At 66.5% G+C, this 57,671-nt stretch carries 48 protein-coding genes, 1 tRNA gene and 1 pseudogene (2 of these 50 only partly in view); 19 read left to right on the top strand and 31 right to left on the bottom strand.

What is annotated here, in order from left to right; genetic code table 11:
* The 3 genes in view from ACNQS7_RS30650 to ACNQS7_RS30640 are tightly spaced (at most 45 nt apart) and all read right to left on the bottom strand, a layout consistent with a single transcriptional unit that may run on beyond the window.
* Window positions 1–32 carry the 5' portion of a phosphotransferase gene (locus tag ACNQS7_RS30650; RefSeq protein WP_418015506.1) on the bottom strand. 1,150 nt of this gene lie to the left of the window's left edge, so 32 of the gene's 1,182 nt are visible here — the first part of the coding sequence; it begins with the start codon at window positions 30–32; its stop codon lies beyond the left edge, outside the window.
* Between the two features lie 9 nt (window positions 33–41).
* Window positions 42–1,046, bottom strand: a complete 1,005-nt coding sequence (locus ACNQS7_RS30645; RefSeq protein WP_418015505.1) for an LLM class flavin-dependent oxidoreductase — start codon at window positions 1,044–1,046, stop codon at window positions 42–44.
* Window positions 1,047–1,091: 45 nt separating this feature from the next.
* Window positions 1,092–2,387 (bottom strand): cytochrome P450, encoded by a 1,296-nt coding sequence (locus tag ACNQS7_RS30640; RefSeq protein ID WP_418015504.1) that lies wholly within the window; start codon window positions 2,385–2,387, stop codon window positions 1,092–1,094.
* A 174-nt stretch (window positions 2,388–2,561) separates the two neighbouring features.
* Here ACNQS7_RS30640 and ACNQS7_RS30635 point away from each other — a divergent pair, with 174 nt between their 5' ends.
* Window positions 2,562–3,809, top strand: coding sequence for an ABC1 kinase family protein (locus ACNQS7_RS30635; protein WP_418015503.1), 1,248 nt, complete (start codon window positions 2,562–2,564; stop codon window positions 3,807–3,809).
* Window positions 3,810–3,896: 87 nt separating this feature from the next.
* Here ACNQS7_RS30635 and ACNQS7_RS30630 read toward each other — a convergent pair whose 3' ends face one another.
* Entirely contained in the window at window positions 3,897–5,327 is a 1,431-nt protein-coding gene (locus ACNQS7_RS30630; RefSeq protein WP_418015502.1) for a DUF5939 domain-containing protein, read from the bottom strand.
* 412 nt (window positions 5,328–5,739) lie between these two features.
* Here ACNQS7_RS30630 and ACNQS7_RS30625 point away from each other — a divergent pair, with 412 nt between their 5' ends.
* The 5 genes and pseudogenes from ACNQS7_RS30625 (at window position 5,740) to ACNQS7_RS30605 (ending at window position 10,954) form a co-directional block, all read left to right on the top strand.
* Window positions 5,740–6,003, top strand: coding sequence for a limonene-1,2-epoxide hydrolase family protein (locus ACNQS7_RS30625; RefSeq protein ID WP_418015501.1), 264 nt, complete (start codon window positions 5,740–5,742; stop codon window positions 6,001–6,003).
* A 9-nt stretch (window positions 6,004–6,012) separates the two neighbouring features.
* Window positions 6,013–6,408, top strand: a complete 396-nt coding sequence (locus tag ACNQS7_RS30620) for a nitroreductase family deazaflavin-dependent oxidoreductase (protein WP_418015500.1) — start codon at window positions 6,013–6,015, stop codon at window positions 6,406–6,408.
* Window positions 6,409–7,028: 620 nt separating this feature from the next.
* Window positions 7,029–8,994, top strand: a pseudogene (locus ACNQS7_RS30615) (PE family protein).
* Between the two features lie 534 nt (window positions 8,995–9,528).
* On the top strand, window positions 9,529–10,182 hold the full coding sequence (locus ACNQS7_RS30610) for a type IV toxin-antitoxin system AbiEi family antitoxin domain-containing protein (RefSeq protein ID WP_418015499.1): 654 nt from the start codon (window positions 9,529–9,531) through the stop codon (window positions 10,180–10,182).
* Window positions 10,172–10,954 carry a nucleotidyl transferase AbiEii/AbiGii toxin family protein gene (locus tag ACNQS7_RS30605; RefSeq protein WP_418015498.1) on the top strand — a complete coding sequence of 261 codons (783 nt, stop codon included), beginning with the start codon at window positions 10,172–10,174 and terminating at the stop codon, window positions 10,952–10,954. The genes ACNQS7_RS30610 and ACNQS7_RS30605 overlap by 11 nt, the downstream gene beginning before the upstream one ends.
* A gap of 30 nt (window positions 10,955–10,984) precedes the next feature.
* On the opposite strand, the gene ACNQS7_RS30600 is transcribed toward ACNQS7_RS30605, so the two are convergent.
* Window positions 10,985–11,061 (bottom strand) — tRNA-Ile (locus ACNQS7_RS30600).
* Window positions 11,062–11,438: 377 nt separating this feature from the next.
* Here ACNQS7_RS30600 and ACNQS7_RS30595 point away from each other — a divergent pair.
* Window positions 11,439–12,680, top strand: coding sequence for a fatty acid desaturase family protein (locus ACNQS7_RS30595; RefSeq protein WP_418015497.1), 1,242 nt, complete (start codon window positions 11,439–11,441; stop codon window positions 12,678–12,680).
* On the opposite strand, the gene ACNQS7_RS30590 is transcribed toward ACNQS7_RS30595, so the two are convergent.
* A complete protein-coding gene (locus tag ACNQS7_RS30590; protein WP_418015496.1) occupies window positions 12,640–13,158 on the bottom strand; it encodes a nitroreductase family deazaflavin-dependent oxidoreductase in 519 nt (172 codons plus the stop codon). The genes ACNQS7_RS30595 and ACNQS7_RS30590 overlap by 41 nt on opposite strands.
* Before the next feature lie 28 nt (window positions 13,159–13,186).
* On the bottom strand, window positions 13,187–13,951 hold the full coding sequence (locus ACNQS7_RS30585; RefSeq protein ID WP_418015495.1) for a hypothetical protein: 765 nt from the start codon (window positions 13,949–13,951) through the stop codon (window positions 13,187–13,189).
* A 90-nt stretch (window positions 13,952–14,041) separates the two neighbouring features.
* Between ACNQS7_RS30585 and ACNQS7_RS30580 the strand changes: the two genes are divergently transcribed.
* Window positions 14,042–16,609: a cation-translocating P-type ATPase gene (locus ACNQS7_RS30580; protein ID WP_418015494.1), complete on the top strand. Its 2,568-nt coding sequence runs from the start codon at window positions 14,042–14,044 to the stop codon at window positions 16,607–16,609.
* Here ACNQS7_RS30580 and ACNQS7_RS30575 read toward each other — a convergent pair.
* From ACNQS7_RS30575 to ACNQS7_RS30565, 3 genes are read right to left on the bottom strand one after another with little or no spacing between them, the layout of a single operon-like run.
* On the bottom strand, window positions 16,591–17,430 hold the full coding sequence (locus tag ACNQS7_RS30575; protein ID WP_418015493.1) for a carboxymuconolactone decarboxylase family protein: 840 nt from the start codon (window positions 17,428–17,430) through the stop codon (window positions 16,591–16,593). The two genes, ACNQS7_RS30580 and ACNQS7_RS30575, sit on opposite strands and share 19 nt — an antisense overlap.
* 10 nt (window positions 17,431–17,440) lie before the next feature.
* Complete coding sequence (locus ACNQS7_RS30570) at window positions 17,441–18,814, bottom strand: metallopeptidase TldD-related protein (RefSeq protein WP_418015492.1); 1,374 nt, start codon at window positions 18,812–18,814, stop codon at window positions 17,441–17,443.
* Entirely contained in the window at window positions 18,811–20,328 is a 1,518-nt protein-coding gene (locus ACNQS7_RS30565) for a TldD/PmbA family protein (protein ID WP_418015491.1), read from the bottom strand. The genes ACNQS7_RS30570 and ACNQS7_RS30565 overlap by 4 nt, the downstream gene beginning before the upstream one ends.
* A 33-nt stretch (window positions 20,329–20,361) precedes the next feature.
* On the opposite strand from ACNQS7_RS30565, the gene ACNQS7_RS30560 reads away from it, so the two are divergent.
* From ACNQS7_RS30560 to ACNQS7_RS30550, 3 genes are all read left to right on the top strand, one after another.
* A complete protein-coding gene (locus ACNQS7_RS30560) occupies window positions 20,362–21,234 on the top strand; it encodes a carbohydrate ABC transporter permease (protein ID WP_418015490.1) in 873 nt (290 codons plus the stop codon).
* Window positions 21,221–22,042, top strand: a complete 822-nt coding sequence (locus tag ACNQS7_RS30555) for a carbohydrate ABC transporter permease (protein ID WP_418015489.1) — start codon at window positions 21,221–21,223, stop codon at window positions 22,040–22,042. The genes ACNQS7_RS30560 and ACNQS7_RS30555 overlap by 14 nt, the downstream gene beginning before the upstream one ends.
* Before the next feature lie 82 nt (window positions 22,043–22,124).
* Window positions 22,125–23,441, top strand: a complete 1,317-nt coding sequence (locus tag ACNQS7_RS30550; RefSeq protein WP_418015488.1) for an ABC transporter substrate-binding protein — start codon at window positions 22,125–22,127, stop codon at window positions 23,439–23,441.
* A gap of 298 nt (window positions 23,442–23,739) precedes the next feature.
* Here the strand turns inward: ACNQS7_RS30550 and ACNQS7_RS30545 are convergent, their stop codons facing one another.
* From ACNQS7_RS30545 to ddaH, 8 genes are all read right to left on the bottom strand, one after another.
* The gene (locus tag ACNQS7_RS30545) at window positions 23,740–24,105 is read right to left on the bottom strand and encodes a DUF732 domain-containing protein (RefSeq protein ID WP_418015487.1); all 366 of its coding nucleotides are present in this window, start codon (window positions 24,103–24,105) and stop codon (window positions 23,740–23,742) included.
* A gap of 177 nt (window positions 24,106–24,282) precedes the next feature.
* Complete coding sequence (locus tag ACNQS7_RS30540) at window positions 24,283–24,921, bottom strand: TetR/AcrR family transcriptional regulator (RefSeq protein ID WP_418015486.1); 639 nt, start codon at window positions 24,919–24,921, stop codon at window positions 24,283–24,285.
* The gene (locus ACNQS7_RS30535; protein ID WP_418015485.1) at window positions 24,911–25,111 is read right to left on the bottom strand and encodes a rubredoxin; all 201 of its coding nucleotides are present in this window, start codon (window positions 25,109–25,111) and stop codon (window positions 24,911–24,913) included. The genes ACNQS7_RS30540 and ACNQS7_RS30535 overlap by 11 nt, the downstream gene beginning before the upstream one ends.
* A complete protein-coding gene (locus ACNQS7_RS30530; RefSeq protein WP_418015484.1) occupies window positions 25,111–26,331 on the bottom strand; it encodes an alkane 1-monooxygenase in 1,221 nt (406 codons plus the stop codon). The genes ACNQS7_RS30535 and ACNQS7_RS30530 overlap by 1 nt, the downstream gene beginning before the upstream one ends.
* A gap of 303 nt (window positions 26,332–26,634) precedes the next feature.
* Window positions 26,635–27,513, bottom strand: a complete 879-nt coding sequence (locus ACNQS7_RS30525) for a universal stress protein (RefSeq protein ID WP_418015483.1) — start codon at window positions 27,511–27,513, stop codon at window positions 26,635–26,637.
* Window positions 27,510–28,955 carry an amino acid permease gene (locus tag ACNQS7_RS30520; RefSeq protein WP_418015482.1) on the bottom strand — a complete coding sequence of 482 codons (1,446 nt, stop codon included), beginning with the start codon at window positions 28,953–28,955 and terminating at the stop codon, window positions 27,510–27,512. Before ACNQS7_RS30520 ends, ACNQS7_RS30525 begins: the two co-directional genes overlap by 4 nt.
* Window positions 28,956–28,974: 19 nt before the next feature.
* Window positions 28,975–30,201 (bottom strand): ornithine--oxo-acid transaminase, encoded by a 1,227-nt coding sequence (gene rocD / locus ACNQS7_RS30515; RefSeq protein WP_418015481.1) that lies wholly within the window; start codon window positions 30,199–30,201, stop codon window positions 28,975–28,977.
* Window positions 30,198–31,061: a dimethylargininase gene (gene ddaH, locus ACNQS7_RS30510; protein WP_418015480.1), complete on the bottom strand. Its 864-nt coding sequence runs from the start codon at window positions 31,059–31,061 to the stop codon at window positions 30,198–30,200. The genes rocD and ddaH overlap by 4 nt, the downstream gene beginning before the upstream one ends.
* A 125-nt stretch (window positions 31,062–31,186) precedes the next feature.
* Here ddaH and ACNQS7_RS30505 point away from each other — a divergent pair, with 125 nt between their 5' ends.
* A complete protein-coding gene (locus ACNQS7_RS30505) occupies window positions 31,187–31,633 on the top strand; it encodes an Lrp/AsnC family transcriptional regulator (RefSeq protein ID WP_418015479.1) in 447 nt (148 codons plus the stop codon).
* 16 nt (window positions 31,634–31,649) lie between these two features.
* Here ACNQS7_RS30505 and ACNQS7_RS30500 read toward each other — a convergent pair whose 3' ends face one another.
* Window positions 31,650–32,498, bottom strand: coding sequence for a CbiQ family ECF transporter T component (locus tag ACNQS7_RS30500; RefSeq protein ID WP_418015478.1), 849 nt, complete (start codon window positions 32,496–32,498; stop codon window positions 31,650–31,652).
* Window positions 32,495–34,474 carry an ATP-binding cassette domain-containing protein gene (locus ACNQS7_RS30495; protein ID WP_418016213.1) on the bottom strand — a complete coding sequence of 660 codons (1,980 nt, stop codon included), beginning with the start codon at window positions 34,472–34,474 and terminating at the stop codon, window positions 32,495–32,497. Before ACNQS7_RS30495 ends, ACNQS7_RS30500 begins: the two co-directional genes overlap by 4 nt.
* Window positions 34,475–34,670: 196 nt before the next feature.
* On the opposite strand from ACNQS7_RS30495, the gene ACNQS7_RS30490 reads away from it, so the two are divergent.
* The 4 genes from ACNQS7_RS30490 to ACNQS7_RS30475 all read left to right on the top strand — a co-directional run bounded on the left by ACNQS7_RS30490 (window position 34,671) and on the right by ACNQS7_RS30475 (window position 40,598).
* Window positions 34,671–35,147 (top strand): MarR family winged helix-turn-helix transcriptional regulator, encoded by a 477-nt coding sequence (locus tag ACNQS7_RS30490; protein ID WP_055581605.1) that lies wholly within the window; start codon window positions 34,671–34,673, stop codon window positions 35,145–35,147.
* A 68-nt stretch (window positions 35,148–35,215) separates the two neighbouring features.
* Window positions 35,216–37,693 carry an ABC transporter permease gene (locus ACNQS7_RS30485; protein ID WP_418015477.1) on the top strand — a complete coding sequence of 826 codons (2,478 nt, stop codon included), beginning with the start codon at window positions 35,216–35,218 and terminating at the stop codon, window positions 37,691–37,693.
* Between the two features lie 172 nt (window positions 37,694–37,865).
* Window positions 37,866–38,195 (top strand): hypothetical protein, encoded by a 330-nt coding sequence (locus ACNQS7_RS30480; protein WP_418015476.1) that lies wholly within the window; start codon window positions 37,866–37,868, stop codon window positions 38,193–38,195.
* Between the two features lie 462 nt (window positions 38,196–38,657).
* Entirely contained in the window at window positions 38,658–40,598 is a 1,941-nt protein-coding gene (locus tag ACNQS7_RS30475) for an acyl-CoA dehydrogenase (RefSeq protein ID WP_310768205.1), read from the top strand.
* Here the strand turns inward: ACNQS7_RS30475 and ACNQS7_RS30470 are convergent.
* Both ACNQS7_RS30470 and ACNQS7_RS30465 read right to left on the bottom strand, forming a co-directional pair.
* On the bottom strand, window positions 40,595–42,049 hold the full coding sequence (locus ACNQS7_RS30470) for a nitrate/nitrite transporter (protein ID WP_418015475.1): 1,455 nt from the start codon (window positions 42,047–42,049) through the stop codon (window positions 40,595–40,597). The two genes, ACNQS7_RS30475 and ACNQS7_RS30470, sit on opposite strands and share 4 nt — an antisense overlap.
* Before the next feature lie 142 nt (window positions 42,050–42,191).
* On the bottom strand, window positions 42,192–42,662 hold the full coding sequence (locus tag ACNQS7_RS30465) for an LppP/LprE family lipoprotein (RefSeq protein WP_418016212.1): 471 nt from the start codon (window positions 42,660–42,662) through the stop codon (window positions 42,192–42,194).
* 361 nt (window positions 42,663–43,023) lie between these two features.
* Between ACNQS7_RS30465 and ACNQS7_RS30460 the strand changes: the two genes are divergently transcribed.
* From ACNQS7_RS30460 to ACNQS7_RS30450, 3 genes are all read left to right on the top strand, one after another.
* Window positions 43,024–47,163 carry a molybdopterin-dependent oxidoreductase gene (locus ACNQS7_RS30460; protein WP_418015474.1) on the top strand — a complete coding sequence of 1,380 codons (4,140 nt, stop codon included), beginning with the start codon at window positions 43,024–43,026 and terminating at the stop codon, window positions 47,161–47,163.
* Between the two features lie 159 nt (window positions 47,164–47,322).
* Window positions 47,323–47,580 (top strand): hypothetical protein, encoded by a 258-nt coding sequence (locus ACNQS7_RS30455; RefSeq protein WP_418016211.1) that lies wholly within the window; start codon window positions 47,323–47,325, stop codon window positions 47,578–47,580.
* Between the two features lie 64 nt (window positions 47,581–47,644).
* A complete protein-coding gene (locus ACNQS7_RS30450) occupies window positions 47,645–49,291 on the top strand; it encodes an NAD-dependent malic enzyme (RefSeq protein WP_418015473.1) in 1,647 nt (548 codons plus the stop codon).
* A gap of 3 nt (window positions 49,292–49,294) precedes the next feature.
* Here the strand turns inward: ACNQS7_RS30450 and ACNQS7_RS30445 are convergent, their stop codons facing one another.
* The 9 genes in view from ACNQS7_RS30445 to ACNQS7_RS30405 are tightly spaced (at most 27 nt apart) and all read right to left on the bottom strand, a layout consistent with a single transcriptional unit that may run on beyond the window.
* Complete coding sequence (locus ACNQS7_RS30445) at window positions 49,295–49,783, bottom strand: CAP domain-containing protein (protein WP_418015472.1); 489 nt, start codon at window positions 49,781–49,783, stop codon at window positions 49,295–49,297.
* Window positions 49,780–50,454: a hypothetical protein gene (locus ACNQS7_RS30440; RefSeq protein ID WP_418015471.1), complete on the bottom strand. Its 675-nt coding sequence runs from the start codon at window positions 50,452–50,454 to the stop codon at window positions 49,780–49,782. Before ACNQS7_RS30440 ends, ACNQS7_RS30445 begins: the two co-directional genes overlap by 4 nt.
* Window positions 50,451–51,092, bottom strand: coding sequence for an Mce protein (locus ACNQS7_RS30435; protein ID WP_418015470.1), 642 nt, complete (start codon window positions 51,090–51,092; stop codon window positions 50,451–50,453). The genes ACNQS7_RS30440 and ACNQS7_RS30435 overlap by 4 nt, the downstream gene beginning before the upstream one ends.
* A 27-nt stretch (window positions 51,093–51,119) precedes the next feature.
* Window positions 51,120–52,610: an MCE family protein gene (locus tag ACNQS7_RS30430; RefSeq protein WP_418015469.1), complete on the bottom strand. Its 1,491-nt coding sequence runs from the start codon at window positions 52,608–52,610 to the stop codon at window positions 51,120–51,122.
* On the bottom strand, window positions 52,610–53,737 hold the full coding sequence (locus ACNQS7_RS30425; protein ID WP_418015468.1) for an MCE family protein: 1,128 nt from the start codon (window positions 53,735–53,737) through the stop codon (window positions 52,610–52,612). Before ACNQS7_RS30425 ends, ACNQS7_RS30430 begins: the two co-directional genes overlap by 1 nt.
* Window positions 53,734–55,032 carry an MCE family protein gene (locus tag ACNQS7_RS30420; protein WP_310768221.1) on the bottom strand — a complete coding sequence of 433 codons (1,299 nt, stop codon included), beginning with the start codon at window positions 55,030–55,032 and terminating at the stop codon, window positions 53,734–53,736. Before ACNQS7_RS30420 ends, ACNQS7_RS30425 begins: the two co-directional genes overlap by 4 nt.
* Window positions 55,029–56,192, bottom strand: coding sequence for an MCE family protein (locus ACNQS7_RS30415; protein ID WP_418015467.1), 1,164 nt, complete (start codon window positions 56,190–56,192; stop codon window positions 55,029–55,031). Before ACNQS7_RS30415 ends, ACNQS7_RS30420 begins: the two co-directional genes overlap by 4 nt.
* Window positions 56,189–57,229: an MCE family protein gene (locus ACNQS7_RS30410; RefSeq protein WP_418015466.1), complete on the bottom strand. Its 1,041-nt coding sequence runs from the start codon at window positions 57,227–57,229 to the stop codon at window positions 56,189–56,191. The genes ACNQS7_RS30415 and ACNQS7_RS30410 overlap by 4 nt, the downstream gene beginning before the upstream one ends.
* Window positions 57,226–57,671 carry the end of an MCE family protein gene (locus ACNQS7_RS30405; RefSeq protein ID WP_418015465.1) on the bottom strand. The gene runs 823 nt beyond the window's last position, so the window shows 446 of its 1,269 coding nt (coding positions 824–1,269); its start codon lies beyond the right edge, outside the window; its stop codon occupies window positions 57,226–57,228. The genes ACNQS7_RS30410 and ACNQS7_RS30405 overlap by 4 nt, the downstream gene beginning before the upstream one ends.

Here is a 57,671-nt window from a genome sequence, read left to right as displayed (position 1 = left end):
TGCGGCAGTGCGTGACTGGCGTCGGCCCACACAGACTGCCGCTAGGTGCCGACGCCGGTCAGGCCGGCGGCGGATGCAAACGCACGTAGTTCGCGCTCGATATCCGGACCCGCCGGCTGATACGCCACTTCGGTGACGCCCGATGCGCCTAAAGCGGCGATCTTGCCCGGCAGCTCGTCACGGGTCGCCGTCAACGCCATCGAGCTGGCCATCGGAATCAGGCCCGCGACGTGAGGTGCGTCCCGCGGGTTCGCCTCGACGAGATGGCCGGCGTGGATCGCAAGATGCCGTTCGTGTTGTGGCACAGCCTCAATCGCTTCGCGCCAGTCACTTCCACCCGGCAACGCGTCGACCGCCGCCGCGCCGCCCCGTTCGTACATCGCGTGATAGAGCACCACAGCGGCCGGCCCGGCGGCCGCGACCACCCGCGGCGACGTCAACTCCTCACCGTCGTCCAGTACCGTGCCGAACGCCAGCAACGCGCGCCAGTCCGCCGCCCGCACGGCGTCCGGCTGAGGGACGGCGGCGGAGAAGACGCCGTCGCCCAGCTCGGCGGCGACCGCCAACCCTCTGGGGCCGTCCGCGCCGATCAGAATGGGCACCTCGAGCGGCCGCCGCGCGCCGAAGCCAGGAAGCTGCAGCATCCGGATCGTGGCGCCGTCCCACTCGGCCGGCTCGCCCGCCAGTAGCGCCTTGAGACAGCGGACGTACTCGGCGACCCGCCGCCACGGCATCGGTCGCTGCCCCAGCGTGAAGCGCCCCGTGAACCCCGAGCCGATCGCGACGGCCACACGGTTGGGTGCCTGATCCGCGAGCTCGGCGATCGCGGCGGCGTTGACCATCGGATGTCGCAGGCTGGGGACAAGCACCCCAGGACCGAGGCCGATGCGAGTTGTGCGCTCGGCGCACCGGCCCAGCACCATCCACACGTCGGGGTACAGTGCCGGCGAGTCGTAGAGCCACGCACGTTTGTAGCCCAGCTCTTCAGCCAGCTCGACGTGGTTGGGAGTGGTCGACGACGTCGCGAACGCGCAGGAGATCTCCACGTGAGCTGACGCTACTCGCCACCCCGCTTGCGGATCCCGATGCGGCTACACCGCCACGTCCAGGCTGGTGAGCCCGCGTAGCACCGGATTCGTCCTATACACCGGCCGGTCATCCACGAGCGAGAGCCCTGGGAACCGCTTCGTCAGCGCGTCGAATGCGAGCCGCGCCTCGAGCCGCGCGAGCGGCGCCCCGAGGCAGAAGTGCGTGCCGAACCCGAAGGCCAGGTGCGGGTTTGGGACGCGGGCGAGGTCGAGCTGGTCTGGGTCCTCGAACGTGTCGGGGTCGTGGTTCGCCGAGCCGATGCTCACCAGCACGAGCGAGCCCTCCGGGATGACCTGGTCGTCGATCGCGACGTCTTCAAGCGCGACGCGCACCGTCGCCTGCACGGGCCCGTCGTAGCGGAGCAGCTCTTCGATCGCGGTCGGGAGCAGAGCGGGCTCCTGGCACAGCCGCTTCCATTGATCGGGCTCGCGCAACAGGGCGAGCGTGCCGTTGCCGATCAAGTTCGTCGTCGTCTCGTGGCCGGCGAGCAGCAGTAGGTTGCCGGTAGCGAGCAGCTCGGCATCGGTAAGCGCGTCGCGCTCCTCCTGGGCCGCGATCATCGCGCTGATCAGGTCCTCGCGCGGGGCGCGGCGGCGGGCGGCGATGATATCGGCGAGGTAGTCGAAGACCTGGCGCGCCGCCGCCGCGCCGGTTGCGCGTGCCTCGGCGCTCGGCGACCCGAAGCCGTTGATCATCGTGCTCGACCACTGACGGAACTGACGGTGGTCCTCCGCCGGGACGCCGAGCAGCTCAGCGATCACGATCGCCGGGAGCGGCTCGGCGACGTCGTGGATCAGGTCGAAGGTGCCCTTGGCCTGCGCCTCGTCGGCAAGCTCGCGGACGATCGCCTCGATGTGGCCGCGCAGTGCGGCGACGCGCTTGGGCGTGAAGGCCTGGTGGACGAGCTTGCGGACGCGCGTGTGGTCAGGCGGGTCCATGACCAGCATCGAGCGCATGCCAGTTGCGCTCTGGCGCAGAAACTCCGGCATGCGGTCGAGGTTGTCGCGCATGAGTGGCGCCCGCAGCCTCTCGACCGAGAAACGCGGGTCGCGCAACACCGAGTGGACGTCGTGGTAGCGCGTGAGCATCCACACGCCGGGGCCCGAGTAGTTCGGGACCGGCACCTCGAGCACCGGCCGCACGGTGCGGATCACGGAGTACATCGGGTAGGGGTTCTCGAGCGAGCCGGCGCTGCGCAGCGGCAGGAACAGGTCGAAATCAGCGGAGGCGTCCGCAGAAGGAAGGGGTGCCGACCGGTGGCGGGAAGGCGCCGAGCGTTGCCAGACACGAGACGTCATGGCGGGTCCTCTGGGCGAGCGCAGTGTTGAGAATGACCGATTGACCAGCCACAATAACACCGTGCCGACGATCGCCTCAAGCGCGCGCGACGCGCCTCCCCTCTCTCTACTTCGACAGCAAAGGCGCGCTGCGGCTTCGTGATCCGGCACTTCCGAATCGTCCGAGTACTGCGCGTGGCGCTTGCGGTCGTGCGCGTCCTGCCCCGCTACCTACTGCTCCTGGCACGCGATCGCACCGGGCTGTGGCCTACGAACGACGCAGACTGGCAGCGCGCCCACAGCGCAGCGGCCCGCGAGATCAAGCGCGTCGCGCTTTCGCTGGCCGGCGCGTTCACCAAGGCCGCCCAGATCCAGGGCGCACGGGCCGATTTCTTCCCGGCACCCTTCATCGAGGAACTGAGCCAGTTCCACGACGCAGTACCGCCGCGCCCCTTCGAGACGCTGCGGCCGCTCGTCGAGCGGGACCTCGGCCGGCCCCTCGACGAGGTCTTCGCGACGATTGATCGCCGGGCCCTCGCCGCCGCATCGTTGGCGCAGGTGCACCGCGCGACGCTGCGCGACGGCAGCCAGGTCGTCCTGAAGATCCGCTATCCCGAGATCCCGAAGATCATTCCGCTCGACCTCCGCATGCTGCGCCGCGTCGTCAACATCGTCATGCTCGTGCAGCGGCGCATCGACCTGCGAGCGCTCGCCACCGAGACGACGCGCTTCATCGAGTTTGAGCTCGACTTCCGGCGCGAGGTGCGCTCGACCGAGCGGCTCGCGAAGAATCTCACTGCCATCCCCTTCGTGGCCGTCCCCCGCGTCCATCCGGAGCTGTGCGGCGACAACGTGATCGTGCTCGAGTACCTGCAGGGCATTCAGGTCGCGCGCACGAAAGAGCTTGTCGCGGCGGGCCACAAGCTCGCGGAGATCGCGCGCAGAATCGGCGCGCTCTACGGCACCATGATCTTCGAACAGGGCTTCTTCCACGGCGATCCGCATCCCGGGAATCTGCTGATCCTGCCCGACGGCCGCATCGGCCTCCTCGATTTCGGCTTGGCCAAGGAGCTGCCACCAGGATTCGCGCGGCTCGTCGCGACGATGATGGTGTCTGCGATGATCGGGGACTCGCGATCCGCGTTCGCCGCGGCCGAGCAGCTCGGCTTCGACGTCGACTCGATGAAACCCGACAACCTGCGCACGCTGATGCTGATGACGATCGGCGACAGCGACACCGAGGCCGGCTTCTTCGAGATCCTGGGCGAGACGAGCCTGCGCCAGATACCGGAGGACTTCGCACTCGTCGGGCGCACGCTGATCCTGCTGAACGGGCTCTCGCACCGGCTCGCACCCGGGCGCCGGCTGATCCAGGCCGAGCTGCTGAAGCACCTCGCCGCGGGGGCGGCCAGCGCGGACGATTCGGCGCGCAAGCCCGCCTAGTCCTGAGGTTTGGCGGGGCCAATCGGGTGATGAAATACCTAGTGGGCTTTACAATTCGAGACATGCGGCGCGCTGGGCGGTGCCGGCCTACCGATAACGCCAGACGCCAACGTGGCCGTCGACCCCTTTGAGAGCCGCCATCTCGCGTGCGCCTACGGGGCTCAGTGCGGTTATCACCTCGGCCGCACCCGGCGCGTCGCGCACCTGGTCCGTGCAGACGATCTGGCGCGAGTCCGCGATCGCCTGGACCCGCGCCGCGATGTTCACTGTCTGGCCGAAATAGTCGAGGCGCTCGTTCAGGTCCACCGCGATGCAGGAACCAGCGTGGAGGCCGATCTTGAGCTCGAGATCGCCAACCCTGCCAACTTCACGGTTCATCGCCATGGCGGCTTCCAGCGCCGGCGCCGGCGTCGGAAAACTCGCCATCACCGCGTCGCCGATGGTCTTCACGACCGCGCCGCCGCGTGCGGCGACTACCTCGCGCAAAATGCCGAAGTGTTCGCCGACGAGGGCGTACGCACGCATGTCGCCCATGCGCGAGTACAACTCAGTCGAACCCTTGAGATCAGTGAAGAGCACGGTCAGGTTCTTCAGCGCCAGGCCACCCTGCGCCGGAATGCTCTCGGCGCGAAAAAGATCCCGGAACGCTTGAGTAGTTACCAGCTCCTTGACCGAAAAGAACCGGTGGAACTTCTCGCCGGATTGCCCAGCCAACAAATCGAGTTTCGCGGCGAGCGCCTCCGGCGAGGACGGGCGCGGGTCGGTGAAGGCTCCGAATACCACTGGCCGGCTGAGCCGGTTGTGCAGTGTCATGTGCACCTGGCCGGCCGCAAGCTGGTCACCATCCTGGACGAGCTCGCCCCCGGCGAGGACCTCGTAGTCCAACGTCGAGCCGCCCGCTTTTTCTTCGACCGTGAAGCGTCGTAACGAGTGGTACTGCGGCAGCGCCAGCACGTAATGCCCTGGCGCGAGCGACGTCTCGGTCTCCAGCTTCGCGCCCGCCGGAGCGGTACCGAACCAGACGGGCTTTTCCACAGCGCGGTCGATGTGCGTTCTGTCAGCGACGCTGGGCGAGAAGAACAGTGTGAGGCTGTCGCGTAAGAAGTCGAGCTTCTCCGCCTCGTGGAAGCGGATCGCGCGCGCCGATGGCGCGACATTGAAGGTGACCTCCACGTTGTCGTCGATCACCGGCGGCACGGCGATCTCGCAGATCGTGCAGAAGCGGTCCTCGTTGAGCGCGCGCAGCGCATGGTCGGTGGTGATGAATGACCCACAGGCCGGGCAGAGTACCCCCCAACTGAACTCGACCACCCCCGCATGCGCCGCATGAAGAAACAGGTCTACCGCCAAGCGCTCAGGCGTGCCCGTCTCGCTCGCGTAGCGATAGGGGTTCATGCGGAAGAGCTTCTCGTCGGGCGCCTCGGCGAGGTAGCGGGCAAAGCTGTCTACGGCTGTTGCATCGAAGTGGCCAACGTTCTTGACGGCCGCAAGGCGGCTCTGGAGGATAGCGGTGGTCATGGCACCTCCGGGACTGGCGCTGGCTGGGACGACCGGATTCGCGCGCTAGGTCACCAAGAACGACTGACCGCACGTTCTTATTCCGTGGTCGTCCCGACGAAGTCGTCAGTGCCCCGAACCCCCGCCACTGACGTTTCTGTCTCGGTTGATCCTTCACACTGTGGGTTATGGGTTAGGCCTGTTCGCGAGCGCTAACACCCGTCACCGGCGGCTTGTTATAGCGCCGGTGAGCAACTCTCATTCGGGGAGTGTCAAGGATCAGCCGAAGTAGTTGTCCAGCATCGGCCGACACCTGTCAGGCAGCACCCGAAACCGACGTGTCATCCAAAGCATCCCCTCCTCGCCAACCTGGCCGTCTATCAGAACGTGGGAATGCCCCGCCTTCACCGGACCGGATGGCATCGTGGAGAACATGGCCGGCCAGTTCTCGATCCTCCCGGACGCCTACGCTTTCGAAATCGTCAACCTCGCCAGCGACGGACCGGTGGTACTCACCGAACGCTTGGACTACATGCAGGCTCCTGACGGAAGCAAGCCGGCCATTCCAGTGATGGGGACCTTCGTCGTCGATGACGACGGGAGAATCACTCGCTGGACCGACCATTTCGATCTGAATCTGACGATCAAGCTCCTACAAGGCGAGGACATCAGCGCCCTGGTGCCCGCGACGGCATGAGGTGGCTTCATGCAGATGCCAAGGGCTGTAGCGAACTTCAATAGTCGAGTCACCAATCCGGTGGCTCGGTCGATCACGCCGTGGCTTCCGGGCCTCGGGACACTCGAACATGTCGGACGCACATCAGGCAGGCATTACCGAACGCCGCTGCTGGTATTTCCCATCCGCAACGGTTTCGTGTTTCTGATCGGGTACGGGCCGGAATCGGACTGGTTGAAGAATGTCTTCGCCGGTGGACAGACGGTGCTGCACAAGCGCGGCAAGAGTATCGCGCTGGCCGATCCACGTCTGCTGAGTAAGGCCGAAGCCGCAACGCGCGTGACAGGGCCATCTCGCGTGTTCTACCGCCTGTTTCCGTACGACGAAGCGGCGTTGGTGTTGACCAAAGTCGATGCCATGCAGTGACTTTGGAGAGTAGAAGTTCCACGGCGCCGGAGCGGTGCGAGGCACATTCGCTGTCGCGGCGATGATCACGCGCAGCGCTGCTGCCAACTCGACGCCGGCCAGGTGTGCACCAAGGTAAAAATGCGCACCGCCGCCGGAAGCCAGCATCTGCGGTGCGCCCCGCCGGGTGATATCAAGCCGTTCCCGCTCGCCATAGACGGCCGGACCGCGGTGGTTCGCAATCGCAATGACATGGCTTTCCACCGAGATATCCACGACCACACCCTCAACGGCACATGACTGTCCGCGACCCAGCCAACCCGGTCGCCGCAACCGACTAGGAACTGGACCGCGGAATTCCACCTTCAAACGCGTCCGCTCGTGGGGTCTTTAACTCGGTCACGCTCAGACGCCGCGCGCGACTGCGAATGGGTCTGCGGCGATTGAAGTAGTGGACTACCTAAGTCACCTCTGTCGTTTAGGGCAACGCTTGGGTCGTGCGGGTAACCGCCCAGCCACACGGAGGAAGACGCCATGACCGCGAAGCGTCAACAACCTCGAATGCAAGCGCATGACTGGCGACGTTCGCGCGCAGACCAAACATTGGAACGGGACTGGGCCGACGAGCCGAAGGAGTCGTTATGTCGTTCGTGATCGTAACGCCGGATTTTATGACCACGGCCGCAGCGGATTTGGCCCGTATCGAGTCGGTGCTTCGGGTCGCACATACGGCCGCAGCAACGTCGACGACGCAGGTGCTGGCGGCTGCCGGGGACGAGGTGTCAGCGGCGGTCGCGGCGCTGTTCTCCGCTCACGGCCGGGAGTACCAGGCGCTCAACGCCCAGGCGACCGCGTTCCATGACGGATTCGCCCGGGCGTTGGCCGCAAGCGCCGGTTCGTATGCCAGCGCGGAGGCCGCCGCCGCCTCGCCGCTACAGGCTGCGCAGGACGCGGTGCTGGGCGCGATCAATGCACCCTTCCTGACGCTGACCGGGCGCCCGCTGATCGGTGACGGCGCCAACGGACTGCCAGGTACCGGACAAGCCGGCGGGGCCGGCGGGTGGCTGATCGGCAACGGCGGCAATGGTGGCTCGGGCAAGCCAGGCACGGGCAACGGGGCCGGCGGTAGTGGCGGGGCCGGCGGCGCGGCCGGCCTCTGGGGCCACGGCGGCAATGGTGGCGCCGGGGGAATCGGCGGCTCGTCGGGAGGGATAGGTGGTAACGGGCGGGGCCGGTGGCGCCAATGGGTGGATCGGAGGCGGTAACGGTGGGGCCGGCGGGCCCGGCGGCACCGGCGGGACTGGCGCACCCGGCGGCAACGGTGGAGTCGGCGGGCCCAACATTCAGCTGTTGTCGTTGAACGGCACTGGTGGTACCGGCGGGGCCGGTGGTAACGGCGGGGCCGGCCATGCCGGCGTCGACAGCACCGTGGCACAAGGGAACGGCGGTACCGGTTTCGTAGGCGGTGCCGGCGGTCAAGGCGGCGCCGGAGGCGCCAACCAGGCGCTGCTGGGCGGATCCGGCGGAGCCGGCGGCACAGGCGGCACAGGCGGACTCGGCGGGACGGGTGGTGCGGGCTCGACGCCAGACGCAGCCCACCTCGTGGCTGGTAATGGTGGCACCGGCGGGGCTGGCGGTGCTGCCGGAGCGGGAGGTGCAGGTGGCGCCGGCGGAATGCTGTTGGGGCACCCCGGCAGCGGCGGCCTGGGCGGTACCGGCGGTGCGGGCGGCGCCGGCGGCACCGGCGGTGCGGGCAACGCCCACACCGGGTTCAGCTTCGGCGGCGCCGGCGGCAACGGTGGCATCGGCGGCGCCGGCGGCTTCGGTGGCAACTCCAGCGGCACGGGTATCAACGGCACCGGTGGCGGGGGCGGTGCCGGCGGCGCGGGCGGCACCGGCGGCTACAACATCGGTGTCTCGGGCACCGGCGACGTGCTCATCGGCGGTGGTGGTGGCGGAGGCGGGGTCGGCGGCCGTGCCGGCAGTGGCGGCACTGGCGGCACCGGCGGCGGTGGAGGTGGCGGTACCGGCGGCACCGGCGGGGTCGGCGGCACCGGAGGTGGTGCCTTCGAAGTCGACGGCTTGACCTTCCGACTGGCGGCGGGGGGCGGCCACGGCGGGAGCGGCGGCGCCGGTGCCACCGCTTCCGGGAGCACAGGCGGCTTCGGCGGTGCCGGCGGTGGCGGTGGTGGCGGTGGTGTCACGGATAACGGCATCGCTACCGGCGGCGGCGGTGGTGGTGGCGGCGGGGCCGCCACGGCCGGAGGTGTCGGCGGCACCGGCGGTCTGGGCGGTTGGGCCACCTGTGTCGCGCCCGGAACCGGCCAGGGCGGCAACCCCGGAATTGGCGGAGCCGGCACCGGCGGCGGCGGCGGTGGCGGCGCCTTCGCAATAAACGCGTTCCTTGGCGCCGGGGTTGCCAACGGCGGAGCCGGCACCGACGGCGCCGCCGGCGGGGCGGGCGGGGCCACCGGCAACAGCGTCGATATCAACATGGGAGGCCGCGGCGGCAAAGGCGCCATCGTCGGTGTCGGCGGCACCGGAGGCGAAGGCGGTGCCGGCGCCAAATGGTTCGGTGGGGGCGGCGGCCTGAACGGTCAGTTCTGAGAGCGGGTGACCCGGCGGCGACCGAAGAATCGACACCCCATCGGCGTTCACAGCCATCGCGGCCTGATACCTCTGCGCAGCCACGCTCAACCGACTAGGAGTCAAATGGTCGCGGTCGAACGAGTGCGGCCACGATGAGCCAAGTACCCCGTGGTATCCGGGCGCATTTCGGTCATCGGATATTCAGAGATAACGGGGGCATCGGACGAGTTCGCCTGTCGCACAATGTAGTTCGATCATCACTGACCGGGAGCAACCATCTCGGGCGTGTCTCCTCTCCGCCCGCAGGTGGTGCGCCGAACAGACTTCTCATCGGACCGTTCTGCCCGCATCGGCGCCGAACATCTCGGGCACAGCTATGTGAGTATGAACCGGACCGCTACATGAGCCGTGGCCGCATCCATACCCAAGTGGCCGATCTGCTCGATCGCACCGTGCGCGAAGGCGATGACGAAGAGAGCCCGAACGAAGCTTGCGCAGTGAGTACGCATTTCGTACTCTGCAAAAGTACGAAATGCGTACTGAGGAGTGAAGGTGACACAGAACCGCAGCACTCCGCTTCCTGCCGCACTGGCACGGGCGCCCCTGCGAACGGTGCGGCCACGCGATGCCGGCGCTGTTTACGCCCACCCCCGGACCCAGCTAATCCGGCTTGCCGATCGCGGTCTCCTGCACCGACTCGCCGACGGCTACTACGTCGTCGTCCCCCAGGACTCGGTGGGGCGCAGGTGGATCCCAGAGCTCGAAGCCGCCGCCGCGGGAATTGCCACCACGATTTACGGGCACCACGACGTAATTGTCATGGGGCCCAGTGCCGCACGCCTGCACGGCGCCCTTCCGCGGGCGATAGCAACCGCAATCGTGGCAGTGCCACGCCGACACCATCGCATTGCACTGACCGATCGGCCCGCCGTGGTGCAGTTCGTCCAGCGCGACACCCGCGGCCTGGACGCGGAACGCATCAGCACCGAACTGGGGCTGGTGTTGGTGACCACTCCCGAACAAACCGTACTCGACCTGGCCCACCGCCCCACCCTCGGTGACAACGAAGCCGACGTACCGACCGCCGTCGCGACCCTCTACGCCCGCAGCGACAGAAAGCGCCTCGAAGAACTCGCCACGGAACAGCGCCGGGTGGCCTCAATGCGCCGCGCCGAGGAGTGGGCCGGGGTCGCCGATGGATCCTGACGAACGCGATTCCGTTGCAACACAGTTCGGCGTCTCTGCCGAACAGGTCGAGCGCGACCACCTGATCTCCCACCTCCTGGGCTTCCTGAGCCGAGACTTCGGTGACCAAATCCACTTCATCGGCGGCACCGCCCTGGCCCGCACCCATCTGCCGGACGGCCGCCTCAGCGAGGACATCGACCTCATCGCCGTCGGCAGCCGCAAGGAGGTCGCGGACGCGCTCGACGCGGCGCTCCCGCGCGCCCTGGCGCGCACCCACGGCCGACTCATTGTGGAACCGGCGCTGGCCTCCACACCGAACGTCACGGCGGCGGTCCTGCGCCCCACGCAAGGGCGACCCGTCCGGCTGCAACTGCTCTCGGCACGCGAGCGCACCGTATGGCCGACCGAACGTCGGCGCTTGGTCCAGCGCTACACCGACGCTCCCGCCGCCGAACTAATCGTGCCCACGCTTACCGCGTTCGCAGCATCGAAGACCGCGACGTGGGCGGACCGTCTCGCGCCGCGTGACCTCTGGGACCTGTGGGCTCTGAGCGGGCTCGGCGCAATCGACGCGCACGCGGCAGCCCTGTTCCGACGATACGGACCCACCAACCAGAACCCGGCGCCGCACATGTTCACCCGTGCGCCGTCCGACGCCCAATGGCAGGCGCAGTTGGCCGGCCAGACCCGCCTAAGCGTCTCGGCGACCGAGGCGCTCACCGTCGTTCGCGGTGCGTGGGTGCGGGCATCACGACCTGCACAAACCTCGCAAACGATGAATGAACGATGATTCTCAAGATCCGATCTTGAAATTGGCCTCTGGTGGGGCGGGCGGGGCTCGAACCCGCGACCAACGGATTATGAGTCCGCGGCTCTAACCAACTGAGCTACCGCCCCGGAACGCCGTAACGTCGCCGAGCACGACCTAGACCTTAGCTTCCCCGCCGACCGCGAGTGACAACACGCCACCCGACGCGACCGGGGCGTCAGCGCACGCGTGTCCCGGCGCGACATCCGCGCCTGCACCGCTTAGCCTGGTCAAACGGGCCTGAGACGGCGGCGCCACTACATACAAAGCCGCAACTTAAGTGTCACCCACGCCCACCTCATCTAGCGGCAGTTAGGCTCGACAGACGAACAAGATTGGCGTGCAGAGACATTGGACGCAGTGCAGCGTCACGTCCTCGACGCGCGATTAGCCCGCAACGATCAGGCCGCGCAGGGCCGATCGTCATGCGCGGCATCAAACGACACCAGACACCCGGGGGAAACACATGGCGATCACGGACGTTGCGGCGTTCGCCCACCTGACCGATGCCGACATCGAGAATCTGGGCACTGAGCTCGACGCCATCCGGCGCGACATCGAGGAGTCCCTGGGCGCGCGAGACGCCCGCTACATCCGCCGCACCATCGCCGCTCAGCGTGCCCTGGAACTCACCGCCCGGGTCATGCTCGCCGGCAGTGCAAAACGCCCGGTCAAATGGGCGGGAACCGCGACGCTCGCCTTGGCCAAGATCATCGAGAACATGGAGATCGGCCACAACGTCATGCACGGCCAGTGGAACTGGATGAACGATCCCGAGATTCACTCCACCACGTGGGAATGGGACATGAACGCCGCGTCCAAGCACTGGCGCAACGCCCACAACTTCCAGCACCACAAGTACACGAACATCCTCGACATGGACGACGACGTCGGCTACTTCATCCTGCGCGTTACCCGTGACCAGCCGTGGCAGCCCTACAACCTCGGAAATCTGCCCTACAACCTCATTCTCGCCCTCGCGTTCGAGTGGGCGATCGGTCTGCAGACTGTCGACCTGGAAAAGTACTTCGAGGATGGTCCCGACGGGGACATCGCCCGCCAGCGGACAAGTGAGTTCATCACGAAGGTCAGCCGGCAGATCGTCAAGGATTACGTCGCGTTTCCCGCCCTCACCGCGCTGTCACCGGCCGCCACCTACACCTCGACCCTGAAAGCCAACGCGGTCGCCAATGTGATCCGCAGCGTCTGGGCACACGCGGTCATCGTGTGCGGCCATTTCCCGGACGGCGCAGAGAAATTCACCACGACCGACATGGCCGGCGAAACCAGGGGCGAGTGGTATCTGCGCCAGATGTTGGGCAGCGCCAACTTCGACGCCGGGCCCATCCTGCGATTCCTGAGTGGCAACCTGTGCCACCAGATCGAGCATCACCTGTTCCCCGATCTGCCGAGCAGCAGACTGCGCGAGGCCTCGGTAAAAGTCCGGGCATTGTGCGAAAAGTACGACTTGCCCTACACCACAGCATCTTTCGCTGCTCAATATGGCAAGACGTGGCGCACGATCGCGAAGTTGTCGCTGCCGAACAAATTCTTGCGGGCCACCGCTGACGACGCACCGGAAACCCGGAGCGAGCGAATGTTCGCCCAGCTCAAGCCCGTTGACGCCAACCTGATTACCGGTCGCCGCCGCGGACTGAAGACCGCGCTCACCCGGGTGCGCCGCAAGGCCGCAGCCGAAACACCCTGATCTCGCGCGGCGCGCACTTGGCGCGATAGTTCTCGTACCCGATGAAGAAGTCGACCGCTTTGGCCCACGCATCAGCGCGGTCCTGCCCGCTCAGCAACTCGGCGCGATACTGCCGCGGCGGCCCCTTGTACTCGACCGTGCATTCGGGATGGGCCAACAGATTCGCACTCCAACCCGGGTGCGAAGGGCGTCCGTAGTTGGAGCCGATCGCCAGTAATCCATCCGAATCTTCAATCAGCGTCAGGGGATTCGTGCGGGGCCTGCCGGATTTGGCGCCGGTCGTCGTCACCAGGCCGGTCCGGTTCGGACCGGCCGTGCTCAGCCGCCCATTCGTCCGGGGAATTAGCACCTTGTCGATCCGGGGCGCCAGGTGCATCCCGAGCTGGGATCCGAGCCGGCTCATGGCGAGCCGCTCCCCCAGGGCTTCATGCAGCCGCAACCGCCGGCCGCGGATCGGACTCTCACGCAGAAAAGGCATGCCCAGACGGTACCCATCGAAAGGCGACTCAATACACGTAGACCACGGCACCGTTGCCGCCGTTGCACACCACCATGGAACCGTTGGCGGCACAGGTCATGGTGTAGTGCTGGCCGGTCACCGGGCTGTCGGCTTCGACCTGGCGCGGCGTCACGCTGGCCGGCCCGCCCGCGCCGTAAGCAACCCGAACCTGCTCGGCGAACGGACACGACGTGTCCGCCGACCCGACCGCGGAATGCGCAAACCCGCCGGCCGGTCCGGACGTCGATGGACACGCCTGCGCACCCGCCGGCAGCGCGACCGAAGTCGTCGTAGTCGTCGTGGTCGTCATGGTCGTCGTCAACCCGTCCGTCACCAAGGTCCACGGAGCGCAGCCCTGCGACCGGAACCCGGCGTCCGTCGGCGCAATCGTGACCGTCTGGGGCAGAATCCCCGCCCCGTTGGCGATGATGTCGGCGGTCTGACCACCGAATCCCCGCAACCGTTCCCAGTAGCAGGAGTCGCCGCCCTGCGACCGATAGGTACCCGGCACCAGGTCCACCCCGGTCCGAAACGTCCCGTCACCCGGGATGGTGCGAGCAACCGGCGCCGAAGACGACGGGGTTGTAGAAGACGACGACACGGAAGTGGAGGGCGGAAACGAGACCGTGGTCCCGGGGTAGATCGGCGGCAGCCGGGACGGATTGTCGTGACCGGTCGGCGTTTGCCGCGCCGGCTTATCGCCGGAGCCAGAACAGCCGGTCATCGCGAACACCGCGGCCACCATGATGGCGAAAAGCGCTCTAACCGCCATGACCCCTCGCTGCTGCTCCTGCTGCAGGATTGTTCAGTGTGCTAACGCTACCGCGAGCAAGGACCACGGTAACCGCCCCAGGGTGAGAACATGGCCGATGTGACGGCAGCAGGCCTGACCACTGTGGAAGCCTCCGCACGGCGTGCGCGGGATGGCGCCAACACGTTGCCCGCGGCCAAGCGACCCTCCGTCTTCCGCCGCCTGCTCGGAGAGCTGACGCACTTTTTCGCCGTATTGCTGTGGGCGGCCGCCGCGTTGGCCTTCTTCGCGAAGCTCCCGCAACTCAGCGTCGCGATCGTCGCAGTGATCGTGCTCAACGGCGTGTTCGCGCTGATTCAGCAGGCTCGGGCGGATCGCGCGGCCGACCGACTGCAGGACATGCTGCCAACGCGCGTAACAGTCTTCCGCGACGGCCGGCGGCGCCTGATTGAGGCCGAGGACGTGGTCGTCGATGACGTGCTGCTGCTGGAAAGCGGCGACCGGGTGCCGGCCGACGCCGTGGTGCTGGCCGAGAATCGGTTGCTGGTCGACTCGTCGATGCTCACCGGCGAGAGCCAGGCCAATTCCGCCGCCGAGGGTGAAGCGCTCTTTGCGGGCACCTTCGTCGTCGAGGGCGACTCCCGCGCCCGCGTCACGGCGATCGGCCAACACACGCGGCTGGCCGGGATCGCCCGGCTGTCGACGTCGACCGCGAAGCCCGACACGCCCTTGACGCGCGGCCTCAACGGCGTCGTGCGTCTCACCGCCGCGATCTCGGTCAGCGTGGGCGCGCTGTTCCTCCTCGTCTGTCTGCTCATCGGCAATCCGGTCCAGCAGGCCTTCGTGTTCGCCATCGGTGTGACGGTCGCACTGGTTCCCGAGGCACTGCTGCCGACGGTGACGCTGTCCCTGGCCTGGGGCTCGGAGCAGATGGCCAAACGGCAGATCCTGGTGCGCAACCTCGAGGCGGTCGAAACGCTCGGCTCGACGACCTTCATCTGCACCGACAAGACCGGCACGCTGACCCGGAACCAGATGACCGTCGTCGAAACATGGACGCCCGTCGGCACAGTCAGCGTCGACGGCGCCGGCTACGGGCCAACGGCCGCTCTCACACCGTCCTCCCCCGCCGCAACAGACGCCGCTCGCACCCTGGCCCTCGCCGCCGAACGTTGCTCCACCGGCTACGCCGAAGAAGTCCACGGGCAATGGCGGGCGCACGGCGATCCGATGGAGGCGGCCCTGGACACCCTGGCCCGACGCCTGGGTGTCGACACGGTCGAGGACCGCCGCACCGGACCGGCGGAGTTGCGGTTCCCCTTCGACCCCCGCCTGCGCCGCATGGCGGTCGTGCTGGCCGACGAGATCGTGGTCAAAGGCGCGCCGGACGCAGTCCTTCCGCTCTGCGGTGACGACCCGGCGCCTCACCAGGCGATGGACGCACTCACCGCGCGCGGGCTGCGGGTACTCGCCGTCGCCGCCGCTGCGAGGAACGGCCGAACCCCGCGCGATCAGAGCGACTGCGATCAGGGGCTGCGCCTGCTCGGCCTGGTCGGACTGCAGGATCCGCCGCGTGACGACGTGTCAGAGTCACTGCGGGCGTGCCGCACGGCCGGCGTGAAGGTGGCGATGGTGACCGGCGACCATCCGGCCACCGCGACGACCATCGCCGACGAGGTGGGCCTGCGGTTCCCCGACTCACCGGTGCTGTCGGGGACCGACCTACCCGACGATGAGCGCCAACTCGCAGCTCTGCTGGACCACGACGGTGTGGTCATCGCCCGGGTATCACCGGAGGACAAGCTTCGGATCGCCCGAGCGCTGCGCTCCCGCGGTCACGTGGTGGCGATGACGGGCGACGGTGTCAACGACGCTCCTGCACTGCACGAGTCCGATATCGGTGTGGCCATGGGACTTTCGGGCACCGACGTCGCCCGCGCGGCCGCCGACCTGGTACTGCTCGACGACTCCTTCGCCGGCATCGTCGCCGGCATCGAGCAGGGACGCGCGACCTTCGTCAACATCCGACGCTTCCTGACCTACCACCTGACCGACAACGTCGCCGAGCTGGCGCCGTTTCTCGTCTGGGCGCTCTCCGGCGGATACTTCCCGCTGGCGCTCGGTGTCCTGCAGATCATCGCGCTCGACCTCGGCACCGACACCCTGTCCGCGGTCGCGCTCGGCGCCGAACCACCCGCCAAGCACCTGCTGGAGGGACCGCCCGTGCATGGCCGGCTGATGAACCGCACGGTGCTGCGCCGGGCCTTCGGTCTGCTGGGTCCGCTGGAAGCGTTTCTCTCGCTCGCCGCCTTCGTCGTGTCCCTAATGGCGTTGGGCTGGCGGCCCGGGAACCCGTTCCCCACCGGGCACGCGCTGGCCGCAGCGTCCGGCGCGGCCTTCATCACCGTCGTCCTGGCCCAGACGGCCAACGTGTTCGCCTGCCGATCGTCCTCCCGCTGGCCGGGAGCGCTGGGGTGGTTCACCAACCGGTTGCTGGTCCCAGCGGCCCTCACCGGGCTGGTGATCTCGCTGCTCGAACTGTGGGTGCCACCTATCGCGCGGCTGCTGGGCCAGTGGAATCCACCGCTGTGGGGATGGATCGTGGCACTTGCCTCGATGCCGATCCTGCTGGCTGTCGACGCGCTGGATAAGCGAGCGCGTCAGCTGAAAACCGTCTGACCATCGACATCGATCAGATACCGCTCGGTCCCCGACTCCACCCGCGGCGCGTCCGCGGCCAACGACACGGCAATCTTGTTACTGGCATTCCGCATGATGTCGAACGTCAACTCCACGGCCTCATCCGGCGAGAACCGGGAGCGCACCTCGGCGGCATCGTCGACGGCGAGGTGCGCAGGCGTCCAAATTAACGCATCCGCATACCGCAGCGCTGCTTTTGCGCGTTCATCCAGCACGACCGAGTTCTCGAACTGCGCAATCTCGTCGTACAGCGACTCGGTACCACCGGCGTCCAGGGCGTGTCCCTCGCGCAGCGACTTGCACAGCCGGCAGTTGTGCGCGGCGGCACCACGCAGTCGCACCAGCTCCGAGGTGACCGGGTCCACGGCCCGTTCGCGGGCCACCCTCGGCAGGAACCGACTGAACAACTCATCCGAGGGATCGCGCGCGTCGTCCCACTTGATCGGCCCGTCCACCCAGCCCAGGTACTCCGAGCCGACGCCCAGTGCCTCGAACCCGGCCCGCACCCGCGGCACGAAGTCAGCGATAAAAATCCCGACGACGACCCGAAAGGCATTGCTTCCCAACGTCTTCAACAGCAAAGATCGTTGTTCGGCGGTAATCGCCGAGACGTCGGCGCTGAACTGCTCGGCGAACTCGGCGACGACGGTTTCGGCGTCGGACTCGGGCGCGTCGACGGCGACAGGATTGGGCAACGGCGGCAGCGACATGGTCTGTGCGCACACCCGGCGCACCAGGCCGGACAGGCGCCCGTCGGAGAATGCGACCAACCTGGTCAGCTGGTCAGCAGGAAGCGGCATCTTTCGTACGCTACTGCGCCTGACTCACCGAGGACATATGGAAGTCGGGTATCCGCAACGACGGCATTGCCGCCCGGGTCGCCCAGTCACCCCACTCGCGCGGCAGCGTCTTCTCGCTGACACCGGCCTCGGTCGCCCGCCTGAGGAGGTCCAACGGGCTCTCGTTGAACCGGAAGTTGTTGACCGCCCCGGTCACCTCGCCGTCCTCGATCAGGTACACGCCGTCACGCGTCAGCCCCGTCAGCAACAGGGTGGTCGGGTCAACCTCGCGGATGTACCACAACGTGGTCAGCAGCAGTCCCCGCTCGGTGGCGGCGATCATATCGGCGAGCTCGACCGTCCCGCCGGTCATGATGATGTTGTCGCAGGCGACGCCCACCGGGGCGTCGAACCGCGCGGCGGTGGCCCGCGGGTAGGCCAGCGCGTTGATCACGCCGTCGCGGATCCAGTCGACCTGGTTGATCTCCATGCCGTTGTCGAACACCGACATGGTCTCCGAGGAGTTGCTCACCGCGACGAAGGGCGTGCATGCCAGGCCCGGAGCCATCGGGTCGGAGAACAGGGTGAGCGGCAGACCCGTGAGCCGCTCCCCCACCCGCGTCCCACCGCCCGGCGCCGACAGCGCGGTGCGGCCCTCCTGGGCGGCGCGACCGGACATTTTCCAGGCCAGGTAGATCATCATGTCGGCGACCGTCGAGGGAGGCATGATCGTCTCGTAGCGGCCGGCCGGCAGTTCCACCGACCGCGACGACCACTCCAGGCGGGTCGAAAGATCCGAAAGCAGCGAATCAATCGGCACGTCAACGAAATCCGAGGTTCCGATCCCGGCCCAGGCGCTGGCTTCACCACGCTTGGCGTTGACCTCGATCGCCCCGCTCGGCTGGGTGTAACGCCGTCGCAGCCCGGTCGACGACGCCAGGAACGTCGTCGAGACGCTGTGGTGCGCATAGCCGTACAACCGGTCACTGCCCCGGAAACCCCGGCACAACGCACCGGTGATGCTACTGAACACCCCGGCACCGGTGCCGGGCACCGGTGCGTCCCAGTCGGCGGGCTCGCCGGAGTCGCCCAGCAGTGGCGCCGCGTCCCCGGCCTCCGGTGCGGAACGGGCCGCATCCTGCGATGAGGCCACCAACTGGGGCAGCACCGTCGGATCAGCCTCGCCGGTGACCACCGTGCCGACGTACGCGCTAGCACCTTGGCGAACAATGGAAATGACGGCGACGCTACGGGTGACCGCGACTCCGTTGGTGGTCATCGTGCTGTTCGCCCAGCGCAGCGACGCCTCGACCTTGTCAGTGACCAGCACCATGGTCTCATCGGCGCGCCCGATCTTGGCGGCCTCATCCAGGACGATGTTGACGACGTGCTGAGGTGTGATCATCGGCCGCCCTCGGTCCGGGTGTTGAGCACATTGATGCCGCGGAACAACGCCGACGGGCAGCCGTGGCTGACGGGCGCGATCTGACCGGGTTGGGCCTTACCGCAGTTGAGCGCACCACCCAGTCGCCACGTGGAGCGTCCACCGACCGCCTCCATCGCATTCCAGAAGTCGGTGGTGGTCGCCTGGTAGGCCACGTCGCGCAACTGCCCGTAGAGGCGGCCGTCGCGGATGCGGTAGAAACGCTGGCCGGTGAACTGAAAGTTGTAGCGCTGCATGTCAATCGACCACGATTTGTCGCCGACGATGTAGATGCCGTCGTCGATCCGGCTGATCAGATCCTCCGTGCTCAAATCCTCCGGTCCCGGCTGCAGCGACACGTTGGCCATCCGCTGGATCGGCACGTGGTGAGCCGAGTCGGCATAGGAACACCCGTTGGAGCGCGGTTCCCCCAGTCGCGGCGCGAACACCCGGTCGAGCTGGTAGCCGACGAACACCCCGTCGCGCACCAGATCCCAGCTTTGCGCGGCGACCCCTTCGTCGTCGTAACCGACGGTGGCCAAACCGTAGTCGACGGTACGGTCGGCAGCCACATTCATCAGCGGCGAGCCGTACTGCATGCTGCCCAGTTTGTCGGGAGTGGCGAACGACGTCCCGGCGTAGGCGGCCTCGTAGCCGATCGCGCGGTCGTATTCGGTTGCGTGGCCGATGGATTCGTGGATCGTCAACCACAGGTTGGTGGGGTCGATCACCAGGTCGGTCGGGCCCGGCACCACCGACGGCGCATGCACCTTCTCGTAGAGCAGGTCCGGTAGCTCCGCAAGCTCGGCGGACCAGTTATAGACGTCGTCGCCGGCCACCAGCTCCCAGCCCCGTGCGGCCGGCGGCGCCAGCGTGCGCATCGACTCGAAGTTGCCCGCTTTGGCATCGACGGTCACCGCCTCGAGTTGGGGTTGCAGCCGCACCCGTTGCTGAGTGATCGAGGATCCGAAGGTGTCGGCGTAGAAGGTCTGCTCCTTGGCGGCGTTCAGGGTGGCCGACACGTGATCGACGCCGTCGGCCTCCAGCAGCCGGCGCGAGTAATCCTCGAGCACGCTGATCTTCTCGGACGCCGGAACGCCGAACGGGTCGACCTGATAGTCCGAAGCCCACATCACGTCGGCATACACCGGCTCGGGTGCGAGCCTGACCTGTTCGGTGTTCAGCGCCGCCAGGATGGTGGCCACCTGCACGGCGTGCCGCGCGGTTCGGGCCGCCACATCCGGGGACAGCTCGGCATGGGAGGCAAAGCCCCACGTGCCCGCGACGATCACCCGCACCGCCAGCCCGATGTCGCGGGACAGGACGGCGGTCTCGAGTTCGCCGTCGCGCAGCTGGATGATCTCGGTGCTGATGCGGTGAATCCGCAGGTCCGCATAACTGGCCCCGGCCGCCCTCGCCGCGGACAACGCGGCGTCCGCCAACTGACGGCGCGGCAGGTCAAGGAAGTCGGCGTCGATTCCCCGGTTCGCTGTCACGGGTACACCGTAACGACCGGCTTTAATACATTCATGCCCGACGCGCCACGCCGCTCCACCGCGCTGGCCTATGCGCTGCTGGCGCCCAGTCTGTTCGGCGTCGTCGCGTTCCTGTTGTTGCCGATTCTGGTGGTGGTGTGGCTCAGCCTGTACCGCTGGGACCTGCTGGGACCGCTGCATTACGTCGGGTTCGCGAACTGGCGCTCGGTATTGCATGACGGCGACTTCGCGGACTCGCTGGCGGTCACCGCGATCTTCGTCGCGCTGGTGGTGCCGGCGCAGACGGCCCTGGGACTGCTGGCTGCCCTGCTACTGGCCCCGCGGCTTCCGGGCAGCGGACTGTTCCGGACGCTGTACGTGCTGCCGTGGATCTGCGCGCCGCTGGCGATCGCGGTGTTGTGGCGCTGGATTCTGGCCCCCACCGACGGTGCGGTCAGCACCCTGCTGGGACGCCGCATCGAGTGGCTGACCAACCCCGACCTGGCGCTGCCGATGGTGTCGGCGGTGGTCATCTGGACCAACGTCGGCTACGTGTCGCTGTCCTTTCTGGCCGGGCTGCTGGCCATCCCCGACGACGTCCACAACGCCGCGCGCACCGACGGGGCGGGCGTGTGGCAGCGGTTCTGGCGCATCACCCTGCCGATGCTGCGGCCGACCACGTTCTTCGTCCTGGTCACCGGGATCGTCAGCACCGCACAGGTTTTCGATACCGTCTACGCGCTGACCGGCGGCGGCCCCGAGGGCAGCACCGACCTGGTGGCCCACCAGATCTACGCCGAGGCTTTCGGCGCGGCGTCGATCGGCCGCGCCGCGGTGATGGCCGTCGTGCTGTTCGTGATCCTGGTCGGGGTCACATTCGTTCAGCACCTGTACTTCCGGAAGCGGATCAGCTATGACCTCGTCTAGGGCGTCGTTGGGCCTGATCTATGTCGGTCTAGTCGCCGGCGCGTTGATCACCCTGGCTCCCTTCGCGCTCGGATTGCTGACTTCGTTCACCTCCGAGCACCAGTTCGCCACCGGTTCGCCGCTGCAATGGCCGCGCCCGCCGACCCTGACCAACTACACCGACCTGATCGGTACCGGGTTCGGCCGCGCCGCGGCGGTGACCGCGCTGATGACCGCGGTGATCCTGCTGGGCCAGATGACGTTCTCGGTGCTGGCCGGTTACGCGTTCGCCCGCCTGCACTTTCCCGGGCGCAACGCCCTGTTCTGGGTCTATGTCGCGACGCTGATGGTGCCGGGCACGGTGACGGTGGTGCCCCTGTATCTGATGATGGCCCAGCTTGGTCTGCGGAACACGTTCTGGGCGTTGGTGATTCCGTTCATGTTCGGCTCGCCGTATGCGATCTTCCTGCTGCGCGAGCACTTTCGGCTCATCCCCGAGGACCTGATCAACGCCGCGCACCTCGACGGCGCCAACACCCTCGACGTGCTGGTGCACGTGATCCTGCCGTCCAGCAAGCCGGTGCTGGCCGCGTTGACCATGATCACGGTGGTCTCGCAGTGGAACAACTTCATGTGGCCGCTGGTGATCACCAGCGGCCGCAAGTGGCGGGTGCTGACGGTGGCCACCGCGGACCTGCAGTCCCGGTACAACTCGCAGTGGACGCTGGTGATGGCGGCCACGACGGTCGCTATCGTGCCACTGGTCGTGCTGTTCCTGGCGTTCCAGCGCCATATCGTGTCCTCGATTCTGGTTTCGGGGCTCAAGTGAACGGGGCTTGCCGCGTCGAGATTGCCGCCAGGGCTGCAAAGAACGCGACTTCACGACCTCCACGGCGATCTCGACGCCGACGATGAAACGCCCCCGCTTCTCGACGCTGTTCGCCGCCGCGCTCGCGCTGACGGCGGCGCTGCTGCTGACGACGGCGATGCTGATGGGCCGCTCCGAGGACAACGGCAAGATCGTGGTGACGGTGCGACTGTGGGCCGAACCCATCGCCCGGGTCTATCAGGAGTCGTTCCAGGCATTCACCCGCACGCACCCCAACATCGAGGTGCGCACCAACATGGTGGCGTTCTCGAACTACTTCGACACCCTGCGCACCGACGTGGCCGGCGGCAGCGCCGACGACATCTTCTGGGTATCCAACGCCTACCTCGACGCGTACGCGAACAGCGGCCGCCTGATCAGAATCGAGGGCCCCGACCAGGGCTGGGACCCGGCGGTCACCGAGCAGTTCACCCGCAACGGCATCCTGTGGGCGGTGCCCCAACTCACCGATGCCGGAATCGCGCTGTTCTACAACGCCGACCTGCTGGCGGCGGCCGGTGTCGATCCCGCCGTGTTGGACACCCTGCACTGGAGCCCCGGCAGCGACGACACACTGCGGCCACTGCTGGCCCGCCTGAGCGTCGACGTCGACGGACATCTAGCCGGCACAACAGGTTTCGAGCCGCGGCGGGTGCGCCAGTGGGGATACAACGCCGCCAACGACCCACAGGCCATCTACCTCAACTACATCGGCTCAGCCGGCGGAGTGTTCCAGCGCGACAACGAATTCGCCTTCGACAACCCCGAGGCGCTGCAAGCCTTCCAATACCTGGTCGGCCTGATCAACAGCGACCACGTCGCGCCGCCGGCCTCCGACACCAACGACAACGGGGACTTCTCCCGCAACCAGTTCCTGGCCGGCAAGATGGCACTCTTCCAGTCCGGGACCTACAGCCTGGCCGCCGTGGCGCGCGATGCCACCTTCCACTGGGGGGTGGCCATGATGCCGAGCGGGCCGAAGGGCCGCGTCAGCGTCACCAACGGCATTGCCGCGGCAGGCAATTCGGCATCGAAGCACCCCGACGCCGTCCGCCAGGTACTGGCCTGGATGGGCAGCAGCGCGGGCAACGCCTATCTGGGCCGCGAAGGCGCTGCCATCCCGGCGGTGCTCTCGGCCCAGCCCGGCTACTTCGCGTACTGGAAGGCCAAGGGCGTGGACGTCGGGCCGTTCTTCGCGGTCATACGCGGACCGCGGATCCCGGCGCCCGGTGGTGCCGGATTCGCCGCCGGCAATGAGGCCCTGCAACCCTATTTCGACGAAATGTTCCTGGGCCGAGGCGACATCGCTACCACGCTCCAGCGGGCCCAGGACGCTGCCAACGCCGCCGCCTCCCGCTAGGAACAGCCGCTGAAGATCCAGGACTCCGAGCAATAGAAGCTGTAACTGATCGACAACGCCGCAGCCCGACGAACCCTCGTCGGCCGCCGGCCATCGGGACCGCATCTGGGCGCGCGGCCGGTCCGGATTCCGCGAGCTGGGTCAGCCGATCCCACGTCACCGCGAACTATGGTGCTTACTTCTGGCTTTAGGGATCAACGTTCATCCCAGTCGCTCTAGTGCTCACCAGCCAGCTGCTCGACGATCAGCGTCCCGCGCTCACAAGTTAAAGCGCGTAAGCCACACCGATCGACTTCCTTTAGTCGCCCGCAACGTCAAAGTATTGCGGGCAATAGTTGGCCACCGCGATCCCCATCAATTGGTGAGCCGCCATGCCACTGAGGCCAGTGTTCTGGAGATTGCTGATGACCTTGCCGCGAATGGCGTCGTAGCTCATACTGCCTGACACCCCCGATTCCATCATCTGACAAACGCTCTTACCGAGCTTTATCGCCTGCTCCGGCGTTTGGTAAGGAACGTTCACCTGATCGAGGTCGGCGAGGTACTTGTCATCCGGACCTGTCGCGCTAGCGGTCCCGGCGCCGAGTGCGACCACAGATCCGACGATCATCGCCGTGGTGGCCGCGTTCCGGCAACGAGAAAATAGTGCGGCGAATGTTGTCATCTCACGTCTCCAAATCGGCATAGTCCACTTCCTCAGCTCCCCACCTTATTTGCTGACTGCCGCAAGGAAAACGGATTCAAAAGATTCGCGGTGCGACCCGCGAAACGTAGCGGGCTCGTATCACCTCCTTCAATCGCGCGATAATTCGAGGCCCGTCGCGGCGTGAATTGGCGTGGCCTAATCTCGTCGGATCGCGCTGAGAAACGGCGCCAATACCTGAGCAATGGTGGTCGCCGCGTCCTCCGCACCGACCGGCGCCAGTGCGAGAAAGCTCAGCGCGGCCCGGGCGATGGTCTGCCCGAGCACGTGGGCGTCGGCGGCAGCGGCCCCTATCCAGCTTCCCTGGAAAATCGCCGCCAGGTGTTCTCCGGCGTAATCGACGATGAACTGGCTCTCCACCGTGATCATTCGGAGCAGATCATTGGGCGCGTCCTCGGTTCGCAGTGCGCGCACCAGCGGATCGCCGTCGGCGCGGGCGAAGAACTCACCGAATGCCGATCGCAGGGTGCCGTAGCAGTCACCGCGGTGGGCTTCGACCGCGGCTTCCATGCCGGTGACGATGCTGTCGGTGAGCCGCAGGGCATAGCTGCGTGCCAGTCCGCGACGCGTCCCGAACTCGTTGTAGAGCGTGCCCCGGCTGATCCCCGCTTCCTTGGCGACGTCGGCCATCGTGATCGTCGACCACTTGCGTTCGACCAGCAGCCGATGCATCGCGTCGAGGACCCCCTCTCGCATCAGCGCAAAGGCGTTGTTCTGGTACGGGCTGCGGTTTCGCGGCGAACTCGGCTCCACCATCCAGCCGAGACTAGTGCGCATCTCGCTCGGCTCCTGTCTTCGAGCGGACACGCTTCGGATCGAAGTCGAACTTCTCGCGGACGCCACAGTCCGGGCAGGGCCAGCCGTCTTCGACGCTGTCCCAGCTGGTTCCGGGCGGATAGCCCTCTTGCGGTGCGCCGGTCGCTTCGTCGTACACGTAGTCACAGTTCGGACACTGGTAGGCGGCCATCACCGGGCTCCGTATCGAGCGATGATCTTGTCGCGTTTGCGCGGGTCGATGTTGATCCTGGTGATGTCGCCGTCATAGTGCTCGATAACCCGGTGGTCCATCAGCTTGCGCCAGAACGGCGGGAAATACGTCAGACCTACCAGCGATGCGTATCCGCTCGGCAGATTCGGCGCCCCGTCCATACTGCGCAGAGTCTGGTAGCGCCGCAACGGATTTGCGTGGTGGTCGCTGTGGCGCTGCAGGTGATAGAGGAAGACATTGGTCACGATGTGGTCTGAGTTCCAGCTATGCACGGGCGCGCAGCGCTCGTACCGCCCAGACGACGTCTTCTGCCGCAACAAACCGTAGTGCTCGAGGTAGTTCACCGATTCCAAGAGGGAGGCGCCGTAGGCCGCCTGAATGATCAGGAAGGGCAGCACCTGCCAGCCGAAGGCAACCGTCAGCACACCGAACAGCACGACGGACATGACCCACGCGTTGAGCACGTCGTTCTGGATGCTCCACGGCGACTTGCCGAGTCGCCCCATCCGCGTCTTCTCTAATTCCCACGCCGACTTCAGCGAACCGAAAACGCTGCGCGGCAGGAACATCCAGAAGCTTTCACCGAACCGTGCGCTGGCCGGATCCTCCGGGGTGGAGACCCGCACATGGTGGCCGCGGTTGTGTTCAATGTAGAAATGCCCGTAGAGGGTCTGCGCGAGCGTCACCTTGGACAACCAGCGCTCCAGATCCTCACGCTTGTGGCCCATTTCGTGAGCGGTGTTGATTCCGACCCCACCGATGACACCCATCGTCGCCATCACACCGATTTTGGAGATCAGTCCCAGGCCGCCGCTGATCCCCAGCCAGCTCAGGTCGTCGGCCGACCAGAGGTAGCAGGCGACGATCAGGCTGACCATCTGGAAGGGAATGAACGCGTAGGTGCAGTACCGGTAATACCTGTCGTTCTCCAGGTAAGCGATCACCTCGTCCGGCGGGTTCTGGTCGTCGGCGCCGAAGAACGTGTCCAGGATCGGCAGCAATACGTACAACAGGATCGGCCCGATCCACCACAGGACCGGTGTGGCAGCGGTCCACCCGAGCCTGCCGAACAGCCCGGCCACACCTACTGCCACCAGCAGGGACGTGGGCAGTATCAGGCCCAGCGGCCATAGGTAACGCTTGCGGTCACGCCATTGCGCGACACTCGCACCGGAACTCGTCTCTGCAGTGGTCGTCACTGCGAACCTCCTCAGCTCATCGTCAGGCCCCCGGTGACGTCGTCGTCTGAAATGAACATATCAGCTGATTTGTTCAACTCGTGCACCAATTTTCTGATCTGTTCAGAGCTGCGCGGCTTGGCGGTCCACATCGGGGCACGCATCGGAGCATTGGCCGGCTCTGGTGAGGTGCTCGCCAGCCGCACCGTGCGCGATCTGTCCGCGGGCTCGGGGCTCGTCTTCGAAAGCCCTGGCCCGCAACAGCTCAGGGGCCCGTCAGAAACTGTCGACGTGTATCGGCTCGGGACGCGTTAGCGCCCGGCACTAGCCGGGCAGCACTACAACCGGCACCGGGCTGTGCCGGATGATCTGGCCGCTGCGCACCCCGAGGAACACCCGGCGAATGTCACCGCCCGGCGACGTGCCCAGCATCAAAACCTCACCGTCGATCCAATCCGCTCGGTGCAGCGCCTCCAGCCAGCTGTGACCGGTAACCACGCGCAGCGCAACGGTTTCGCCGATGACGCCGTCACTCTTCAACGAATCCAATATGTTTCGTGCCTGTTCGGCCCACGCCTGCAGGATCGTGTCCTCTGCGTCCAGCCCTACGTCCGGCGGATACATCGTGCGTCCGCGCACGGCGAAGGTCATCACCCGTAGCGGCACACCCATCCGCTCGGCGTATGCGGCGCTGCGGCGCACCACGTCGACTGACTGCGCGATCCCCGAGTACGCGCACGTGAGCCGGGTCAGTTTGCCGGTGCGCGAATGGTATCCCGGTGAGCTGATCACCACCGGAACCGGAGAGGAGTGCAACAGCGAATCCGCGGTACTACCGACCACCATGTGCACGCGCCCACTGCTGGGCAACGACCCGAGCACCAGGATCTCGGCTCCGACTTCCTCGACCACTTCGGCCAAACCGCTCGGCACCGACCGATGCGCGCGGTGACAGTAGTTGACCTCCAAATCCCCGGCCAACGACGCGAGGTAATTGCGGGCTTCATCAGCCGAGTTCTCCGCCAGATGCGCGGCCCAGTACTCGTATTCGGCGTCGACGCGCGCCAACGACGGTGCGGGCCAGGCTTTGGGCACGATGGTCGCCACTGTCAGCGAGGTGTGCAGTGTGCGGGCGATGCCGGCGGCCAGGTACAGGCCGGACAGCCCCACCTTGTCGGCGCGGTACCCGACGACGACGGTCACGGCGGATTCTCGTTCAGGGCGCTGTGATGCCGGCCCCACACGAAGTAGTAGGTCAGCGCCACCGCGATCCAGCCGCTGAACGCCAGCCAGGTGTACCAATGCAAGCTGGCCAGGATGTACCCGCAGGCCAGCACCGAAAGCGCCGGTGTGACAGGGTAACCGGGCACCCGAAAGCCGCGCGGCAGGTCGGGTTCGCGCACCCGCAGGATGACGACACCGACGGACACCACGATGAACGCCGTCAGGGTGCCGATGGACACCATGTCCGCCAGCTTGTCCAGCGGTACGAACGCGGCCAGCAGGCCCGCGGCAACCGCGACGATCACGGTGTTGTTGACCGGGGTCATGGTGGTCGGGTTGACCGTTGCGAATCGGGTGGGCAACAACCCGTCACGGCCCATCGCGAACAGGATGCGCGTCTGGCCGTACATGGTGACCAGGGTGACGGTGAAGATCGAGATCACCGCCCCCGCGGCCAGCACAGTGCCGGCCCACCGGCTGTGGGTGACGTTGTCGAGGATGGTCGCCAGTCCCGCGTTCTCCTGGGAGCCGAAGGCCTGCCACGGCTGCGTGCCGAGCGCGGACAGCGCGACGAGCAGGTAGACCCCGGTGACGACCACCAACGCCGAGACAAGCGCGCGGGGCATGGTCTTCTGCGGGTCCTTCACCTCGTCTCCGGCGGTCGAGACGGCGTCCAGGCCGATGTAGGAGAAGAAGATGGTTCCGGCCGCCGTGCCAATGCCCGCGACACCGAACGGCGCGAAGTCTTTGAGGTGGTCGTCGTCGAAGGCGGTGAAGGCGATCACGGCGAACATGCCCAGGACACCGAGCTTGATCAGCACCATGATGGTGTTGACCTTGGCCGATTCACTGGCGCCACGGATCAGCAGCAGCGCGCACATGACGATCAAGATGACCGCCGGCAGGTTCACCCACCCGTGGGAGACACCCGGTGGCGTCTTGTCCCACGGCGCCGCCGACAACGCGTGCGGCAGTTCGGCTCCGAACAGGTTGTGCAGCAACTTGTTGAGGTAACCGCTCCACCCGACGGCCACCGCGGCGGTGGCCACGCCGTACTCCAACAACAGGCACGCGGCCACCACCATCGCCACCGCCTCACCCAGCGTGGTGTAGGCGTACGAGTACGACGAACCCGAAACCGGCACGGCCGAGGCCAATTCGGCGTAGCAGATGGCGGCCAGCCCGGCCGCGATGCCGGCCACCAGGAACGACACCAGCACGCCGGGCCCAGCCTCGGGCACCGCCTGGGAGAGCACGAAGAAGATCCCGGTGCCGACCGTAGAGCCGACCCCGAACAGCGTCAGCTGGAAGGTGCCGAAACTGCGCTTGAGTTCGGGAGCGGCTCCTTGAGCGACGGGTGCGCCACCAACCGGGCGGCGACGCAGCATCTGGTCCTTGAGGCTGATCGAAGTGGCCGGCAACTGCGCTCCCCTCGCTGTGTCAGCTCAGTATGGCCTCTCGCAGCACATCGGCGAAGTGTTCCACCACCCATTCGATCTCGGCGGCGGTGATCACCAGCGGCGGCGCGAACCGCAGTGTCCAGTCGTGAGTGTCCTTCACCAGTACGCCGCGGTCGGCCAGCCGCAGGCTGATCTGCTTCCCGGTGCCCAGTTCCGGGTCGATGTCGACGCCGGCCCATAAGCCGAATCCGCGTACCGCGGTCACCCCGTGGCCGATCAGCGCACCCAACCCCTCGTGCAGGTGCGCACCCAGCTCGGCCGAACGGGCCTGAAACTCCCCGCGTGCCAGCATGCCCACCACGGTGGTGCCGATCGCGGCCGCCAGCGGGTTGCCGCCGAACGTCGAGCCGTGTTCGCCCGGATTCAGCACGCCCAGCACGTCCCGGTCGGCGACCACGGCCGACAGCGGAACCACGCCTCCGCCCAGCGCCTTGCCGAGGAGGTAGACGTCGGGCACCACCCCCCACCGGTCGCAGGCGAACGTGTAGCCGGTGCGCGCCAGCCCCGACTGGATTTCGTCGGCGATCAGGAGCACGTTGTGTTCACTGCACAACGCACGCACCGCGGGCAGGTAGTCGTCCGGGGGCACGATGATGCCCGCCTCGCCCTGGATCGGCTCCAGCAGCACCGCGACGGTGTGCTCATCGATCGCCCGGGCCAGCGCTGCCGCGTCACCGAAGGGCACCGAGCGGAATCCCGGCGTGAACGGGCCGAACCCGCCCCGTGCCACCGGATCCGAGGAAAAGCTGACGATGCTGATCGTGCGCCCGTGAAAGTTGTTGTCCGCCACGATGATGTTGGCCTGGCCCGCCGGGACGCCCTTGATCTCGGCGCCCCACTTGCGGGCCACCTTGAGACCGCTTTCCACGGCCTCGGCGCCCGAGTTCATCGGCAACACCATGTCCTTGCCGCAGAGGTCGGCCAGCGCCGCACAAAAGGGGCCGAGGCGGTCGGAATGGAAGGCGCGGCTCACCAGCGTGACGGTGTCGAGCTGGGCGTGCGCCGTCGCGATGATCTCGGGGTGGCGGTGACCGAAGTTGACCGCGGAGTAGGCCGCCAGGCAGTCCAGGTAGCGGCGGCCGTCCACATCGGTGATCCAGGCCCCCTCAGCACTGGACGCCACCACCGGCAGCGGTGAATAGTTATGGGCTGCATGCCTTTCCACCAGGGTGATGGACGCGTCGGTCAGCTCAGCCAATACCGTCATGAGTGCACCTCCAATGTGCAGCACTTCACCGAACCACCACCTTTGAGCAGTTCGGACAGGTCGACCCCGATCGGCTCGAAGCCGGCGGTACGCAGCTGGTGCGCGAAACCAGTTGCCGCAGCGGGCAGTACCACGTGGCGGCCGTCGGAGACGGCGTTGAGCCCGAACAGGTAGGCATCGGCGGTGCCGACGACGATCGCGTCGGCGAACAACGCCCGCAACTGGGTCTGGGCCGATTCGCTGAACGCCGGCGGGTAGTACGCGATCGTGCGCTCGTCCAGGACGGCCAGCGCGGTATCCAGGTGGTAGAAACGCGGATCGACCAGCTCGAGCGACACCACCGGCATCCGCAGCGCCGCCGCGATCTCGGCGTGCGCCCGCTGGTCGGTGCGGAACCCGTAGCCCGCCAGCACCATGTCGCCGATGAGCAGCAGATCGCCCTGACCCTCGTTGACGTGGCGGGTGGATACCGGCCGGTACCCGACAGAGGACATCCAACTCGCGTACGCCCGGGATTCCTCGGCGCGCTCGGCGAAGCGGAACCTGGCGACGACGGCGATGTCCTGAGCGATGAAGCCGCCGTTGGCCGCGTACACCATGTCCGGCAGGCCCGCCACCGGCTCGACCACGTCCACCCGGTGGCCGAGCCGGATGTAGGTCTGGCGCAGACGCTCCCACTGCACGCTCGCGCGGCCGAGGTCGACCGCCGCCGTGGGATCCATCCACGGATTGATGGCGTACTCGACGGCGAAGAAGGCCGGCGGTGTCATCACGTAGTGGCGGGCGGTCGGTGTCCGTTGGGCCGGTTTGGCGTGCCGCAACCCGGGCACAAGCCGAGCGTCAACATAGTTGTCCGTCATAAATATCAACGCTATTGGCCGGTTCTTGCGCAAGCAAACGATGTGTATTGCGCATTTACCATTGATATGTTGCGCTAGGCTCTCCACAGCGGCGATTTGTTGCGTGGAACCGATGGAGGTGCCTCTTGGACCGCCTGGACGACATGGACGAGCGCATCCTGGTCGAACTCGCCGAGCATGCCCGGGCCACGTTCGCGGAGATCGGTCAGAAGGTGAATCTGTCCGCGCCGGCGGTGAAGCGCCGGGTGGACCGCATGCTCGACAGCGGGGTGATCCGGGGCTTCACCGCCGTCGTCGACCACAATGCGCTCGGCTGGAATACCGAGGCGTACGTGCAGGTGTTCTGCCACGGCCGGATTGCGCCGGAAAAGTTGCGGGAAGCGTGGGTGGACATTCCCGAGGTGGTCAGCGCGGCCACCGTGACCGGTACCTCGGACGCGATCCTGCACGTGCTTGCCCGTGACATGCGGCATCTGGAGGCCGCGCTGGAACGCATCCGCTCCAGCGCCGACATCGAGCGCAGCGAGAGCATCGTGGTCCTGTCCAACCTGATCGACCGGATGCGGCCGTAACCGGGCCGCCACCCAATCAGTGCGCGGTGAGGATCGTCTGAATCGCCACGCCCGCGCCGCAGACCAGGACGGCGATGGTCAGCGCCACCCAGTCCGACAGCTTGGGCCGCCGGGGGTGGGCCGACAGTTGGCCGGTGCCGCCGCGGGCGGTGATCGCATCGCCCATCTCGTCGGCGCGGCGCAGGGTCACCGTAATGGTGGCCGCGAGCAGGTCGATGACCTCCAGCCTGCGTTGCTGGCGACTCTCTTTACGGTTGCGCGGCGCCGGTTTCGGCCGGAGCCGACGCGCCGCGTACAGCACCTGAAACTCGTCGATCAGCATAGGGAAGGCGCGCAGCGCCAACGCCAACGCCACTGCCCATTCGTCGATCGGCAGCCGCAACAGCCGCAACGGCCGGCCCAAAGTGGCCACCGCAGGACCGATTTCGGCGACGTTGGTGGTGTAGGACACCAGGCCGCCCAATGCCAGCAGCACCAGTGTGAGCGCGGTGATCCGCAGAAAGTTCAAGAAACCGCCGAGCCCCACCTCGAGACCCGCCACCGAGACCAGCGGATCACCGCCGGCCAGCGCCGCGGTGAAACCACCGATACCGATGACGATCCACAACCAGCGCGGTATCGACGGCAGAGCGCCACGCGGGATGTGCGCGGTCCAGATCGCCGCCAGCACCACGGCCGCGGCACACCCGATCGTCACCCAGCCCGGGTAGAACGCCAGCAACACCGAAATGCCGAATACCACCACCAATTTCGTCCCGGCCCACAGGTCGTGGATGGGCGAGCTGCCGGGTATCGGAACCAGCAGCACCACCGGACGGCCGGGCTTACGGTTCTCGCGCTGCCTCGGGTGCGATGTTGTCGTCACGACACACCCCCTGGGCGCATGCCGGACGTCGAGGCCGTCTCCAGCACGCCGTCACGCAGGTGCAGGGTGCGCGGGCAGAGGCTTTCCATCCCCACGAGATCATGCGAGATAACCACCACCGTTAGACCCCGCTCCCGGCGCAGGTCCTCCAGCAGGCGCAGCAACCCGCTCTGACTCTCGGCGTCCAGTCCGGCCAGCGGCTCGTCGAGGATCAAGGCTTTGGGCTGGCAGGCAAGCAGCCCGGCCAGAACCACACGGCGCATCTGACCACCACTGAGCTTGTCGATGCTGCGGCCGGCCAGCGCGGGGTCGAGTCCGACGACGCCCAGCGCCGCGATGACCCGGTCGTGGTCCCGGTGCGAAAAACCGGCCGCTGAGGCCACTTCCAAGTCGACGCGACTGCGCATCAGCTGCAGCCGGGCCGCCTGGAACGACAGGGCCACCGCGCCCACCTGCTCGTCGGTGGGACGACCGTCGAGCAGGCACACACCACTCGTCGGCGTCGTCAAACCGGCCATGATCCACGCCAATGTCGACTTGCCCGAACCGTTTCCGCCGTGGATCAGCACGCCGTCGCCCTGCTCCACCTGAAAATTGATGTCGCGCAACGCTGTCTTGGCCCACGGGGTCCCGACGCCGTATTCATGCCCGACGCCGACGAGTTCGAGCGTCGACCCGCTACGCGTTCCGCCCACTCCCACGGTCGGCATCTGTGCGTCCCCGGCGGGCTGGACCATTCCGGAGTTGTCCGGGGAATCGCTGAGTTTGATTGTGCGGTCCGCGGATTGGGCTTCGTTGTTGTAGTGCGTGATGTGCACCAGTGCCGTCCGGTGCCGTTTCGTGAGACCGGACAGCACGTTCAGCAAGCCCTCGCGGCCCTGCTGGTCGACCATCGTGGTGACCTCGTCGGCGATCAGCATGGCGGGCTCACGCGCCAACGCCGCCGCGAGCGCCAGCCGCTGTAGTTCACCGCCGGACAGGCTGCCGGTGTCGCGTTCGGCCAGGTCTTCCAGCCCCACCTCGCGCAGCAGTGTGTCGACGTCGGTCTTGGTGCCCGGCGGCAGCCCCCACACCACGTCGTCGGCGACGCGGGTGCCGAGCACCTGGCTTTCGGGGTGCTGCAAGACGACCGCGGTGCCGCCGAGCTTGCCCAGACCCACCGCACCGGGCCGCTGCACCGTGCCCGAGGTCGGTTCCCGTCCGGCCAGGATCAACATCAGCGTGGTCTTGCCGGAGCCGTTGGCGCCGGTGATCGCGACGTGTTCGGCCTCACCGATGTCCAGGCTGATCTCGCGCAACGCGTCCTGGCCGGCCCCCGGGTAGCGGAAACGCACGTGGTCCAGGCGCACCGGAACGGGGCCGACGACGGCATCGGCGACGTCACCGGTCGGGGCGTCCAGCTTGTGCACGTCCGGGATGCCCCGCATCCGCTCCAGCAGTCGAGACAGTGCCCACCACCCGATCAGCGAGATGAAGACAACCCCGACGGCGACGCTGCCGAGCAGCACCAGCTGCCAGTAGTGCAGCGCCCCGGCGTACACCTTCTTCAGCCAGAACCCGGCATCCTGCAGGCCCACCCGCCCGAAGAACGAGGCCAGTCCGTTCACGTTCGCGCTGATCGCGTCGCGCATCAGGTGACGCAGGCGCGTCAGCACCATCAGAATTCCGACGTTGCCGGCCCCGAACACCAGTCCGGCGATCACCGACGAGACGACCACCGTGGGAGTGCCGCGGCCCCGCCGCTTGATGATTCCGGTCAGCCCGCCGATGTAGGCGCTCTGGATGACGCCCATCAACCCGCCACCGCCGGCGATCAGGAAGGCGATGACGCCGGCCGCGATCGTCGCCGTGATCAGCACCCGCAGGCGGTAGCGGTAAGCCAGTAACCCGGTCGGGACGGTGCCCAGCAGCGCCAGTCCCGCGGCAAACGGCACCACGACGGAGATGATGGCGGTCACCGCGCACAGCGCGGCCATCACCGACGCCTGTGCCAACTCACTCGGTCGCAGCGGTCCACCCCGAGCGCGCGAAGGGGGTGGCCCGATCTCGCTCACTCGACCGATTCTGCCAGGTCCACTCGCCGCAGGATGACCAGCACGCAGGCCCTCGGGCATTTAACTCGACGGCCTTCACGATTGGTCTCGCATAGCAAAGCTATGCAACGATGGACATATGACTTCGTCCGCCGCGGCTAAAGACGCCGGCGTCGCGCACGGTCTGGGAGCCGACCTGCTGGCAGTGGTCGCGCGGTTGAACCGGCTGGCCACCCAGCGCATCCAGATGCCGTTGCCGTCGGCGCAGGCCAGGTTGCTGGCAACCATCGAAGCTCAGGGGGAAGCCCGGATCGGCGACCTGGCCGCCGTCGACCACTGTTCCCAGCCGACGATGACAACCCAGGTGCGCCGACTCGAGGACGCAGGACTCGTGTCGCGCACCATCGACCCGGGTGACGCCCGCGCCGTCCGCATCAAAATCACGCCGAAGGGTGTGCACACGCTCAACGCGGTGCGCCGGGACCGGGCCGCCGCCATCGAACCGCAACTCGCGCGCCTAGATGCCGCCGACCGTCAGGTGCTGACGGATGCCGTCGAGGTATTGCGGCGTCTACTCGAGAACGCCGCCAACGCGCCGGGCCGCCACACACTCTGATCGGCTCAGCGTGGGTGGAGGGACCGGGTGAACGGGTAGACACTTGAGTCAGCACTCCACGATGAAAGGTGACGGCCATCCCTGACGTCTCCCCGTTGACCGTATGGGTCGGATCGGTGCGGTACGTCTTCGCGCCGGGCCGCGATGTGATCGTGGGGCACGGCGGACACTGTGACGTCCGACTGGACCCCGATGGCCCCGGACTTGACGGTGAACCCGTCCCCGACGTGGTGCTGCGCTTCGCCGGCACCCACTGGCTGGCCGTCGATCAGAGCCACCGAGGCCTGTTCCTCGATGGGATGCGGATGTCGACGATCGACATCCGCGACGGACAGACGATCGCGATCGGCGACCCGCAGCGCGGACCGCGGCTGAGTTTCCAGGTCACCGCTCCTGACGACGCGCCACCGCCCACCACCGATCCGATGGGGGTCAAGACGCCGGTGCCTCCACCCGTCCCGGCGTCGCCAGATATCCCCGACGAACCCGCCACGACCAGCATCCCCGCCCAACCCACCGAACTCCCCGACGAACCCGCCACCACCAGCATCCCCGCCCAACCCACCGAACTCCCCGACGAACCCGCCACCACCAGCATCCCCGCCCAACCCGCGGCCGGGTACGGCCCCGTCGAACCTTCCCCGCTGGAAAGACCCACCAGGCCGTTCCGGTTCGTCCCGGCGGACGCACCTCCCGCCCCGCCGGCACCCCAGGACGCCCCGGCCAAGATGCCAGGGCTGGTCGAGCGGATGACCGAGGCGGGCCGCAGGATGCTCCCCGGCGGCGACGACAAACCACTCGACGAGCTCCCACCCCAGACCAGCCGGTTGCCGCTGCTGCCGGGCGCACGGACGATCGGCGTCGCCGGTCACCAGCTCGGCCTCACCGTCGATGGCCATGAACTGCTGTCGAACATCACGTTCACGGCACCCCCGGGATCCCTGATCGCGGTCGTCGGGCCGGCGGCGGCGCGCAATTTCGCACTGACCGGCCTGCTCGCCGGAACCCGCTTGCTGACCTCAGGTCTACTGACAGTGGACGGCCACGACGTGCACGCCGAGCCCGATGTGCAGCGATTACGGATCGGTGCGGTGGCGCGCGACAACCGGGTGCATCCCCGGCTCACCGTGGAGAGAGCCCTGGAATACGCGGCCGCGCTGCGGTTGCCGCCGGACACCTCGCCGGAGAACCGCGACCGGGTCGTCCATCAGGTTCTCGACGAGCTCGAGCTGACCCCGCACCGCACGACCCGGGTCGCCAAGTTGCCGCCCGAAGCGCGCCGGTGCGTGTCGCTGGCGGTCGAGCTGCTCATCAGGCCGTCGCTGCTGGTGGTCGAGGGGCCGGGAGCCGGGCTGGATCCGGCACAGGAGAAGCACGTCATGGCGCTGTTGCGCCGGCAGGCCGACCTCGGCTGCGTGGTGGTGGTGGCCGGCACTTCGCCGGCCTACCTCAACATGTGCGACCAGGTATTACTGCTCACCCCCGCGGGCCAGTTGGCGTTCGCCGGGCCGCCCTCGCATATCGACTCGGCGCTGGGCACCACCGACTGGTTCGAAATCTTCGGGCGAATCAGCGCAGACCCGCACGGCGCTCACCACGCCTTCCTCATGCGCCAGCAGTCTTCGGTCTCGCCGACGCCGCCGTCGGTAGCCAGGCCGCAGCGGCTCGCGCCCGTCCCCGGCTTCGGGCAGCAGTTCCGGCTGCTGGTCCGTCGCCAGCTGCGGTTGCTGTCGTCGAGCCCGGTCTATTCGCTCTTCCTGTTGACGCTCCCCTTCGTGTTGGGAGCGTTGACACTGTTGATCCCCGGCAATTCCGGATTGAGCCGGCCCGGCTCGTCGTCTGCCAACGCCCACGAAGCAATCGAGATCCTGGCCGCGCTCAACTTCGCCGCGGTGCTCATGGGCACCACCGTCACCATTGGCACCCTGGTCTCCGAACGCCGAATCTTCCGGCGGGAACAGACAATCGGATTGTCCGCATCGGCGTACCTGCTGGCCAAACTCGCTGTCTTCGGTCTGGTCGCCGCGACACAGGCCGCCATCCTGACCGCGTTTGTCATCGTCGGCAAGGGAGGACCCAAGCACGGCGCGGCGTTGTTCGGCACTTCCCCGCTGGCGGCGGAAATCGAGCTTTACGTCGCCGTGGCGGCGACGGCCATCGTCTCGGCGATCGTGGGCCTGGCGCTGTCGTCGCTGGGCAAGTCGATGGCCGAGGTGGTGCCGCTGTTGATCCCGGCGCTGCTGGCGTCGCTGTTGTTCGCGGGTGGGTTGGCCTCGCTGGTGGGGACCTGGGGCTACGACCAGGTCTCGAGGTTCGTCCCGGCCCAATGGGGTTTTGCGGCCGCGGCCGCCACGGTGGATTTGCGCCGGATCGACAAGCTGGCGGACCACAACGCGATGTGGAGCCACTACTCGGGCTGGTGGGTATTCGACATGCTCATGCTCGGGGTCCTCGGCGCGGTGTGGCTCGGGATCGTCCGCTACCGATTGCGTCCGCCGTCGGCAGCGCCGCTGCCTCGCGAGAAGCAGGAAATTGCCCGACCTTGACCGGTAGCGGCGGGTCCGCACGCAAGAATTCCACAAGTCCCCGAAGCTAATCTCGGCCCGAGTGAGATCAATGCCATTTCAAGAATGGAAATGGTGCGCATATTGCGGCACGCGAATCGCGTCGGCGACATTACCTGCGCACCTATTTCTGCCTGCAGAAAGGAGGGCCGTCGTGCGACTGGCCCACGCAACAAAGCAAGTCTTGACGGCAACCGTGCTGGCGGGGTCCGCCGCGCTCGCCGGGTGGGGTGCGGGTGTCGCACACGCGGAAACGTTTACGCCGCACCAGTGGTGTCCGGGCAACCCCAAGCAGCCGCCCTACGTCGTGAACCAGTTCATCGACTGGGACTGGAGCGTCTGCCACACCTGGTATCCGACCAACTACGGGATGGGCAACGTCACCTCGCAGGGCAGCCCGATCTCGATCTGGGACGGTGACAATCCGCCGATCGAGGCGATCACCAGAAAGGAATGCCCGCCGATCAGCTTCATGTGCCCCTAGTCCGGGAGACGGGTACCCCACCAATTCCGCGATTTCCATCACCCTCGGCGGTGTCTGTTCCACCTGACGCATGAATTTCCCCACCGACTGAAGTCGCCTCCGTTTCGACGGTGAAGGAACCCTGTGATGGAGGTTCGTCATAATTTGGAGAGATAATCGGCGGGGCATCGCCCGTGCCTATCGGCCGGTTCCGCCGCGGCGGCAATGACGGCCTCGGGCGGCGGCGGTTGCGCCCAGCGAGGGGGAATCCGGCATCGTACACGCAGCGCGGGCGAAACTGCGCCGACGGTCATAAGACCCGGCAATTCCCTTGTGCCGGAACCAAATCAGCATGCCCTGGGCCCGCGCCGCCGATTACGACGAACACGAGAATGCACGTAACGACTGAAAGATTTCTGCGACACACTGTGTTCATAGGGCCGACCTGTTCCTGACGGGCATTCGAACGACTACGGTCGGGGAATGGCGTCAGACAACAAGAGCACTGCCGACTACATCCGCGACGCGCTTGACGGGCGTTGGCGCGACGTGAAGAACGAGACGCGGGCCAAGCTCTCGCATGAGGCTTTCCGTCCGCACCACACCCCCAACACGGTCATCGCGCGCGCCAAGGTCGCCGAGCAGATGCAGATGATGGCGGCCGCCGGCGTTTCGGACGAAGGGTTCCGCAAGGAGCACGGCGGCACCGGCGACGTCGGCGCGGCGGTCACCATGATCGAGATGCTGGCGATGTCTGACCTTTCACTGATGGTCAAGGCCGGCGTGCAGTGGGGCCTGTTCGGCGGTGCCGTAGAAAATCTGGGCACCGAGCGCCACGCCTCCTACGTCAGGGACATCATCACCCTGGATCTGCTCGGGTGTTTCGCGATGACCGAGACCGGGCATGGCAGCGACGTCCAGTCGCTGGAGACCACGGCCACCTATGACGTCGAGACCGAAGAGTTCGTCGTCAACTCCCCCACCCCGACCTCACGCAAGGACTACATCGGCGGCGCGGCCGAAACCGCAACCATCGCAGCGGTTTTCGCCCAACTCATCACGCATCAGGACGGCAAGCCGGTCAACCACGGGGTGCACTGCGTCCTGGTCCCCATCCGCGACGCCGACGGCAACGACCTGCCCGGCGTGACCACCTCGGACTGCCATTACAAGGGCGGCCTGCCCGGTGTCGACAACGGCCGCATCATGTTCGACAACGTCCGCGTGCCGCGGGTCAACTTGCTGAACAAGTACGGCGAGGTCGAACCGGACGGCACCTACACCTCGCCGATCGACAACGCCAACCGGCGCTTCTTCACGATGATCGGCACGCTGATCCGCGGCCGGGTCACCGTCGGTGGCAGCGCCGGCAACGCGGCCCACGTCGCGCTGGACATCGCGACCCGTTATGCGTTGCAGCGCAGGCAGTTCAGCGCTCCCGGCGACGACGACCACGAAGTGCTCATCATGGACTACCTGGTGCATCAGCGGCGGCTGTTCCCGTTGATCGCGAAGTCGTACGCGCTGCAGTTCGCTCAGAACGAACTGGTGTCCAAGTGTCACGACCTGCAGACCTCCGACGTGGTGGACGCCGAGGAGCAGCGTGAGCTGGAAGCGCGTGCCGCCGGGCTGAAGGCGGCCAACACCTGGCATGCGTCCCAGGCCATCCAGGAGGCCCGCGAAGCCTGCGGCGGCGCCGGCTACATGGCCGAGAACCGGCTGATCGCGCTGCGGGCCGACACCGACGTGTTCACCACCTTCGAAGGTGACAACCACGTGCTGACCCAGCTGGTGGCCAAGGAACTGCTGACCGCCTACGCCGACGACATCAAGAGCATGAGCCCCGTCGAGTGGGTGCGTTTCGCGGCCAACACCGTGGGCGACCGGGTGAAGAAACGCACTGCGGCCGAAGCGATCATGCAGCGCATCGTCGACTCCCGGCAGGACAACGAGGAGGAAGGCAGCCTGTTCAACCGCGGCACCCAGGTGCAGATGTTCGAAGACCGCGAGGAATATCTGTTGTCCTCGGTGGCGCGCCGGCTGCAGGGCAAGTCCAAGGAGATGTCGGCCTTCGACGCGTTCAACGCGGTGCAGGATCACGTGCTGCACGCGGCGAAAGCCCACATCGACACTGTGGTGCTGGAAGCCTTTGTCGCCGGGATCGAGTCATGCCGGGACCGCGAGGCACGCGAGCTGCTGGGCGTGGTGTGCGACCTGTACGCGTTGACGGTCATCGAAGAGGACAAGGCCTGGTTCATCGAGCACCGGTACCTGTCGACCGAGCGCGCCAAAGCCGTCACCCGGGGCATCAACGACCGGTGCCGGGTGCTGCGCCCGCACGCCAGGACGCTGGTCGACGGGTTCGGCATTCCGGCGCCGCTGCGCTACGCCGAGATGCTGCACCCGGAGAATCTGCCCGACTAAGCCTTGCTCACAATGAGTTCCGCGGACCGTACCACCGGGGTGACGGCTCTGCGGACGTAAGCCTGCCAGGTGAGCGCGGCGGCAGCGGCATAGCAGCACATGAAGATCCAGAATGCCTCGGTCCCGGCCCCGGTGCTCTGATACGACGCCCGCAGCGCGAGGTTGATGCCGACCCCGCCGAGTGCGCCGATGGCGGCGACAAACCCGATGACCACGCCCGAAATGATCCGCGACCATTCCCGCCGATCGGCCTCGCCGACATCGAGCGTGCGGCTGCACGCCTCGAAGATCGTCGGGATCATCTTGTAGACGGATCCGTTGCCCAACCCCGACAACACGAAAAGTGTTATGAAGCACGCGAAATAGCCGGCCATGGCGGTACCGCCGTGATGACGGTGCTGATGCGCACTGGTGCTGATCAGTAGCCCTGCGGTGAGCGCCATGCCGAGGAACACCATCAGCGTGAGGCGGCTGCCACCGATGCGGTCGGCCAGCCGGCCGCCGTAAACCCTTGCCACCGCAGCCAACAGCGGGCCCAGAAAGGCGAGTTCGGCGGCGTGCAGGCTGGCCTGCGTCACCGTTTCCCCGCCCGCCACGAAGTTGGTCTGCAACACCTGTCCGAACGCGAAGGAGAAGCCGATGAACGAGCCGAAGGTACCGAGGTAGAGCAGCGAGAGCAGCCAGGTGTCGCGGGACGCGAACATCGCCGCGATGATCGGCCGCAGCTGAGCGGGCCTGACGTGATGCTGCGCAACGGTATTCATGCCTCGGGTCACCCCGATCGACGCGATCACCAGTGACACCGCGTACATTCCGCAGACCAGATACGGTTTGCGGTCGCCAGCGGTGGCGATGACCAGCAGCCCGGCCAGCTGGATCGTCGGCACACCGAGATTGCCGATACCGCCGGCCAATCCGAGCGCGGAACCCTTGAGCCGGTGTGGATAGAAGGCATTGGCGTTGCTCATCGAGGCCGCGAAATTGCCGCCACCCAATCCCGTGAGCGCCGCGCAGATCAGGTACGGCCACAACGGCAGACCTGGATGCAGCAACAACACCATCGTGCCGACGACGGGGACCAGCAAGGCCAGCGACGAAAGGATTGCCCAGTTGCGTCCGCCGAAGACCGCGGTGGCCAACGAGTAAGGCATCCGCAGGCAGGCTCCGACCAACGTCGCGGTCATGCCCAACAGCAACTTGTCGCCCGTGGAAAACCCGTACACGTTCTGCGGCATGAACAGTTCCATCACCGGCCACAGCGTCCAGACCGAGTACCCGAGGTGCACCGTGACGATTGACCACAACAGATTCCGTCGCGCGATGAATTTGTTGCCGGCTTCCCACGCCGCCACATCTTCGGCATCCCAGTGGGAAATGTGACGCGGGCCACGACGACCGCTTGCGACGTTGTCACAAGGCTCCACCCTCGGCGGCAGCGTTTGCTGGTGCATGACCCTCCTTACCGCGTCGTGACCCGGTGTCTGGTGCGGAAGCTTCAGCGTGCCAGGCGAACCGGAGTCAAGCACGCCACCAGCAGCCGGAACCTGCTGTAGGTGTGCTGTAGAAGTGCTGAAAGAGGCGAAAACCGCAGGTCTAGGCGGGCGGTTGATGCGGGATGGGGCTGAGCGCCCTGAGTTTGCCGCCGGGTCCGATCTCGAACTTCACCGTGCCCTTGCCCGTGGGGCAGCATTCTTCGTCACTGCCGTTTCGCCACTGGTACTGCACGGTCACGGTGTCGTCGGCGGGAGGCAGCACGGTGATGTAGGGCTTTGGGTTCGGGGTGGGCGATCCCAACGGGGTGTTGCGATCGAAGAACAACAGCTGTTGCGGCGTCGATTCCGAGGCGATGGTGGGAATGATCTGTACCCAGTTCAGCCGGCATTTGCGCGTGTGGCCGCGGGCGATTTCCACCCAGGCGGACCCCGGCACCTCGACCGGGACGGCGGCGATGGCCCGTCGTACCGTCTCCGCGGTAGGGCTGTCGGACTCCTTGCAGGAATCCGGTTTCGCTTGCGGCGGCGTCGACGAATGGCCGCCACAACCTGCCACCGCCACCCCCAGCATGAGCAGGGCAGCGCCGAACCGAGACCGCACCTCGCGAGCTTAGCGAAGAGGCCGGCCGCCGGCCGCCGCAGCTGGGCACACTCTGTGAATGTCCGTCGGGTTTGGTCAAAACCCCAGGTGCAGGGCCTGAAGCGCGGCTCGGCGTGGGTAACCTCGGCGAAGACCACTGGTCGACGAGGACCGGTGTTGCGTCGACGGCGGCACGCGCCGCCACCCGAATTTCATGCCGACCGCACACGGGGCCTTACCCCGTGCGAGAAGTCCGTAAAACCGCTGAAACCTCGGGTGCGCGGTACCGAAACATCGCTACCGGACGATCAGGACAGTTCCCGGTGCGCGAGAGGAGAGGTCGGAAATCACCATGCGGTCCCCCGACGATGCCGTGCGCACCATGTGCGCCTACTGCGGCGTCGGCTGCGGAATGGTGTTGCAGATCACCAAGGATCCGGAAAGCGGCCGCCGTCACATCGCGAAAACTGTTGGGCAGGACAATCATCCGGCCAACTTCGGCCGATTGTGCACCAAAGGCACGACCACCGCTGACTTTCTGGCCGCGTCGGGTCGGGCCGAGTCGGCATACGTACGGACCGACCGTGGTCAGCCGTTCGAACCCATCGAAACCGACACCGCGATCATGCGGTCCGCCAAGCGGTTACGGGGCATCATCGACAAGCACGGACCTGACGCCGTAGCCCTGTACGTGTCGGGGCAGATGTCGCTGGAAGCTCAGTATCTGGCGAACAAGCTGGCCAAAGGTTTCATCGGCACCAACCAGATCGAATCCAATTCGCGGCTGTGTATGGCCGGGGCAAGTTCCGGTTACAAGTTGTCGCTCGGAGCCGACGGACCGCCCGGCTCATACCAGGACTTCGACCACGCCGATGTGTTTTTCGTCATCGGCGCCAATATGGCCGACTGCCATCCAATTCTGTTCCTGCGCATGATGGAACGGGTCAAGGCGGGTGCGAAACTGATCGTCGTCGATCCCCGCCGCACCGCGACCGCGGCCAAGGCCGACCTTTTCCTGCAGATCGCTCCCGGCTCGGATCTCGCGCTGCTCAACGGCTTACTGCACCTGATCGTGCGTAACGGGCACACCGACCCGGACTTCATCGCCGAGTTCACCACCGGCTGGGAGGTGATGCCCGGCTTCCTGGAACAATTCACCCCCGAGCGGGTCAGTGAAATCACCGGCATTGCGATCGAAGACATCCGCACCGCGGCGCAGTGGATCGGCGAAGCCGCGAATTGGATGAGTTGCTGGACGATGGGACTCAATCAGAGCACCCACGGCACCTGGAACACCAATGCGATCTGCAACCTGCATCTGGCCACCGGTGCGATCTGTAAACCCGGCAGCGGACCGTTCTCGCTCACCGGCCAGCCCAACGCCATGGGCGGGCGCGAAATGGGTTACATGGGACCGGGTTTGCCGGGCCAGCGCGCGGTGACCAGCAGCGAGGACCGCGAGTTCACCGAGGACCAGTGGGGCATTCCCCGCGGGTCGCTGCGCACCGACGTCAGCGACGGCGTGATCGACATGTTCACCCGCATGGCCGACGGTCAAATCAAGGCGTGCTGGATCATCTGCACCAATCCCGTTGCCACCGTTGCCAATCGGAAGACGGTGTTGGCCGGTCTGGAGCGGGCCGAGCTGGTGATCACCCAGGACGCGTATCTGGAGACCGAGACCAACGAATACGCAGACGTCGTGCTGCCGGCCGCCCTGTGGACGGAGTCCGACGGCGTGATGGTCAACTCCGAACGCAACCTCACTCTGTTCCAGCAGGCGGTCGATCCACCGCCGCAGGCCTTACCGGACTGGCAGATCATCGCCCGAATCGCCTGCGCGATGGGATTTTCCGACTCGTTCAGCTACTCCTCCGCCGAGGAGGTGTTCGAGGAGATCAAGCGTTTCGCCAATCCCAGGACCGGCTACGACATCCGTGGCATCAGCTACCCGCGGTTACGCCAAACGCCGGTGCAGTGGCCCTGCCCACCCGACAGCACCACCGACCGCAACCCGATCCGCTACCTCAACGACGGGGTCAGCCAGACCCGCCTGGTCCGGGAGGACGGGCACGTACCCCGGCTCGCGTTCCCGACTCCGCACGGGCGCGCAGTGTTCTTCGCCCGTCCGCACCTGTCGCCTGAGGAGATGCCGGACAACGATTACCCGTTCCTGCTCAACACCGGGCGCCTGCCGCACCAGTGGCACACCATGACCAAGACCGGCAAGGTCGCCAAGCTGAACAAGCTCAACCCCGGGCCGTTTGTGGAGATCAACCCGGAAGATGCTGTCCGCCAGGACATCTGCGACGGCGACCGGGTCGAGATCGCGTCCCGACGCGGCCGCGCCGTGCTGCCCGCCGTCGTCACCGACCGGGTCCGGCCCGGCAATTGCTTCGCACCGTTCCATTGGAACGACACCTTCGGCGAATACCTGTCGATCAACGCGGTCACCAATGACGCCGTAGACCCGGTGTCGCGCCAACCGGAGTACAAGGCCTGCGCGGTCACATTGACCAAGGTCGCCGGCCGCACCGCAACGCCGCCCCAGGAGTCGCAGACACCCGCCACCGGTCACCCGGCGCCTCTCGTCAGCCTGTCCCAGATCGACGCGATCGCCGAGTTCCTGGGCGTGGCATCCGAACCCGCGCCCGAGTTCGACCCGCACGGTCGCGCCTACCTGGCGGGGCTGCTGGCCGGGCTGCGGGTGGAGGCCGGCCGGCCGATGACCGGCTTGCCCACGTTGCCGGTCAGCGCACCGTTCGACACCCGCACCCGGATGTGGCTGGACGGCATGATCGCGGGGATATGCTCACGCACCCCGGCGCCGGCCGCGGAAATCGACACCCACCGCAAGCCCGATGCCGCAGCCGGGCGGCCCGCCGTCGTGCTGCTGTGGGCCTCCCAGACCGGCAACGCCGAGGAACTCGCGGCCGACGTGGCCGCGCGCCTTGCCGACGCCGAACTGTCGGTGGCTGTGCATGCGATGGACGACTTCCCGGTCGGCGACCTGCCGGGCACGCGCGAGTTACTGCTGATCACCAGCACCACCGGTGACGGTGATCCGCCCGACAACGGCGCCGCCCTGTGGCGGGCACTGTCGGGCCAGGAAGCACCCCGGCTGGCCGAGACTCGCTACGCCGTCCTGGCCCTCGGCGACTCCAACTACAACGACTTCTGCGGCCACGGACGAAGGCTCGACGAGCGGCTCGCCGAACTGGGCGCGACCCGCATCACCGGCCGCGTCGACTGCGAGCCCGACTACGAAGACGCCGCCGCCCGCTGGCTCGACAACATGCTGGGCGCACTATCGGACAGACCCGTCCGCAAGCCTGCGACCGCCACCGGCAGCGGCACGCAGCACTACACCAAGAAGCGGCCCCTGGTCACCGACGTGATCCGCAACATCACACTGAGCCGGCCGCAGTCGGCAAAGGACGTCCGCCAGTTGGTCTTCGACCTGCCGGAGGCGACGGTCGACTATCAGGCCGGCGACGCGCTCGGAGTCTGGCCACACAACAACGAGCAGCTCGTCGACGAATGGCTGACCGTCACCGGCCTGGACGGGCATACCGAGGTCGAGGTCGCCGACCACGGCGCAATGTCGTTGCGCACGGCGTTGACCGACCGCTTCGAGATCGCCCATATCAGCCCCGACCTGCTGCGCTTCGTGCAACAGCGAACGGTCGACGCCGGCGCGGCCGCCCGGCTGAGCGAGTTGATGAGGGCGGAAAACAAAGCGGCGCTGGCAGATTGGTCCTGGGGACGGCAGGCGGTGGACCTGCTGGCGCAGGCGCCCGTGCACGCATCGGTGGACGAGTGGCTGAGCGTGCTCAAACCTCTACAGCCCCGGCTGTATTCGATTTCGTCGAGCCCCAAAGTGCATCCCGGCGAGGTCCACCTCACCGTCTCGCCGGTGCGGTACAACTTCCAGGGCGTGCCGCGGCGCGGGGTGTGCTCGACCTATCTGGCCGACCGCGCCCCCCGTGACCGCATCGCGGTCTACGTACGGACGTCGAAGAACTTCCGGCCTCCCAGCGACCCGCAAACTCCGATGATCATGATCGGCCCCGGCACCGGGATCGCCCCGTTCCGCGGATTTCTGCAGGAGCGGCGCGCGCTGGGCCACACCGGACCCAACTGGCTGTTCTTCGGCGAGCAGCACGCGGCCACCGACTTCTACTACCGCGATGAGATCCGGGCCATGCACACCGACGGGTTGCTCACCGAGCTCGACCTGGCATTCTCCCGTGATCAGCGGGAAAAGGTGTACGTGCAGCATCTGATGCGCAAGCGCGGTGCCGAGCTGTGGAGCTGGCTCCAAGACGGTGCCCAGCTATACGTATGCGGTAGCGCCGACCCGATGGCCAAGGACGTTGACCAGGCAATCTGCGATATCGCGGCCGAACATGGCAAACTCGGCGCGGAGGCGGCCAGGGCCTTCGTGCAGGCGCTGAGCACCGACAAGCGCTACCACCGCGATGTGTACTAAGCGCCACTACTGGGTAATCGCTTAATTTGACGGAAACGTCACACGCCTTTAGCTGCAACATGGGCGTCGCACCATTCACCCAAGAGAACGTGCACTCGAGGGAGGGTCGTACGCGTGGCTCGGGAGTCTGAAGGTAAGTCCGGTAGCTCTGCGACAGATGTGCGCACTGTCTGCCCACGGCACTGCCGAAGCCGCCAGGGCACCAACGCACCGGCCGACCAAGTCGATTGGGCCGGGTTGCCGGTCAACTTGGACCTGGCTTTCTCCCAGAATCAGCGCGACAAGGTCTACGCCCAGCACCTGAAATTCGAACGCGCCGGCCGCTTCCGTCGCCGGGCCCAGGAGATGTGCATCTGCGACCTGGTGGAGCACCCGGACCTCAACCAGGACACGCGCAAATCCGCCTCCGGCTGGTAACCCCCGGTTACTCATTCAGCGCTAACGTGACCTGACACCTCTCTAGTCACGGACGGAGCTGGCGATGAGTGATGCCTGCGTGCCACGGTTCCCGGAAGCACTGTCGACCCCGAGTCTGAACCGCGGCGTGGGATTCACCCACGAACAGCGGCGCCAGCTCGGGCTGACCGGCAGGCTCCCGTCCGCAGTACTGACCCTGGACCAGCAGGCCGACCGCGTCTGGCACCAATTGCAGAGTATGGCAACCGATTTGGGCCGTAATCTGCTGCTGGAACAGCTGCACTACCGCCACGAACTGCTGTACTACAAGGTCCTCACCGATCACCTTCCCGAGCTGATGCCGGTGGTGTACACACCTACCGTCGGCGAGGCGATCCAGCGCTTCTCCGACGAGTACCGCGGCCAGCGCGGACTGTTCCTGAGCATCGACGAGCCCGACGAGATCGCCGACGCCTTCGCGACGCTCGGGCAGGGCCCCGACGACATCGACCTGATCGTCTGCACCGATGCCGAGGCGATTCTGGGCATCGGCGACTGGGGCGTGGGCGGAATTCAGATCACTGTCGGCAAGCTGGCGCTCTACACGGCCGGCGGCGGCATCGATCCCCGGCGCTGCCTGGCGGTGTCCCTAGATGTCGGCACCGACAACGAGCAGTTGCTGCAGGACCCGTTCTACCTGGGCAACCGGCACGCCCGCCGTCGCGGCGACCAGTACGACGACTTCATCAGGCGCTACATCGAGACGGCTCACCGGTTCTTCCCGCAGGCGATTCTGCACTTCGAAGACTTCGGTCCGGCCAACGCGCGCAGGGTGCTGCAGACCTACGGTGAGCACTACCTGGTATTCAACGACGACATGCAGGGAACGGGCGCGGTGGTCCTGGCCGCGGTATATGGCGGCTGCAGAGTCACCGGGTCACCGTTGCGGGACCAGCGCATCGTGGTGTTCGGCGCCGGCACCGCTGGGCTGGGCGTCGCCGACCAGATCCGCGACGCCATGATTGCCGACGGCGCCACTCCCGAGCAGGCCACGTCACAGATCTGGCCGATCGACCGCCAGGGTCTGCTGTTCGACGACATGGACGACCTGCGTGACTTTCAGGTGCCCTATGCCAAGAACCGCGACCGCCTCGGCGTGGCAGCGGACCAGCACGTCGGACTGGTCGATGCGATCAAGCTCGCCGCGCCGACCGTCTTGCTCGGGTGCTCAGCGGTGCACGGTGCGTTCACCCGGGAGGCCGTCGAGGCGATGATCGCAGCCTGCGATCGGCCGATGATCTTTCCACTGTCCAACCCGACGTCCCGGATGGAGGCCATGCCGGCCGACCTGGTGCAGTGGTCAGGCGGCCGGGCGCTGGTCACCACCGGCAGCCCGATGGCGCCGGTCGTACACGAGGGAACGACGTACACCATCGGTCAGGCCAACAACGTGCTGGTGTTCCCGGGCATCGGGCTGGGCATCATCGTCGCCGGCGCCCGCCGGCTCACCCAATCGATGCTGCACGCTTCGGCGAAGGCCGTTGCGCAACAAGCTGATCCGGTTGCGCCCGGTGATTCCTTGTTACCGGATGTGCAGGGTTTGCGCGACATCTCGGCGAAGGTCGCCGAGGCCGTGTATCACGCTGCGGTCGACGACGGGGTCGCCACCAAGACCTATGACGATGTCAGGCAAGCCGTGCTCGACCGGATGTGGTCGCCCGTATACGACTGATCGTCAGCGGGCCGGATTTGCCGGCTGCCCGTACAGGGCCACCACCACAGTGCGGTCCAGGCTGTTGGCGGACCAGACCCCCATCGCGGTGTTGGCGCAATCCCGCATGATGGCCAGGTAGTCGGAATTGTTGTACCACTGGTTCATCAGCTCGAAGCTACTGATCGACAGCGCCGGGTTGATGGCCACGGTCTCGGTGACCCGGCCGCGGAAGCCGGCGGCGTTGGCGCGGTCCTGCGGTGTCGAGCCGTCGGATCCGATGTCGTCGTTGATGTTTCGGTTGCTCATCATGTCGTCGGCGTGCCACTGGGCGGCCAGATAGAGCGAGTTGTTCATCACGACGTCGTTGGTGCAGCCGGCTTGGTGCTGAATGGTATAGACGCCGGAGACCACCGCGTCATTCAGCCGCTTGTTGTCGGCGTGTGCGGACGGGACCGCCAATATTGCTGCCGCCGCAAGGGTTACGGCGACTGACAACACGCTCCTGCTCATACCGGGTCGAAATGCGAAACCAGCCATCGGCCGTCGACTTTCTCCAGTGTCACCCGGATCACGGGTTGGGTGTCGGTGGGGGTGCCGCCGTCGCCGATCGTCACGGTCTGGTCGACGAACAACAGCACGACGGCGTGTGTGGCCGTTGCCGACACCGACGCCGCCGCATTCACTTTCGCCACCGCCGCGATGCGCTTCTCTTTCGCACCCGGAATGACGACCTGCCGGGTCAGCGCGGTGTAGGCGTCTTTGAAATCGCCGGTCAGCCGGTCGCGGGCGGCGCTGAGTTGCTTTTCGGCGGTATCGGGGCTGTAGGACAACAGGGCGACTGCGTCCTCGCTGGCGACGCGCATCGACTCGGTGCGCGCTTTCGCAACGTCGGTCCCCGACACGGCGACCCACTTGAAGTAGCCCGCGGCGATTGCCAGCAGCAAGGCCAGACCGGGCAGCACGCCGTACGCAAGCACCCGCGACCATGCGATCGGCTTCCTCTTCGGTTCCGGTTCGTCGGGCTGGTCATCGGACGCGTCGAGTTCGGCAACCTCGCTGGTGTCGCTGACCTCGGAGACCTCCGAATCCTGTTGCGTGGCCTCGTCTTCGGTGGTCGGGTCAGGCGTTTCGGTGATGGTGTCCTCCGTCCTTTCGCCGGCCCTTTCGCTCAGTGTCGTCATGGCACGAACACCACATTGGAGATCTTGGCATCGTCCCCGACCGCCTTGACCTCGATTTTCATCCGCCATTCCCGGGGCGCCTCTTCGCCGCCCGCCGTGCGTGACTTCACCGCGACCGCGACGAGCACCTGCGCGGAGTCGCCCTGCTGGGACTCCAGACCGGCGTCGGTCACCGTGCCCTCCGACACCGACTGTGCCGCCTTGACGAGTTCCATGAACGGCTTGGACCGGTGTTCGAAGTCGTCGCGGAACGCTCCGGTTGCCAGGTCGAGGATCCGCTGCACGTCCGAATCGATCTCGGTGTAACTGATGGTGGTGAGGTTCACCGCGCCCTGACGTGCGGTCTGCACGAACAGATCGCGCTGCGCCTGCGCTTCCCGCTCCTGGTAGGCGCGGTAGCCGAGCCAGCCGGTCAATCCGGCCAGCGCGGCCACCACGAGCGCGCCGGCCACCAGTGCGCGTGCGGGCTGGGAGAGCCGGCTGCCGATCCCCAACCGTCGGCGGGTTTTTCCGGCCGGGGTGCCCTCGTCGGCCTCGGCGTCCTCCTCGGTGTGGGCGTCCTCGTCGTCGGGCGACTCGGTTTCCACCTCGTCGATGCCTGTTTCATCGATGTCGGGCGTGTCAGGTTCTTCGGCCATGTTGCTCCTTGTCTTACGGGACGAGGCTTACGGGGAAGACGGCACCAGCAGTGACTGCCAGTTCTTGGCACGCGGGTGCGCCAGGTCGGCCTCGGTGTAGCGGTGCCCGTCCGGCCCGATGTACTCACCGGAGGACGGGTCGTAGGTGGCCACCGCCACCGGTGGAGGGGGCGGAGGCGTCGGAGGCGCCGGCGCGGTGCCACGCGGTGGTGGGAGCCGCGGATCCTGTCCCGGCGGGTACTGGGGCACACCCTGTCCACTGGTGGTGGCGTTCGGATCGCCCTTCCAGTTGTAACCGTCGTTGAGCGGCACGTACTCCTCGTCGCTCTCACACATCTCGACGGTGGGAGCCCGCTTCCAGGGCTTCGTTTCACACGGAATGTTGCGTGCGCCACGGACATTGAGCTCCGAATCCTGTGGCAGCCGGCAATACAGTTCGGCGGCCGGGCGGTCGGGGGCGTCGACACTGGCCGGTGATCTGCGTTGGGTCGGCGGCAAAAAGCCGGTCGTGCAGGGCGGCGGCAGGTTCATGTTGAGGTTGAAGTCCAGATAGAAGCCGGTGTAGTCCTGCTTAGTGCCGGCGTTCGGTACCAGGGAACCGGCCATGACGGCGATCCCCTGCGGCAGCAGCACCAGAATCTGTTCGATGTCGTGGCGGTAGACGTAGGCGATGTCCCCGAGGCTCACCAGGTTGGCGAACAACACCGGTACCGCGGGCGTGACCCGGTTGAGCATCGCGCGGCCTTCCTCCAGCCCGGCACTGCCCTGCGTCAGCAGGTCGCGCAGCGCGGCATCCTGCGCCTGGAACTGCGCGGTGATGGCCGCAGTCCGCGCTGCCCATGTGGCAATCGCATCGGCCGTCTGGACCTGCGAGTTCAGCACGGGCGGGGTCTGGTCGATCAGCGTGGCCAGCGGATCGATGGTCCGTCCCCCGGCGATGGCCAATGCCGTTGAGCCGTCTACGATTCGGGACAGCTCCGGGCCGAGGCCACCGACGGCGCGGTTCGCCTCGTCGGTCACCGTGCGCAGGTTGTCACGCGGAATGGCTTGCAGCGCACGGTTCGTCATGTCCAGCAGGCGTCCGATGTCGACCGGCACGTCGACCTGGCCGGCGGGTATGACGTCGCCGGCGCGCAACTGCCGGGCGTCTTCTCCTCCCTTGCCGGGTTGGGGCGTCAATTCGATGAACTGCTCCCCGATCGCCGAACGGCTGTGCACGGACGCCTGCACTTCGGCGGGCACCTTGACACCGGATCGCATGGCCAGCACCGCGCGAACCCCGTTGGCGGTGACGTTGACCGACTTGACCTGGCCGACGTCGGTGCCGCGATAGGTCACCACCGAGTTCTCATACAACCCGCCGGATTGGGGCAGGTCGACCGTGACGTTGTACTCGCCGATCCCGAACAGCGTCTCGGGCAGCTTCATGTAGTTGAAAGCCATTGCGCCACAAGAAATGATGGTCACCAAGGTCAACACGGCCAGTTGAATCCAGGTCTTGCGGTTCAGGCGCAGCATCAGTATCCCCCGTCGTGGTAGGGGAAGGTCAGCGGGTTGCCCGCGGTGGCGGGACTGGGCTGCATGCCGATGGTGCGTCCCCACTGCATCTCGAGTTGGGTGAGGTTGCCTTCCCACCGGGAGCCGGTGAAGATTCCGGTGTCGATGCGGCTCAACGTCAGATCGACGATCATCGTGAGGTTGGCGTAGTCACCGCGGAACCAGTTGGTGACCGTCGAAGTCGGCCACGGGTAGGTGGCCAGGCCGTCCAAACCCTTGGTGAGCGCGGGGCCGGCGTCCGCGAGATGGCGCAGCACCGGCGCGATCTGGCGCAGATTGTTGACCAGAGACTCCTTGCTCTGCCGCACGGTATCGGCGGCTATGGCGCTGAACTTGCCGAGCTGATCGATCGCATCCGCAATCTGGCCGCGCTCCCTGGCCAGCACCGCCAGCGCTTTCGGCACGGTGGTCAGTGCCCGGTCCACAGCCGGGTCCTTGGCGGCGAACTGTCCCACCAGTGCGTTGAGGTTTTCGGAGGCGGCGATGATGTCGTCGGTTTGCTTGTTCGTCCCGGCGATGAACTCGTCGAGCTGGTGCAGCAGGCTGCGCATGTCGTTTTCGCGGCCGGCGAAAGCCTTCGCGATCGACTGGGTGATCTCCTGCAGCTGGGCCAGCCCGCCGCCGTTCAGCAGCACCGAGACCGATGCCAGTGTCTGCTCGGTAGTGGGATACATGCTGGCGTGCGACAACGGGATGACCGACCCGTTCCTGAGCTGCCCCAACGGCGGCTCGTCTTTGGGCGGCGCCAGTTCGATGTGCATCGAGCCCAGCAGGCTGGTCTGCCCGATCTTGGCGGTGGCGTTGGCCGGCAGGCGGACGTCGCCGTTGATCCTCATGGTGACCAGCGCATGCCAGTCCTGAACTTCGATTTTGGTGACGTTGCCGATGTTGACGTCGTCGACCCGGACCCGGGTGTTCTCCTGGATGTTCACTACATCGGGCAGTTCCGCCTGGATCGTGTAGGAGCCCGGCCCACCGCCGGAAGTGCCCGGCAGCGTCAGTGAATTCAGGCCGTGCCAGTCGCTCCCACATCCCGGGAGCACCGCGACGCACGCCATGCCCAGCCCGGCAACGATGGCGCGCCTCATGAACCGGCACCCTGCGGAACCATCAGGCCCTGCAGACCCAGGCTCGGGTCGACGACGGTCGGGGCCTGAGCGGGTGCGGGCTGTTCGGCCGGCAGCGGCTCGGGTGGCGTCGGGGCCTGATAATCCGGGCGCAGCCGGTCGTCGCTGTAGGTGATCTCGCTGGGGCGGGCCTGCGGCCCGACGAACGGGTTGAGCCCCGCCGGGACGTAGTTGTAGATGCGGTTCTTGATGATCGGCTCGACGTACTGCAGGCAGAGTTTCGACACCCGGTCCAGGCCCCGCCGAGACGCGGCTTCGATTGAGCTGCAGATCCATTGGGGGATGTCGGCGAAGTTGTTCAGCGCGATGATGCCGGTCATGGCGCCCTGCGCCGGCTGATAGATGTTGGTGAAGTTCTGGAACACCGTGGGAACCACGTGCAGGATCTGCTTGATATCGGCCCGGCTGTCGTTCAGGGCGGTGGTGATCGAACTGAATCGGTCGAAGGTGACGCCGATCGACTCCCGGTTCTCCGCCAGAAAGCCGCGCAGGTCCGCCAGGGCCCCGTCGAGGCCCTGCACCGCATTGGCCACCTCGTTAGGGGTGTTGGACAGCACCGTCGTGACACTGGCCAGGTTGCGGTTGAAGGACGCCAGCAGGTCGCTGCTGGAGTACAGGGCCGACACCAGTAGTTGCAGGTTGCGCACCGTGCTGAAGATGTCGTCGGCGTGATCGCCGAGAGCGGAGATTGCGGCCGAGAGTTTGATGATGGTGTCGCGAGCGGTATCGCCCTCGCCCCGCAGGTTTTCTGCCGTCGAATTGACCAGCTCGCCAATCGAATTCACGCCACCCGGACTGGTGGGCTGCAGTGCCTCCGTCAGCTTCTCCAACTGCTTGCGGAAGTCGTCCCATTCGACGGGTACCGCGGTCCGGTTCAGCGGGATCGACGCTCCGGCAGCCAGTTTGGGTCCGCCCGAGTAGGCCGGGACGAGCTGAATCGCTCGCGAGGTCACCAGCGACGGCGACAGGATCGCGGCACGTGCGTCGGCGGGAATCGCGTACTGCTTGTCGACGGAGAAGACGACCTTGGTGCTGGCCGGCTGCGGTTCGATGCGGTCCACGGTGCCGACGCCGACGCCGAGGATGCGGATCTCGTCGCCGGCGAACAGACCGTTGGCGTTGACGAAGTACGCGGAATAAGTGTTGGTTTCCACTTCTTTCCACAGATTCCGGCCAACCAGAAACGAAGCGGCGACGAGGGTGACGGCCAGGCTGACCGCGGTCACCTTGCGGACGATGCCGCGATTGATGTTCATCGGCCCCCCGTTTCTGCGGGTTCAGGAGGCGGACCCGGCGCGGGACCGGGTGAGGGTGGCTGCGACCACAGCGGCACCGGTGCGGCCTCCGGCGGGACGGGATGGGTTCCCGTCGGCGGGTCGACCGACTCCGACGGCAGGCCCTGGTTGGGGTCCAGATACCGGTCATACATCCGGGAGTCGAGAATGGGTCCGCTGAGCTGACCGGGAACCAGGTTCGCCACGTAGGCCTTGAAGAACGGCCCGGAGCCCAGCACCTCGCCGAAAGACATTGCGTACCTTTTGAATTTGGGCAGAGTCCGCTGCAAGTCTTCCTTGCAGTTGTCGAGTATCTCCAACACGCCGTTGAGCTTGTCGAGTGCAGGTTTGAGCTGAGTGCGGTTGTCGTCGACCAATCCGGATATCTGATGCGACACCGCGGTGATGTTGTTCATCAGGGCGTCGATCGAATCGCGCTCCTGCAGCAGGGCTACCAGTAGGGCATTGGAATTCGACACCAGGGTGGCAATCTGTCGGCTGCGCCGTCCGAGCACTCCGGACACGCTGTTGGCGTTGCTCAACAGGCTGCGCAGCTGGGCGTCGCGATTGTTCAGGGTGTCCGAGAATCGGGCGACGCCCTCGAGCGCGGGCCGCAGATTCGGCGGTGTCTCTTTGAACGTATCGGCCAATGTCGTGAGGGCCGAGGACAATTGCGTGGTATCGAGGCCGCTGATCTGGGTGGTGAGATCGCCCAGCGCATCGGGTAGATCGTAGGGCGAAGTGGTTCGCTGCAGTGGAATGGTTTCCCGCAGCCGGCCTTCGCCACGCGGCGTCAGCTCCAGCATCTTGGAGCCCAGGATCGTCTCCGTCTTGATGGCCGCTTCGGTCCGGTCACCCAGCTCGACGCTCTTGCGCACGGTGAAACCGACCCTGACTTTGGTGCCCTCCAACCGGACATCGGAGACTCTGCCGACGCCCACACCGGAAACCCGGACCTGATTCCCGGGTTTGATGCCGCCGGCCTCGGAGAAGAACGCGGCGTAGTTGTCGTAGCCGTTGACGAACGGCAGTTTGTCGTACTGGAAGGCGACGATGACCGCGCATGTCACCAGCACGGTGCCCATCACTCCCAACAGGACCGAGCTGCGGCCCTTCCCCGGTGTGCGTTTGAAGCGGCTCATTTGGGTGTGCACCGCCCGGAGGGCTGGTTCAGCAGCTTGACGTAGATCGGGTTGCCCCCCTTGCCGTTGAGCTTGAGCAACACTTCGCAGAAGTAGAAGCCGAAGTAGTCGCCGTTGAGTCCCTGCCGGGACAGCACCTGATACACGTCGGGAAGGCTGTGCAGCAGGTTGTCCACGTAGGGGCCGTCAGCGAGGATCTGGCCGGATGTGCGGTCGGTTTCGTGTACCACGTCCTTGATCGGCTGGCGTGCCTGCACGAGCAGGTCGGATATCGATCCGGCGGCGGCGTTGACATACGCCAGTCCCGTCGAGATGTCGTTCTTCCGTTGCGCCAGCCCGTCAACGAACTCGGACAGCTTGTCCAACCCGTCGGCGAACTCGTGATCCCGGGTGGCGAAGGTGTGCAGCACGGTGTTCAGGTTGGTGATCAACTCGCTGATCAGTTGGCTGCGGCCGGCCAGCGTGGACGTCAGCGTCGCCGTCTGCGCCAGGACCGAGGACAGGGTGCCGCCCTGCCCCTGAAAGATACGCAGCAACTGGCCGGACAGCGCGTTGACCTGATCGGGATCCAGCGCGCGGAACAGGGGACGGAACCCCCCGATCAGCACGTCGACGTCCAACGCGGGCGCCGTCCGCGACAGCGGTATCGTCGCGCCGGGCGCCAACCGGTGCGGTGAGCCGGCGCCCTGTTCGAGCGCGAGATACCGGTCACCGATCAGGTTTTCGTACCGGACGACGGCGCGGGAGCCCTCGGTGAGTCGCACGCTCCTGTCGATCGCGAAATCGATGCTGACCGTGCCGTCGCGGTGCAGATTGATATCGCCGACCTTGCCGACCTCCGCTCCGGCGATGCGGACGAAGTTGCCGGATTTCAGCCCGGAGATGTTGGTGAACACCGCGTGGTATCCGGTGCGGTCCTCGAATCGGAGCTGCCCGAACACCGCGATCAGCGTAAAGGTGAACACCAGGCAGACGACGGTGAAGAGCGCGACCCTGGCCCAAATCTTGAAGGTGCTCGGCCTTCCTTCTGGACTCATGGTGGCGGTTGTCCTCCACGGTAGAAGTAACGCGGCGGCTCGGGCGGGTTCTTGGTGGTCGGGAAGTAGTTGGACCACCAGGGATTTCCGACGGCCAGGTTGGTGCGGATCTCGTTGGGCGCGGCGCCCCATCCGGTGTCGGTGACCAGCGCACGCACCGGGTAGTTGGCGCTCGGGTCGGGCAGCGAGCCACAACCGGGCTTGCCGCCGGGACCTCCGGTGGCATTCACCTTCGGCAGGTGTTTGGGGTAACGGTAAGGGTCGTCGCCGAACAGCAGGCCGGCGTCCATGATGAACGAGTAACCGTTGCCGCCCAACGTGTGTCGGCCGCCGTGCTCCACGTACCACTGCGCACCCTGGAAGAGGCAGGTGTAGGTCGGCGAATACATGTCCAGCAGCCTGGTGGTGGGGTCGAGCAGGTTGATCGCCTGCACGATGTTGC

Source organism: Mycobacterium sp. 23 (assembly GCF_048287075.1).
GTDB classification, from domain to species: Bacteria; Actinomycetota; Actinomycetes; order Mycobacteriales; family Mycobacteriaceae; genus Mycobacterium; species Mycobacterium gordonae_B.
Note: the sequence above shows the minus strand (reverse complement) of the source record. Positions and strands in the feature narration are given on the sequence as shown.

Excerpts from the sequence above, each read along its gene's own strand:
- ACNQS7_RS30640 (WP_418015504.1), bottom strand. The coding sequence starts at position 2,387 with ATGACGTCTCGTGTCTGGCAACGCTCGGCGCCTTCCCGCCACCGGTCG.
- ACNQS7_RS30630 (WP_418015502.1), bottom strand. The coding sequence starts at position 5,327 with ATGACCACCGCTATCCTCCAGAGCCGCCTTGCGGCCGTCAAGAACGTT.
- ACNQS7_RS30625 (WP_418015501.1), top strand. The coding sequence starts at position 5,740 with ATGGCCGGCCAGTTCTCGATCCTCCCGGACGCCTACGCTTTCGAAATC.
- ACNQS7_RS30620 (WP_418015500.1), top strand. The coding sequence starts at position 6,013 with ATGCAGATGCCAAGGGCTGTAGCGAACTTCAATAGTCGAGTCACCAAT.
- ACNQS7_RS30605 (WP_418015498.1), top strand. The coding sequence starts at position 10,172 with ATGGATCCTGACGAACGCGATTCCGTTGCAACACAGTTCGGCGTCTCT.
- ACNQS7_RS30595 (WP_418015497.1), top strand. The coding sequence starts at position 11,439 with ATGGCGATCACGGACGTTGCGGCGTTCGCCCACCTGACCGATGCCGAC.
- ACNQS7_RS30590 (WP_418015496.1), bottom strand. The coding sequence starts at position 13,158 with ATGCCTTTTCTGCGTGAGAGTCCGATCCGCGGCCGGCGGTTGCGGCTG.
- ACNQS7_RS30585 (WP_418015495.1), bottom strand. The coding sequence starts at position 13,951 with ATGGCGGTTAGAGCGCTTTTCGCCATCATGGTGGCCGCGGTGTTCGCG.
- ACNQS7_RS30580 (WP_418015494.1), top strand. The coding sequence starts at position 14,042 with ATGGCCGATGTGACGGCAGCAGGCCTGACCACTGTGGAAGCCTCCGCA.
- ACNQS7_RS30575 (WP_418015493.1), bottom strand. The coding sequence starts at position 17,430 with ATGCCGCTTCCTGCTGACCAGCTGACCAGGTTGGTCGCATTCTCCGAC.
- ACNQS7_RS30570 (WP_418015492.1), bottom strand. The coding sequence starts at position 18,814 with ATGATCACACCTCAGCACGTCGTCAACATCGTCCTGGATGAGGCCGCC.
- ACNQS7_RS30560 (WP_418015490.1), top strand. The coding sequence starts at position 20,362 with ATGCCCGACGCGCCACGCCGCTCCACCGCGCTGGCCTATGCGCTGCTG.
- ACNQS7_RS30555 (WP_418015489.1), top strand. The coding sequence starts at position 21,221 with ATGACCTCGTCTAGGGCGTCGTTGGGCCTGATCTATGTCGGTCTAGTC.
- ACNQS7_RS30550 (WP_418015488.1), top strand. The coding sequence starts at position 22,125 with ATGAAACGCCCCCGCTTCTCGACGCTGTTCGCCGCCGCGCTCGCGCTG.
- ACNQS7_RS30545 (WP_418015487.1), bottom strand. The coding sequence starts at position 24,105 with ATGACAACATTCGCCGCACTATTTTCTCGTTGCCGGAACGCGGCCACC.
- ACNQS7_RS30540 (WP_418015486.1), bottom strand. The coding sequence starts at position 24,921 with ATGCGCACTAGTCTCGGCTGGATGGTGGAGCCGAGTTCGCCGCGAAAC.
- ACNQS7_RS30535 (WP_418015485.1), bottom strand. The coding sequence starts at position 25,111 with ATGGCCGCCTACCAGTGTCCGAACTGTGACTACGTGTACGACGAAGCG.
- rocD (WP_418015481.1), bottom strand. The coding sequence starts at position 30,201 with ATGACGGTATTGGCTGAGCTGACCGACGCGTCCATCACCCTGGTGGAA.
- ddaH (WP_418015480.1), bottom strand. The coding sequence starts at position 31,061 with ATGACGGACAACTATGTTGACGCTCGGCTTGTGCCCGGGTTGCGGCAC.
- ACNQS7_RS30495 (WP_418016213.1), bottom strand. The coding sequence starts at position 34,474 with ATGGCCGCGCTGTGCGCGGTGACCGCCATCATCTCCGTCGTGGTGCCG.
- ACNQS7_RS30490 (WP_055581605.1), top strand. The coding sequence starts at position 34,671 with ATGACTTCGTCCGCCGCGGCTAAAGACGCCGGCGTCGCGCACGGTCTG.
- ACNQS7_RS30475 (WP_310768205.1), top strand. The coding sequence starts at position 38,658 with ATGGCGTCAGACAACAAGAGCACTGCCGACTACATCCGCGACGCGCTT.
- ACNQS7_RS30470 (WP_418015475.1), bottom strand. The coding sequence starts at position 42,049 with ATGCACCAGCAAACGCTGCCGCCGAGGGTGGAGCCTTGTGACAACGTC.
- ACNQS7_RS30465 (WP_418016212.1), bottom strand. The coding sequence starts at position 42,662 with ATGCTGGGGGTGGCGGTGGCAGGTTGTGGCGGCCATTCGTCGACGCCG.
- ACNQS7_RS30460 (WP_418015474.1), top strand. The coding sequence starts at position 43,024 with ATGCGGTCCCCCGACGATGCCGTGCGCACCATGTGCGCCTACTGCGGC.
- ACNQS7_RS30450 (WP_418015473.1), top strand. The coding sequence starts at position 47,645 with ATGAGTGATGCCTGCGTGCCACGGTTCCCGGAAGCACTGTCGACCCCG.
- ACNQS7_RS30445 (WP_418015472.1), bottom strand. The coding sequence starts at position 49,783 with ATGAGCAGGAGCGTGTTGTCAGTCGCCGTAACCCTTGCGGCGGCAGCA.
- ACNQS7_RS30440 (WP_418015471.1), bottom strand. The coding sequence starts at position 50,454 with ATGACGACACTGAGCGAAAGGGCCGGCGAAAGGACGGAGGACACCATC.
- ACNQS7_RS30435 (WP_418015470.1), bottom strand. The coding sequence starts at position 51,092 with ATGGCCGAAGAACCTGACACGCCCGACATCGATGAAACAGGCATCGAC.
- ACNQS7_RS30430 (WP_418015469.1), bottom strand. The coding sequence starts at position 52,610 with ATGCTGCGCCTGAACCGCAAGACCTGGATTCAACTGGCCGTGTTGACC.
- ACNQS7_RS30425 (WP_418015468.1), bottom strand. The coding sequence starts at position 53,737 with ATGAGGCGCGCCATCGTTGCCGGGCTGGGCATGGCGTGCGTCGCGGTG.
- ACNQS7_RS30420 (WP_310768221.1), bottom strand. The coding sequence starts at position 55,032 with ATGAACATCAATCGCGGCATCGTCCGCAAGGTGACCGCGGTCAGCCTG.
- ACNQS7_RS30415 (WP_418015467.1), bottom strand. The coding sequence starts at position 56,192 with ATGAGCCGCTTCAAACGCACACCGGGGAAGGGCCGCAGCTCGGTCCTG.
- ACNQS7_RS30410 (WP_418015466.1), bottom strand. The coding sequence starts at position 57,229 with ATGAGTCCAGAAGGAAGGCCGAGCACCTTCAAGATTTGGGCCAGGGTC.